Origin of the sequence: Bacillus sp. 3a, assembly GCF_017161885.1 — a bacterium.
GTDB lineage: Bacteria > Bacillota > Bacilli > Bacillales > Bacillaceae > Bacillus > Bacillus safensis.
In genome coordinates, this window is record NZ_CP067376.1 from 1,784,943 (window position 1) to 1,841,686 (window position 56,744).

Annotated in this window: 65 protein-coding genes and 2 pseudogenes (2 of these 67 cut by a window edge); 53 read left to right on the top strand and 14 right to left on the bottom strand. The window is 40.4% G+C overall.

Features of this window, described 5'->3' with window-relative positions; translation table 11 throughout:
* Positions 1-515: the 3' portion of a uridine kinase gene (gene udk, locus JJ692_RS08940; RefSeq protein ID WP_024423106.1), read on the top strand. The gene continues 118 nt to the left of window position 1, outside the view; 515 of the gene's 633 nt are visible here — the last part of the coding sequence; the start codon falls outside the window, past its left edge; its stop codon occupies positions 513-515.
* 63 nt (positions 516-578) lie between these two features.
* Here udk and JJ692_RS19130 read toward each other — a convergent pair whose 3' ends face one another.
* Positions 579-803, bottom strand: coding sequence for an Ig-like domain-containing protein (locus JJ692_RS19130; RefSeq protein WP_103131905.1), 225 nt, complete (start codon positions 801-803; stop codon positions 579-581).
* Positions 804-1,238: 435 nt separating this feature from the next.
* Between JJ692_RS19130 and greA the strand changes: the two genes are divergently transcribed.
* The 3 genes from greA to JJ692_RS08960 all read left to right on the top strand — a co-directional run bounded on the left by greA (position 1,239) and on the right by JJ692_RS08960 (position 4,238).
* Positions 1,239-1,712 carry a transcription elongation factor GreA gene (gene greA / locus JJ692_RS08950; protein ID WP_008358505.1) on the top strand — a complete coding sequence of 158 codons (474 nt, stop codon included), beginning with the start codon at positions 1,239-1,241 and terminating at the stop codon, positions 1,710-1,712.
* A gap of 50 nt (positions 1,713-1,762) precedes the next feature.
* On the top strand, positions 1,763-3,505 hold the full coding sequence (locus tag JJ692_RS08955) for a peptidoglycan D,D-transpeptidase FtsI family protein (protein ID WP_103131906.1): 1,743 nt from the start codon (positions 1,763-1,765) through the stop codon (positions 3,503-3,505).
* A gap of 67 nt (positions 3,506-3,572) precedes the next feature.
* Entirely contained in the window at positions 3,573-4,238 is a 666-nt protein-coding gene (locus tag JJ692_RS08960; protein WP_024423104.1) for a YrrS family protein, read from the top strand.
* 219 nt (positions 4,239-4,457) lie between these two features.
* On the opposite strand, the gene JJ692_RS08965 is transcribed toward JJ692_RS08960, so the two are convergent.
* A complete protein-coding gene (locus tag JJ692_RS08965; RefSeq protein WP_024423103.1) occupies positions 4,458-4,661 on the bottom strand; it encodes a YrzA family protein in 204 nt (67 codons plus the stop codon).
* Between the two features lie 187 nt (positions 4,662-4,848).
* Between JJ692_RS08965 and JJ692_RS08970 the strand changes: the two genes are divergently transcribed.
* The 7 genes from JJ692_RS08970 (at position 4,849) to JJ692_RS09000 (ending at position 9,528) form a co-directional block, all read left to right on the top strand.
* Positions 4,849-5,490, top strand: coding sequence for a class I SAM-dependent DNA methyltransferase (locus JJ692_RS08970; RefSeq protein ID WP_024423102.1), 642 nt, complete (start codon positions 4,849-4,851; stop codon positions 5,488-5,490).
* Between the two features lie 15 nt (positions 5,491-5,505).
* On the top strand, positions 5,506-6,201 hold the full coding sequence (gene mtnN, locus JJ692_RS08975; protein ID WP_024423101.1) for a 5'-methylthioadenosine/S-adenosylhomocysteine nucleosidase: 696 nt from the start codon (positions 5,506-5,508) through the stop codon (positions 6,199-6,201).
* A 46-nt stretch (positions 6,202-6,247) separates the two neighbouring features.
* Positions 6,248-7,171 carry a PLP-dependent cysteine synthase family protein gene (locus JJ692_RS08980; RefSeq protein WP_073206446.1) on the top strand — a complete coding sequence of 308 codons (924 nt, stop codon included), beginning with the start codon at positions 6,248-6,250 and terminating at the stop codon, positions 7,169-7,171.
* Position 7,172: 1 nt separating this feature from the next.
* Positions 7,173-8,321 carry a bifunctional cystathionine gamma-lyase/homocysteine desulfhydrase gene (locus tag JJ692_RS08985; protein ID WP_024423100.1) on the top strand — a complete coding sequence of 383 codons (1,149 nt, stop codon included), beginning with the start codon at positions 7,173-7,175 and terminating at the stop codon, positions 8,319-8,321.
* A 72-nt stretch (positions 8,322-8,393) separates the two neighbouring features.
* On the top strand, positions 8,394-8,624 hold the full coding sequence (locus JJ692_RS08990; protein WP_073206443.1) for a YrhC family protein: 231 nt from the start codon (positions 8,394-8,396) through the stop codon (positions 8,622-8,624).
* A gap of 448 nt (positions 8,625-9,072) precedes the next feature.
* Complete coding sequence (locus tag JJ692_RS08995) at positions 9,073-9,207, top strand: YrzI family small protein (RefSeq protein WP_065214597.1); 135 nt, start codon at positions 9,073-9,075, stop codon at positions 9,205-9,207.
* A gap of 159 nt (positions 9,208-9,366) precedes the next feature.
* Complete coding sequence (locus JJ692_RS09000; RefSeq protein WP_155267112.1) at positions 9,367-9,528, top strand: hypothetical protein; 162 nt, start codon at positions 9,367-9,369, stop codon at positions 9,526-9,528.
* A 43-nt stretch (positions 9,529-9,571) separates the two neighbouring features.
* Here JJ692_RS09000 and JJ692_RS19300 read toward each other — a convergent pair whose 3' ends face one another.
* Entirely contained in the window at positions 9,572-9,697 is a 126-nt protein-coding gene (locus JJ692_RS19300; RefSeq protein ID WP_008342643.1) for a YjcZ family sporulation protein, read from the bottom strand.
* 267 nt (positions 9,698-9,964) lie between these two features.
* On the opposite strand from JJ692_RS19300, the gene JJ692_RS09010 reads away from it, so the two are divergent.
* The 10 genes from JJ692_RS09010 (at position 9,965) to JJ692_RS09055 (ending at position 21,180) form a co-directional block, all read left to right on the top strand.
* The gene (locus JJ692_RS09010) at positions 9,965-10,567 is read left to right on the top strand and encodes a class I SAM-dependent methyltransferase (RefSeq protein ID WP_024423098.1); all 603 of its coding nucleotides are present in this window, start codon (positions 9,965-9,967) and stop codon (positions 10,565-10,567) included.
* 401 nt (positions 10,568-10,968) lie between these two features.
* Entirely contained in the window at positions 10,969-12,183 is a 1,215-nt protein-coding gene (gene fdhA / locus JJ692_RS09015; protein ID WP_024423097.1) for a formaldehyde dehydrogenase, glutathione-independent, read from the top strand.
* Between the two features lie 98 nt (positions 12,184-12,281).
* Positions 12,282-13,055 carry a class I SAM-dependent methyltransferase gene (locus tag JJ692_RS09020; RefSeq protein WP_073206441.1) on the top strand — a complete coding sequence of 258 codons (774 nt, stop codon included), beginning with the start codon at positions 12,282-12,284 and terminating at the stop codon, positions 13,053-13,055.
* A gap of 329 nt (positions 13,056-13,384) precedes the next feature.
* Positions 13,385-14,329 carry an ABC transporter ATP-binding protein gene (locus JJ692_RS09025; RefSeq protein WP_073206438.1) on the top strand — a complete coding sequence of 315 codons (945 nt, stop codon included), beginning with the start codon at positions 13,385-13,387 and terminating at the stop codon, positions 14,327-14,329.
* A 19-nt stretch (positions 14,330-14,348) separates the two neighbouring features.
* On the top strand, positions 14,349-15,515 hold the full coding sequence (locus JJ692_RS09030; protein WP_073206435.1) for an ABC transporter permease: 1,167 nt from the start codon (positions 14,349-14,351) through the stop codon (positions 15,513-15,515).
* Entirely contained in the window at positions 15,508-16,629 is a 1,122-nt protein-coding gene (locus JJ692_RS09035) for an ABC transporter permease (RefSeq protein ID WP_206534428.1), read from the top strand. Before JJ692_RS09030 ends, JJ692_RS09035 begins: the two co-directional genes overlap by 8 nt.
* A gap of 141 nt (positions 16,630-16,770) precedes the next feature.
* Positions 16,771-17,520: an SDR family oxidoreductase gene (locus tag JJ692_RS09040; RefSeq protein WP_206534429.1), complete on the top strand. Its 750-nt coding sequence runs from the start codon at positions 16,771-16,773 to the stop codon at positions 17,518-17,520.
* Positions 17,521-17,892: 372 nt separating this feature from the next.
* Positions 17,893-19,113: an MFS transporter gene (locus JJ692_RS09045; protein WP_206534430.1), complete on the top strand. Its 1,221-nt coding sequence runs from the start codon at positions 17,893-17,895 to the stop codon at positions 19,111-19,113.
* 70 nt (positions 19,114-19,183) lie between these two features.
* Positions 19,184-20,224, top strand: a complete 1,041-nt coding sequence (locus JJ692_RS09050) for a 2,3-butanediol dehydrogenase (RefSeq protein WP_025092841.1) — start codon at positions 19,184-19,186, stop codon at positions 20,222-20,224.
* A 125-nt stretch (positions 20,225-20,349) separates the two neighbouring features.
* The gene (locus JJ692_RS09055) at positions 20,350-21,180 is read left to right on the top strand and encodes a manganese catalase (RefSeq protein WP_122631829.1); all 831 of its coding nucleotides are present in this window, start codon (positions 20,350-20,352) and stop codon (positions 21,178-21,180) included.
* A 35-nt stretch (positions 21,181-21,215) separates the two neighbouring features.
* Here JJ692_RS09055 and JJ692_RS09060 read toward each other — a convergent pair whose 3' ends face one another.
* The 4 genes from JJ692_RS09060 to JJ692_RS09075 are packed head-to-tail and all read right to left on the bottom strand — an operon-like array spanning position 21,216 to position 24,258.
* Positions 21,216-21,929 carry an amino acid ABC transporter permease gene (locus JJ692_RS09060; RefSeq protein ID WP_122631830.1) on the bottom strand — a complete coding sequence of 238 codons (714 nt, stop codon included), beginning with the start codon at positions 21,927-21,929 and terminating at the stop codon, positions 21,216-21,218.
* A gap of 12 nt (positions 21,930-21,941) precedes the next feature.
* Positions 21,942-22,640: an amino acid ABC transporter permease gene (locus JJ692_RS09065; protein ID WP_122631831.1), complete on the bottom strand. Its 699-nt coding sequence runs from the start codon at positions 22,638-22,640 to the stop codon at positions 21,942-21,944.
* Entirely contained in the window at positions 22,637-23,497 is an 861-nt protein-coding gene (locus JJ692_RS09070) for an amino acid ABC transporter substrate-binding protein (RefSeq protein ID WP_206534431.1), read from the bottom strand. The genes JJ692_RS09065 and JJ692_RS09070 overlap by 4 nt, the downstream gene beginning before the upstream one ends.
* Entirely contained in the window at positions 23,494-24,258 is a 765-nt protein-coding gene (locus tag JJ692_RS09075) for an amino acid ABC transporter ATP-binding protein (protein ID WP_206534432.1), read from the bottom strand. Before JJ692_RS09075 ends, JJ692_RS09070 begins: the two co-directional genes overlap by 4 nt.
* 144 nt (positions 24,259-24,402) lie before the next feature.
* Between JJ692_RS09075 and JJ692_RS09080 the strand changes: the two genes are divergently transcribed.
* On the top strand, positions 24,403-25,566 hold the full coding sequence (locus JJ692_RS09080) for an acyl-CoA dehydrogenase family protein (RefSeq protein ID WP_206534433.1): 1,164 nt from the start codon (positions 24,403-24,405) through the stop codon (positions 25,564-25,566).
* 126 nt (positions 25,567-25,692) lie between these two features.
* Entirely contained in the window at positions 25,693-26,481 is a 789-nt protein-coding gene (blaBPU, locus tag JJ692_RS09085) for a BPU family class D beta-lactamase (protein ID WP_103132055.1), read from the top strand.
* 20 nt (positions 26,482-26,501) lie between these two features.
* Here the strand turns inward: blaBPU and cyoE are convergent, their stop codons facing one another.
* Positions 26,502-27,407, bottom strand: coding sequence for a heme o synthase (cyoE, locus tag JJ692_RS09090; protein ID WP_103131916.1), 906 nt, complete (start codon positions 27,405-27,407; stop codon positions 26,502-26,504).
* A 129-nt stretch (positions 27,408-27,536) separates the two neighbouring features.
* Here cyoE and JJ692_RS09095 point away from each other — a divergent pair, with 129 nt between their 5' ends.
* The 8 genes from JJ692_RS09095 to JJ692_RS09130 all read left to right on the top strand — a co-directional run bounded on the left by JJ692_RS09095 (position 27,537) and on the right by JJ692_RS09130 (position 33,547).
* The gene (locus JJ692_RS09095; RefSeq protein WP_073206415.1) at positions 27,537-28,139 is read left to right on the top strand and encodes a TetR/AcrR family transcriptional regulator; all 603 of its coding nucleotides are present in this window, start codon (positions 27,537-27,539) and stop codon (positions 28,137-28,139) included.
* Positions 28,140-28,203: 64 nt separating this feature from the next.
* Positions 28,204-28,548 carry a hypothetical protein gene (locus JJ692_RS18940; RefSeq protein ID WP_241258034.1) on the top strand — a complete coding sequence of 115 codons (345 nt, stop codon included), beginning with the start codon at positions 28,204-28,206 and terminating at the stop codon, positions 28,546-28,548.
* Between the two features lie 832 nt (positions 28,549-29,380).
* Positions 29,381-29,743, top strand: coding sequence for a YxiJ family protein (locus JJ692_RS09105; protein ID WP_185853706.1), 363 nt, complete (start codon positions 29,381-29,383; stop codon positions 29,741-29,743).
* 213 nt (positions 29,744-29,956) lie between these two features.
* Positions 29,957-30,826 (top strand): alpha/beta hydrolase, encoded by an 870-nt coding sequence (locus tag JJ692_RS09110; protein WP_073206409.1) that lies wholly within the window; start codon positions 29,957-29,959, stop codon positions 30,824-30,826.
* 72 nt (positions 30,827-30,898) lie between these two features.
* Positions 30,899-31,255 (top strand): transcriptional activator HxlR, encoded by a 357-nt coding sequence (hxlR, locus tag JJ692_RS09115; RefSeq protein WP_029708013.1) that lies wholly within the window; start codon positions 30,899-30,901, stop codon positions 31,253-31,255.
* 239 nt (positions 31,256-31,494) lie between these two features.
* Positions 31,495-32,127 (top strand): 3-hexulose-6-phosphate synthase, encoded by a 633-nt coding sequence (gene hxlA / locus JJ692_RS09120; RefSeq protein ID WP_024423080.1) that lies wholly within the window; start codon positions 31,495-31,497, stop codon positions 32,125-32,127.
* Entirely contained in the window at positions 32,124-32,681 is a 558-nt protein-coding gene (gene hxlB / locus JJ692_RS09125) for a 6-phospho-3-hexuloisomerase (RefSeq protein WP_024423079.1), read from the top strand. Before hxlA ends, hxlB begins: the two co-directional genes overlap by 4 nt.
* Before the next feature lie 140 nt (positions 32,682-32,821).
* On the top strand, positions 32,822-33,547 hold the full coding sequence (locus JJ692_RS09130; RefSeq protein ID WP_185853705.1) for a DsbA family oxidoreductase: 726 nt from the start codon (positions 32,822-32,824) through the stop codon (positions 33,545-33,547).
* A gap of 144 nt (positions 33,548-33,691) precedes the next feature.
* Here JJ692_RS09130 and JJ692_RS09135 read toward each other — a convergent pair whose 3' ends face one another.
* Entirely contained in the window at positions 33,692-34,780 is a 1,089-nt protein-coding gene (locus tag JJ692_RS09135) for a GntR family transcriptional regulator (RefSeq protein WP_034622791.1), read from the bottom strand.
* Between the two features lie 273 nt (positions 34,781-35,053).
* On the opposite strand from JJ692_RS09135, the gene JJ692_RS09140 reads away from it, so the two are divergent.
* The 4 genes from JJ692_RS09140 (at position 35,054) to JJ692_RS09155 (ending at position 40,238) form a co-directional block, all read left to right on the top strand.
* Positions 35,054-36,679, top strand: coding sequence for a xylulokinase (locus JJ692_RS09140; protein WP_206534434.1), 1,626 nt, complete (start codon positions 35,054-35,056; stop codon positions 36,677-36,679).
* Positions 36,673-37,377: an L-ribulose-5-phosphate 4-epimerase gene (locus JJ692_RS09145; protein ID WP_122631122.1), complete on the top strand. Its 705-nt coding sequence runs from the start codon at positions 36,673-36,675 to the stop codon at positions 37,375-37,377. The genes JJ692_RS09140 and JJ692_RS09145 overlap by 7 nt, the downstream gene beginning before the upstream one ends.
* Positions 37,378-37,394: 17 nt before the next feature.
* Positions 37,395-38,816, top strand: a complete 1,422-nt coding sequence (gene araA / locus JJ692_RS09150; protein ID WP_122631121.1) for an L-arabinose isomerase — start codon at positions 37,395-37,397, stop codon at positions 38,814-38,816.
* Positions 38,817-38,897: 81 nt separating this feature from the next.
* Positions 38,898-40,238 carry a sugar porter family MFS transporter gene (locus JJ692_RS09155; RefSeq protein WP_034280034.1) on the top strand — a complete coding sequence of 447 codons (1,341 nt, stop codon included), beginning with the start codon at positions 38,898-38,900 and terminating at the stop codon, positions 40,236-40,238.
* A gap of 39 nt (positions 40,239-40,277) precedes the next feature.
* Here the strand turns inward: JJ692_RS09155 and JJ692_RS09160 are convergent, their stop codons facing one another.
* Positions 40,278-40,490 carry a hypothetical protein gene (locus JJ692_RS09160; RefSeq protein WP_024427922.1) on the bottom strand — a complete coding sequence of 71 codons (213 nt, stop codon included), beginning with the start codon at positions 40,488-40,490 and terminating at the stop codon, positions 40,278-40,280.
* 250 nt (positions 40,491-40,740) lie between these two features.
* Between JJ692_RS09160 and JJ692_RS09165 the strand changes: the two genes are divergently transcribed.
* From JJ692_RS09165 to JJ692_RS18945, 10 genes and pseudogenes are all read left to right on the top strand, one after another.
* Positions 40,741-41,034 carry a spore coat protein gene (locus JJ692_RS09165; RefSeq protein WP_024423071.1) on the top strand — a complete coding sequence of 98 codons (294 nt, stop codon included), beginning with the start codon at positions 40,741-40,743 and terminating at the stop codon, positions 41,032-41,034.
* Between the two features lie 51 nt (positions 41,035-41,085).
* Positions 41,086-41,715 (top strand): N-acetyltransferase family protein, encoded by a 630-nt coding sequence (locus JJ692_RS09170; RefSeq protein ID WP_481747505.1) that lies wholly within the window; start codon positions 41,086-41,088, stop codon positions 41,713-41,715.
* Positions 41,669-42,223 carry a delta-aminolevulinic acid dehydratase gene (locus tag JJ692_RS09175; RefSeq protein ID WP_185853701.1) on the top strand — a complete coding sequence of 185 codons (555 nt, stop codon included), beginning with the start codon at positions 41,669-41,671 and terminating at the stop codon, positions 42,221-42,223. Before JJ692_RS09170 ends, JJ692_RS09175 begins: the two co-directional genes overlap by 47 nt.
* Positions 42,224-42,382: 159 nt before the next feature.
* On the top strand, positions 42,383-43,786 hold the full coding sequence (locus JJ692_RS09180) for a polysaccharide deacetylase family protein (RefSeq protein WP_206534436.1): 1,404 nt from the start codon (positions 42,383-42,385) through the stop codon (positions 43,784-43,786).
* A gap of 107 nt (positions 43,787-43,893) precedes the next feature.
* Positions 43,894-44,079 carry a hypothetical protein gene (locus JJ692_RS09185; protein ID WP_044332168.1) on the top strand — a complete coding sequence of 62 codons (186 nt, stop codon included), beginning with the start codon at positions 43,894-43,896 and terminating at the stop codon, positions 44,077-44,079.
* A 241-nt stretch (positions 44,080-44,320) separates the two neighbouring features.
* Positions 44,321-44,746, top strand: coding sequence for an NUDIX hydrolase (locus tag JJ692_RS09190; RefSeq protein WP_044332166.1), 426 nt, complete (start codon positions 44,321-44,323; stop codon positions 44,744-44,746).
* Positions 44,747-44,781: 35 nt separating this feature from the next.
* On the top strand, positions 44,782-45,198 hold the full coding sequence (locus JJ692_RS09195) for a hypothetical protein (protein ID WP_206534437.1): 417 nt from the start codon (positions 44,782-44,784) through the stop codon (positions 45,196-45,198).
* Between the two features lie 393 nt (positions 45,199-45,591).
* Positions 45,592-47,376, top strand: coding sequence for a T7SS effector LXG polymorphic toxin (locus JJ692_RS09200; protein WP_241258036.1), 1,785 nt, complete (start codon positions 45,592-45,594; stop codon positions 47,374-47,376).
* A gap of 1 nt (position 47,377) precedes the next feature.
* Positions 47,378-47,500: an Imm6 family immunity protein gene (locus tag JJ692_RS19305; RefSeq protein WP_277602657.1), complete on the top strand. Its 123-nt coding sequence runs from the start codon at positions 47,378-47,380 to the stop codon at positions 47,498-47,500.
* 44 nt (positions 47,501-47,544) lie between these two features.
* Positions 47,545-47,778 (top strand): annotated as a pseudogene (locus JJ692_RS18945) (Imm6 family immunity protein); the annotation flags it as partial.
* Positions 47,779-48,022: 244 nt separating this feature from the next.
* Here the strand turns inward: JJ692_RS18945 and JJ692_RS09210 are convergent.
* The 3 genes and pseudogenes from JJ692_RS09210 to sigK all read right to left on the bottom strand — a co-directional run.
* A pseudogene (locus JJ692_RS09210) lies at positions 48,023-48,405 on the bottom strand (sigma factor-like helix-turn-helix DNA-binding protein); the annotation flags it as partial.
* 21 nt (positions 48,406-48,426) lie between these two features.
* On the bottom strand, positions 48,427-48,876 hold the full coding sequence (locus JJ692_RS09215) for a hypothetical protein (protein WP_241258038.1): 450 nt from the start codon (positions 48,874-48,876) through the stop codon (positions 48,427-48,429).
* A gap of 698 nt (positions 48,877-49,574) precedes the next feature.
* Positions 49,575-50,303 (bottom strand): RNA polymerase sporulation sigma factor SigK, encoded by a 729-nt coding sequence (gene sigK / locus JJ692_RS09220; protein ID WP_034738387.1) that lies wholly within the window; start codon positions 50,301-50,303, stop codon positions 49,575-49,577.
* 218 nt (positions 50,304-50,521) lie between these two features.
* Between sigK and JJ692_RS09225 the strand changes: the two genes are divergently transcribed.
* The 4 genes from JJ692_RS09225 (at position 50,522) to JJ692_RS09240 (ending at position 53,595) form a co-directional block, all read left to right on the top strand.
* Positions 50,522-51,643, top strand: a complete 1,122-nt coding sequence (locus tag JJ692_RS09225) for a response regulator aspartate phosphatase (protein ID WP_024427938.1) — start codon at positions 50,522-50,524, stop codon at positions 51,641-51,643.
* A gap of 170 nt (positions 51,644-51,813) precedes the next feature.
* Entirely contained in the window at positions 51,814-52,554 is a 741-nt protein-coding gene (locus JJ692_RS09230) for a polysaccharide deacetylase family protein (RefSeq protein ID WP_206534438.1), read from the top strand.
* An 84-nt stretch (positions 52,555-52,638) separates the two neighbouring features.
* Positions 52,639-53,367, top strand: coding sequence for an SGNH/GDSL hydrolase family protein (locus tag JJ692_RS09235; RefSeq protein ID WP_024423053.1), 729 nt, complete (start codon positions 52,639-52,641; stop codon positions 53,365-53,367).
* 78 nt (positions 53,368-53,445) lie between these two features.
* A complete protein-coding gene (locus tag JJ692_RS09240) occupies positions 53,446-53,595 on the top strand; it encodes a hypothetical protein (RefSeq protein ID WP_162842499.1) in 150 nt (49 codons plus the stop codon).
* 135 nt (positions 53,596-53,730) lie between these two features.
* Here the strand turns inward: JJ692_RS09240 and JJ692_RS09245 are convergent, their stop codons facing one another.
* Positions 53,731-53,871 (bottom strand): sporulation histidine kinase inhibitor Sda, encoded by a 141-nt coding sequence (locus JJ692_RS09245; protein ID WP_003217327.1) that lies wholly within the window; start codon positions 53,869-53,871, stop codon positions 53,731-53,733.
* A gap of 361 nt (positions 53,872-54,232) precedes the next feature.
* On the opposite strand from JJ692_RS09245, the gene JJ692_RS09250 reads away from it, so the two are divergent.
* The 4 genes in view from JJ692_RS09250 to yhbY are tightly spaced (at most 21 nt apart) and all read left to right on the top strand, a layout consistent with a single transcriptional unit that may run on beyond the window.
* A complete protein-coding gene (locus tag JJ692_RS09250; RefSeq protein ID WP_008356191.1) occupies positions 54,233-54,754 on the top strand; it encodes a YqeG family HAD IIIA-type phosphatase in 522 nt (173 codons plus the stop codon).
* A gap of 2 nt (positions 54,755-54,756) precedes the next feature.
* Positions 54,757-55,857: a ribosome biogenesis GTPase YqeH gene (yqeH, locus tag JJ692_RS09255; RefSeq protein ID WP_034661381.1), complete on the top strand. Its 1,101-nt coding sequence runs from the start codon at positions 54,757-54,759 to the stop codon at positions 55,855-55,857.
* Positions 55,858-55,878: 21 nt separating this feature from the next.
* A complete protein-coding gene (gene aroE / locus JJ692_RS09260) occupies positions 55,879-56,721 on the top strand; it encodes a shikimate dehydrogenase (RefSeq protein ID WP_206534439.1) in 843 nt (280 codons plus the stop codon).
* A protein-coding gene (yhbY, locus tag JJ692_RS09265; RefSeq protein WP_008342507.1) for a ribosome assembly RNA-binding protein YhbY crosses the window boundary here: on the top strand, positions 56,715-56,744 show its 5' end (the start). Its footprint extends 261 nt past the window's final position; the window shows 30 of its 291 coding nt (coding positions 1-30); its start codon is at positions 56,715-56,717; its stop codon lies off the right edge, out of view. The genes aroE and yhbY overlap by 7 nt, the downstream gene beginning before the upstream one ends.

The window sequence follows — 56,744 nt, forward strand, 5'->3', positions numbered from 1 at the left end:
ACTTATATTACAAAAATCAAAGTCATATGCCATTTGAAGAGCGCCTGCTCACGAACTATGATCATCCGCTTGCATTCGACAATGACCTGATGTTTGAGCATTTGGAACAGCTCTTAAGGTACGAATCCATTGAAAAACCAATATATGATTTTAAACTAAACACACGTTCAGAAGAGACGGTTCATGTTGAGCCGAAGGATGTCATTATCGTTGAAGGTATCTTTGCGCTCGAAGATGAACGTTTGAGAGACTTAATGGATATTAAACTGTATGTCGATACAGATGCAGACCTTCGCATCATCCGCCGCATTTTACGCGATACGAAGGAAAGAGGCCGGTCGATCGATTCGGTGATTGAACAATATGTATCTGTTGTCAGACCGATGCATAATCAATTCATTGAACCGACAAAACGATACGCCGATATCATCATCCCAGAAGGCGGCCAAAACCATGTGGCGATCGACTTAATGGTCACAAAAATTCAAACCATTCTTCAAAACCGAGCAGAGTAAATGGTGGAGAAGAAAAAGACCTTTACATAGTAAAGGTCTTTTCAGCATCATCTTACCAAACTCTCACAAAAACTTGTCTTTATAAAGAGTGATAGTGGCATCGCCACGTGAATGAGCGGTCACTAGCCCACTAGAGCTAACAGAAGCAACACTCTGGTTATCTGTCCAATAACGTGTTGCTGCAGCATTATAGACTGTTATTAGAGCAGCATTCTCGGAAAAAATCTTAAGGGTTTGATATGATAAGAAAACAATGAAGAAAAGAAGAGATGGAGAAATCACTACCACATAGCGAAAGAATGAAGTTGAAAAAGTATATTAAAAAAACGACAAACAAATCATCACAAATTTTCAAACAATTCTTGATCAAAATGCAATTTTGTAATAATATAGCATAGACATATCGTACACTGACCATATTATGTATTGGAAGAGGGAGAATGGATAAGCTATTCTTCTACATATGATCGAAATGGCCGAACGAGGTACAGGAGCTTCCTGTGCCTTTCCACAGTTTGTGCGATTTTAGACCGCTGCGAGTGGTCCTGTCTAATAAAAGGCATAATAGTTGCATCTAAAAGGGACGCCATGTAAGATGGACTTTTACGAATATGGTACAGAAGGAATGAGGGCCTGAACATGTCCTCATTCTTGTATATTTCAGTCGTCACTCACGTGCAGAAAGTTTGTATGATGAGGATTAATAGAAGGAGTGAATGATTCATGGCACAAGAGAAAGTATTTCCAATGACAGAAGAAGGAAAACGTAAATTAGAAGAAGAGCTTGAATATTTGAAAACGGTTAAACGTAAAGAGGTTGTAGAGCGTATTAAAATCGCTAGAAGTTTTGGAGACCTTTCTGAAAACTCGGAGTATGATTCTGCTAAAGAAGAGCAGGCGTTTGTAGAAGGCCGTATTACAACGCTTGATAATATGATTCGTAATGCTAAAATTATCGAAGATGAAGGAAACTCAAATGTGGTTTCACTTGGTAAAACGGTGACATTCGTTGAATTACCAGACGGGGAAGAAGAGTCTTACACAATTGTTGGAAGTGCAGAAGCTGACCCGTTCGAAGGCAAGATTTCAAACGATTCACCTATTGCAAAAAGCCTTTTAGGTAAACAAGTAGACGACAAAGTAACCGTTCAAACACCTGGCGGAGAAATGTTCGTCCAAATTGTAAAAATTTCATAATCACGTTTATCAGGTAAACACCTCGTCCACAATAGGGACGAGGTGTTTTTATGCGCAAAAAAAGAAGAATTCAATGGACAGGTGCGATTATTTTTATACTAATGCTCGGTCTTCTGATGAGACTGGCAGAAATTCAGCTGTTTTTCACAGAATCGTTTTCAAAGCTTGATATCAATTTAATACAAGAAAGTGTCAAACAGCGAACAGAAGAAGTCGTTATTTCAGACGGGCGCGGTGAGTTTTTAGATCGAAACGGCCAAGCACTTCTTACAAAAGAACAGCCTGCGGTTATCTTATTTCCTTTCCTGCAATATGATCTTCCACGCTTACAGCAAACCGCCTCTATTCTTGAGATGGAAGAGGATGAACTCAAAAAACAGTTAACAGAAACGAAAAAACCTCTCATTTTAAAAGATGACATTACGAAAAAAAAACTGAAAGACATCAATGATATGAAATATTCAGGTGTGTACGGCGTATATATGAAAGAGAAGGACAAAAAAAGACTTGCCCTCCACACATTAGGTTTCACAAGCGAGAATCCAGAACTATTGAGAAAGCGTTATCCTGACAAAAAAGAGCTTTCTATTCGTACTGAAATCGGCACATTTGGGCTGGAAAGCACCTTTGACGAATTTCTATTACCCGAGCAAGACACAAAATTGTTATATCATGTGGACGGAAGGGGAAACCCTTTGTTCGGTATGGACGTCAAATATACAGCAGAAGCTCATTCCTTTTATCCACTTCAGGTACAGACAACAATAGATGAAGACATGCAGGCTGAAATGGAGAAGGTGCTCAAAGAACAAGGCGTTGAAAAAGGCGGTGCCGTTCTGCTCGACATTGAAAAAAGCAGTGTACTGGCGATGGCGAGTACCCCAAATGTCACAAGTAAAAACCGGCATGAGGCAAGAAATTACATGCTGACAGCCATTGCACCAGGCTCTGTCTTTAAAACGGCTGTACTTGCCGCAGCAATCGAAAAAAATCTTGACCAGCCACAAACCATGTATGACTGTCGAAAGAATTTATATGGAGAGCCAAAAGGAAAACAGGAAGTGCTGAATCTGACGGACAGTTTCTCAGAGAGCTGCAATTATACCTTTGCGACACTTGCTGAAAGGCTCATTCAAACAGATGATCAAATCATCGAAAAGACGGCTGCAAAGCTTGGACTCTTAGATCGAGCTGGCTGGGAAGGGGATGTCTATCATAAGCAGCACTTCAAACAGTTTGATCGTGAAGAAACAGGCAGTGTGTGGGGAGATAAAAGAGACAAGCATGTCAAAAAAGCCATTGCACAAACCGCAATAGGACAAAAAAATGTCAAAACGACGCCTCTGCAAATCGCGAATATGATGGCTACGATCGCAAGAGGAGGAGAACGAAAAGAAGTGAAAATCGCAGAAAAAGTGCTGTATCAAAACGGAACAACGATGCTGTCCTTTCAAAACAAACGGCCTGAAGGGGGCAGCATAGACCGCTATACAGCCCAAAAGCTGCAAAAATTCTTAAGACAGGTGGTGACCTCTGACAAGGGAACGGGAAGAAGGTTTCAAGATTTGCCATACGATGTAGCGGGAAAATCAGGTACTGCCCAAACCGGCAGTCAAGACAAAAAGGGGAATCCGCTTTATCATAAGTGGTTTGCTGGATACTTTCCGGTAGAAAAACCAAAATACGCCCTTGTCGTTGTTCACCTAGATGAGACAAGTGGCCGGGCTAAGACAAATGATGCGTTTTATGATATTGTAAAAAAGGTCAATGAAATTGAAAAGAAACAGACATAGAACATCCCTTCATGACATGTTAGAATAGTAACGACTTAGGGAACAGAGGCAAAGGAGTGCAGAGATTTTGAGTAGAAATTCTCGATTTGAACATCGTGATAAGCGCAGAAAGGCAAATATGGTGCTTAACATATTAATTGGTATCGTTGTGGTGCTTATTTTGGTTGTCGCATCGAGTTTGTTAATTTTTAATAAGCCGAAAGAAACAGATGTAGCAAAAGAGCCATCAAAAACGGCACCTGCAACGAGTGAAAATAAACAAAACTCACAAGAAGATGTGAAAGATCCAAAGAAAGACACATCCGATGATTCAGATGCAAAAAAAGATGATTCATCTGATCAAGACGACGAAACGAAGAAGACAGATGATGAAGAAAAACCTAATAAAGATGCGTTAAAAGACGCCAAAGAAACAGATGGCGGCAAAACGAGTGATGTAGACAAAACATACGAAAATGATGACTGGGAGCCTGTAGGAACAGAGCAATCCGGTTCACATACAGCAACCTATGATTCCAGCTCAAAAGACTGGAAAGAAATGATCAAAGCCATGTCCTATGCGACAGGAATTTCAGAAGATCAAATGACCGTTCTTTGGTTAGGAAATAACGGAGGTCCTCAAGATGCAAAAGGAACCATCCGTGATAAATCAACAGGTGAACGCTACCGCGTGGAAATTACGTGGGTAGATGAAAAAGGCTGGAAACCTGTGAAGGTTGAAAAATTAAGATAAACATGAAAAAAAGATAGCAGATTGTTGACAAAGGGCTAAAATGATGTTTATTTTAGCCCTTTGTCTTCTTTTCAGCGTGATAGAAAACCTTTGCAGTCTAGGAAGGACGAGTACCGGAGCGGAGCGAATTTGACATTCGTGAGCACCGGCACGCAGAACTGACAACGAATGCGAGGGTTTGTCTACACGCTGAGATAGCAGATATGCTATCTTTTTTGTTTAGACATTCGCTTTAAAATGAACAACTGCTGTATACAAAATCCGCTCATCGATCACAGTCGTTTGATGACTGACAGAATGAACGGTCAGCAGAATCGCCTGATTATGTTCAATTTGTTTTTGGATCTTTTGTTCAAGTTCTTTTAAAGATGTTGCTTCAAAAAATTCAATTTTATCCTTTAAAAAATCCAGCTGAAAATCCATTTGATTCACCTCTCTATACTCTTCATTCATCTTAATCTCTCTCCCTCAGAAGGGCAAATGTTTTTCTGCTCTCTCCCAGTATTTTTTAGTAGGAAAGAAACAGAAGTTGTGGTAGGATAGGAACTGTTCGACGGAATAAAACATACTATACGCATAGGAATAAATAGATAAAGTGGAGGGAAAGAAAATGGGACGTGAATTTCTTTCTTTATTTGATCATTGGGCTGACTCTTATGACGACACGGTAAGTGGTCATGACGAGCAGTATAAGGAAGTGTTTCGCCGGTATCCGGCTATTTTAAAAGAGATTGTCCGCCTTTCAGGCCAAAATGTTCTTGAGTTTGGAAGCGGTACGGGGAATCTAACAGCGCTGCTCCTTGCAGCTGATAAAAACGTGTTTGGTGTTGAACCATCAGATGCCATGAAGAAAGCGGCTCTTCAAAAAGGACTGCCAGATCTATTTCATGATGGGGATTTTTTATCATTTCCAGCGCCGCCTTTTGAGCCAGATACGATCGTCAGTTCATATGCATTCCACCATTTAACGGATGAAGAAAAAAAACAAGCCATTCACACCTATAGCAACATCCTTCACTCAGATGGTAAAATAGTTTTTGCTGATACAATGTTTCAAAATCAAGCAGCACATCAAGCTCAGATCGACAAAGCGAGAGCCGCAGGGTTCGATCAGCTTGCAGAGGATTTAGAAACGGAATATTATCCATCCATTGATGTGCTAAAGCAAATCTTTGAAGAAGAAGGTTTTAGCACGTCCTTTCATCAAATGAATGATTTTGTTTGGATCGTAGAAGCAAAGAAAAGGGAATGAAAGGATGTTTTTGATTTGAAAATCGCAGTTATAGGTGCAATGGAAGAAGAAGTGACGATTTTAAGAGATCAACTAAAAAATGCTACACAAGAAAACATCGCTGGGTGTGAATTTACAACAGGTGTTTATGAAGATAAAGAAGTGATTTTATTAAAATCAGGAATTGGAAAAGTAAATGCAGCGGTCAGCACAACATTACTGCTTGACCGCTTTCAGCCAGATTATGTGATCAATACAGGATCTGCTGGCGGTTTCCATCACTCATTAAATGTAGGTGATATTGTCATCTCTACTGATGTGAGACATCATGATGTAGATGTGACCATCTTTGATTACGAATATGGACAAGTGCCGGGACTTCCAGCTGCTTTCATTGCAGATGAAAAGCTTGTGAAGCTGGCAGAAGAATCTGCTTTAGAAATTGATCATATTCAAGTGGCAAAAGGAACGATTGCAACAGGAGATTCGTTTATGAATGATCCGGATCGTGTAGCGTTTGTGAGAGAGAAGTTTCCAGAGCTATATGCGGTGGAAATGGAAGCCGCAGCCGTTGCACAAGTCTGCCAGCTCTTTGGTACGCCATTTGTTGTCGTTCGAGCGCTATCCGATATTGCAGGGAAAGAATCCAATATCTCCTTTGATCAATTCCTTGAGCAAGCAGCGATTCACTCAACCGACCTTGTCTTGCGTATGATAAAGCAAACACAATAAAAGAAGGGGTTTCCCCCTTCTTTTCCATGCAAAGGAAGGGAATCATATGGCTGTCATAAAGGATATTACTGAATTAATTGGTCGCACACCGCTTTTAAAGCTGTCAGGGATTGGCGTCCCAGAAGGCGTTGAGGTGTATGCAAAGCTTGAGATGATGAATCCAGGTGGAAGTATTAAGGATCGTTTAGGTGACATGCTCATCAGAGAAGCATTAGCATCTGGCAAACTGCGTCCAGGCGGAACTATTATTGAAGCAACTGCTGGAAACACAGGAATTGGGCTTGCCCTAAGTGCAAGAAAGCATCAATTGCAGACCATTTTTTGTGTACCAGAACATTTTAGTCAAGAAAAACAACAACTGATGAAGGCGCTCGGTGCAGAGATTATTCATACGCCGAGAAAAGAAGGCATGAAGGGTGCGATTGATCGAGCCCTTGAATTAGAGGCAAGCCTTGACAATGCCTATTGTGTTTTACAATTTAAAAACCAAGTAAATCCATTGACTTACTACAGAACGCTCGGTCCCGAATTATGGTCCGACTTAAAAGGGAATATCGATGTATTCGTGGCGGGAGCAGGATCTGGCGGAACTTTTCAAGGTTGTGCCGCCTATTTAAAAGAGCAGAATCAGGCGTTAAAAACAGTGGTTGTGGAGCCTGAAGGATCAATTTTAAATGGAGGGGACCCGGGTCCGCATAGAACGGAAGGAATTGGCCTTGAATTTATCCCAGATTATATGGAGCAGGCTTTATTTGATGAGATTTACACTGTCAGTGATGATGATGCGTTTCAAATGGTGAAAGAAGCAGCTGAAAAAGAAGGTATTCTCATCGGCAGCTCTTCTGGTTCCGCTTTATATGCCGCTTTAGAGGAAGCAAAGAAAGCAGCACCTGGGACAGTCATTGTCACCATTTTTCCTGACAGCAGTGAGCGATATTTAAGTAAAGGAATTTATGAGGGAGGAAAATAGCATGAAACCAAAAACAATGATGATTCACAGCGGAACAACGGGTGATGAAAGAACAGGCGCCGTGTCTGTGCCGATTTACCAAGTGAGTACTTATAAGCAGCCGAAAGCAGGCGAACATACGGGGTATGAATACTCCAGAACAGCAAATCCAACAAGAACTGCACTGGAAACAGTCATTCGTGATCTTGAAGGAGGAGCAAGCGGCTACGCATTTGGTTCAGGGATGGCGGCCATTACGGCTGTGATGATGCTGTTTAACAGCGGAGATCATATTGTGCTGACAGATGACGTGTACGGCGGAACCTACCGCGTCATCACAAAGGTGCTAAACCGCATTGGCATTACTGCAACCTTTGTTGACACAAGTGATCCTGAAGCAGTGAAAAAAGCCATTTTACCTGAAACAAAAGCCGTTTACATTGAATCGCCAACCAATCCTTTACTCAAAATGACAGATCTAAAAGCCATCGGCGAATTGACAAAGGAAGCCAACATCTTGATGATTGTCGACAATACATTTTTCACACCGTATTTCCAAAAGCCGATTGAATATGGCGCAGACATTGTCTTGCACAGTGCGACTAAGTATTTAGGCGGCCATAGTGATGTTGTAGGCGGGCTTGTCGTCACAGCGACGAAAGAGCTTGGAGAAGAACTGCACTTTGTTCAAAACTCGACAGGCGGAATTCTTGGACCGCAGGATTCATGGCTTCTCATGAGAGGGATGAAAACGCTTGGACTACGAATGGAAGCACATCAACAAAATGCACAGAAAATCGCTGAGTTTTTAAAGCAGCATGCAGCCGTCACACGTGTTTATTATCCAGGTCTCGATACTCACCCTGGACATGAACTTGCGAAAACACAAGCATCCGGCTTCGGCGGCATGATCTCTTTTGATATTGGAAAAGAAGAACATGTCGATGTATTTTTAAGCCAGCTTAAGCTGTTTACAATCGCAGAAAGCCTTGGAGCGGTTGAAAGCTTAATTTCTGTCCCTGCCCGGATGACCCATGCGTCCATTCCAAAAGACCGCCGGGAGGAGCTTGGCATCACAGATGGTTTAATTCGTATTTCCGTCGGAATTGAAGATGTGGATGATTTACTACATGATATCAAGCAAGGACTAAGCGCACTGGCGAATGGATAGATTTACATGCTCCTCGCTTTCTCTCACTATGTTAAGCTATGAATAGACATTGATAACTGGAAGGTGAAACAAGTGAAGAAAAAGTGGAGTGATTTAGTGACAGATTACAAGCAGTACGCTTTTATTTTGCTTGCTGTCAGCACCTTTTTATATATTGGTACGATCTTACCGAACCAGCACATCGAAGCATCTCCAAAAATGCTGATGATCGGAATAGATTGTGTTTTCTTATTAGCAGCTTTTGTTTGTGTTAAACGAGCGATTTTCTTTCAAAAGAAACTGCAAGAATTAGATGAAGATTAATTCGAAAGCCTCCTCATTTGCCTGAGGAGGCTTTTTTTATTGTATTGGATAATCGGACAAGAATAACTGTAGAAATTTAGTCAAAAACACAAAATTCATCTATATTACTAAAAACAGGTTTACAAAATGGTGCTTGCTGGATATACTTACAAAGTAATTAAAAAATCGTAAAGGAGGCTGAAGAATATGTTATTCGTATCTACTTGTGATCAATTCAACCAACAATTTCATCATGTCATCAGCCTGTGGAAGAGTTCGTGTCCTTCCTTTGCCTTATACGGTGCACGCTTCAAAACTGTTTAAGTAAACGAGGATTTCACACGTATCATCCATTGCAGGTTGGAAGACACTGTCTTTTGATCTGCATTTTTGTGTGCCCGCAGGTCAACTGATAAAGAAGATCTGCGGGCTATTTCGCGTGCTGCGAACTGAAGGGAGGTGAGCGTATATGACAATCCATTTATTTTTTATTACTTTGACGATTAAGCGGAAATACAAGGACATTGAGACCGTTCTCTACGAACAAGAAGTCGAAACAATTTATGAAGAAATGAAACAGAAACAACTAAAGTATATGAACTAAAACAGGAAATGAAAAATGTGAAAAGGAGGAGATTGACATGTTTATGATGCTTGCCATGCTTGATTGTTATACGATGGAGAAGGACCAGGTTTAGACACGCTCCACATTGATCACCTGCACATATGATACCGTAAAAGGTGATTGTGAGGTGATCAATGAATGTCGATGTCACCATATATGAGATTTCCGTCTGTGGGGCACGGGTATGCATCTATTCCGCATTCCTTAAAGCACGGATACGGCAATCCATACCGCATGCAAAGAGAGCAAGAGGAAATGCTCAGACGTTATATGTATCAGTACCGGACTTATTGGTATTAAAGAAAAGGAGCAGGAAACCATGACGTTTCCTGCTCCTTTTACGTTAGCAAATCCAGCTTGCACCAATGATGATCAACAAAATGAACAGTACAACAAGCAATGCGAATCCGCCTGCAAAACCGCCACCGTAGCCACCGCAGTAGCCTCCAGAATAACCGCCAAAGCCCATAATCTAGCACCACCTTTATCTAATCAAGATACATTTATAAATTATGCAGCTCATGCAGAAAACGAAATCAATCTGAGCACAAATAATGAAAACGCCTATTCAGGTTAAAAAATTTTCACTTTCTGCGAAACATTTTCTGAAAAGGAGCGTCTTATAAGAGACAAATAAATTAGGACTAGGTCTTAATTTTTGTTAGGTGAGAGCCGATATGAAAAGTAAGAAAATTTGTAAATAGTTTTATTTACTGGTGAAAAGCAGGTGTTAACATTGATTCAAAGCTGGATTGGAAAACAGATGAGGGAACCAAAAGGCTTGTTCTCAAAATGGGTTGCCCGCTATATGGAAAAAAATCATCATAATATCAATGAATGGACGATTCAACTCTTAAATATACAAGAAAATGACCGAATTTTAGAAATTGGAACTGGAAGAGGCATCACCTTATCAAAGGTAGCTGAAAAACTTGACCGCGGAAAAGTATATGGAGTGGATGCCTCTCGCCATATGATTAAATATGCAAAAAGAAAACATAAGAAGCTTGCGGAACAGGACAAAGCCGTCATTACGCTTGGTAAGGCTGAGCAATTACCTTTTGAAGACAGATCATTCAATAAATTATTTACGGTGCAGACAATCTATTACTTGAAGGATATTCAGCAAGTCATGAAGGAAGTGTACCGCGTCCTTCAAGTGGATGGAGAAGTATTTTTATCTTTCCAAAAGCAGGAGCTGATCAACGAACAAAAACGGTCAACATCTTTTTCATCGTACAGTGAAGAAGAGATCAGCCGTCTGTTTTCAGCATATCACTTTAGAGAAGTATCGGTTTATCACTATGATACATACATCTGTATCAAAGCCTTAAAATGATGAAAATATTTCCCAGGTAATGAACAAGCACTCAAAAAAGAGGCTCTTCGTCAGAGGAGCCTCTTTGCCTGCAATAAAAAATAGCTCTTCATCAGAAGAGCCTTTTGTATGTGATATAGGCGCCAGCCAGGTGTGTAAGGAATGATAGTATATATAAGGAATTTGTTTGTCGATTAAGGATACCTGTCTGGCTTATTTCTTATATCGACACCGTTCTGCAAAAGTTTAGCTTTTTTTTCAATATTTTCTTTTTTATTTCGCTGAAAGACACATTTTTCTTTCTCACATAGACATGTGCCTCCCTCTTTTTCACATAATGTGCTGTTTGAAGAAGGAAATTGCTTAAGAAATAGAGAAAATTGTAGAGACTTCATTTTTAAACAAAAGGGAGGAATGAAATCATGTCGGGAAACAAAGGTGTCGTTTATAAAGGAGCAGGAAAAGTAGCAGTTGAGGATATTGGATACCCTGATTTGGTCTTAAAAGACGGCCCGGGTGTACCTAAAGCCAATGTGGGGCGCAAATGTGAGCATGGCGTCATTTTAAAAGTAGTGACGACGAATATTTGCGGAAGTGATCAGCACATGGTGAGAGGGCGTACGACTGCACCTGAAGGACTTGTCCTTGGTCATGAAATTACAGGTGAAGTCGTGGAAGTTGGGCGAGATGTAGAGTTTATTCAAAAAGGAGATCTCGTGTCCGTTCCGTTTAATATTGCATGCGGACGCTGCGTCATGTGTAAGGAACAAAAAACCCATGTGTGCTTAAATGTAAACCCGGACCGCCCAGGCTCTGCCTATGGATATGTAGATATGGGCGGATGGGTTGGCGGCCAATCCGAGTATGTCATGGTTCCATATGCAGATTTTCAACTGCTCAAATTTCCAGACAAAGATCAAGCGATGGAAAAAATACTTGATCTCACGATGCTTTCCGATATTTTCCCGACAGGTTTTCATGGTGCTTATACGGCTGGAGTAAAGCCTGGTTCGACCGTATATATTGCAGGTGCTGGGCCAGTAGGTCTTGCAGCAGCACATTCGGCTCAACTTCTTGGCGCATCTGCTGTGATTGTTGGAGATCTGAATGAGCAAAGACTGGAACAGGCAAGAAGCTTCGGCTGTGAGACGATCAATCTACGAAAACATGATCGAATCGGCGAACAAATTACGAATATTTTAGGGGAGCCAGAAGTTGATTGTGCCGTCGATTGTGTCGGCTTTGAAGCTTCGGGTCATGGAGACCAGGGAGAAGCACCAGCAACTGTTTTAAATACGATTATGGATATTACCAAAGTTGGCGGCAAGCTTGGAATTCCAGGGCTTTATGTCACAGAAGATCCAGGAGCAGTGGATGCCGATGCAAAAGTCGGTTCTCTGAAAGTGCGAATTGGACTTGGCTGGGCGAAAGCTCATACCTTTGTGACAGGTCAAACCCCTGTTATGCAATATCATCGCAGTCTAATGAAATCCATTTTAAGCGGTAGAGCACAGATCGCTAAAGCCGTCAATGCGACCGTCATTGACCTTGATCAAGCCCCTAAAGGATATAGTGACTTTGATTCGGGTGTGGCGAAGAAATTTGTCATTGACCCGCACGGGATGCTTTCTCGATAATTTTTAACATGAAAGGAGCCGCTCAATAAAATGGGACGGCTCTTTATTGTGGAAAATCACATAGAATATACAAATCCATTTCAAGGGGGAGGAATTAGATGAATTCAGATCAAGCCAAAAGAAGGGTTGTAGAACAATTTGGGAGAAATGCAGAAAAGTATGTGACGAGTCAAACTCATGCAAAGGGAGCAGACCTGGATCTAATTGTTGAATGGACAGCTCCAGAAGAAAGCTGGATCGTCCTCGATATAGCAACTGGTGGCGGGCATACCGCAAAAGCATTGGCTCCATATGTGAATCAAGTATTTGCGACGGATTTAACAAAAGAGATGCTTTCGCATACATCACTTCATTTAAAAGCGTATCCACAAATTTTTTATGTAGTAGCGGATGCAGAAAGCCTTCCTTTTTTAGATGGCACATTTGATATGGTCACATGCCGAATTGCAGCACACCATTTCCCGCACCCTGAACAGTTTGCCAAAGAGGCATCTCGCGTATTAAAGTCAAATGGTCTGTTTTTCTTTATTGATAATGTTTCGCCAAATGATGAAGAGCTTGCACTATTTATCAATGAGCTGGAAAGATTGAGAGACCCAAGTCATGTGTCCTGTCTATCTAAAGAACAATGGCGGGAATTGTTTTATAAAGAGGGAATAAAAGAAGTAAGATCAATGGAACGAAAAAAACGTTACCCTTTTCAAGAATGGGTCAAGCGAACAACAAAAACTTTAAAGGAAGAAGAGATCGTTACAAAATACATGTTAGATGCTAACGAGAAAATAAAGCAATATTATAGATTGAACATGACAGAGGATCAAATAGAATCAATAGAGGTGGATGACTGGATTGCTCTTTTCAGGAAAGAATAAAAATGTCGATTAAACTTGCTGGAAAAAGCAGGATCAAACATTTGTGAGTGGTGACCCCCCTCCTGTGCTGTAATATGACTGAAATTAGTATTTGATCCGCATATATTGATTAAAAAACTTACAAGAACCCCTTGTAAGTTTTTTGTGTTTTCAACATTTATAAAAGCCTGTACTATTCTCCTGCATTCCGTAACATGTTAAAATGAACAGATTGGAAATATTAATATTTAGTAGAATTTTATACCATATATTATAATTTGATTGGATGGTAAATATTTTTAGGTTTTTTATGTGAGAAAACGATATGCCGAATAGAGGAGAGAGATAGGTTGCTAAAAGTACATGACATTAAGAAAAATTATGAGAATCAGCAGGTATTAAAAGGGGTAACCTTTCACTTAAAAAAAGGAGAATCATTTGGTCTATTGGGACCGAATGGTGCTGGGAAATCCACATTAATTGGCATCTTGACAGGGCTTATCCGAGCAACTAGCGGCTCTGTAACGATTGAAGGTTTAGATTTAAACAAAGAAACAAATAGAGCACAGCAAATGATTGGTATTGTCCCGCAAGAGATCGCGTTATATTTACATTTGACAGCAAAAGAAAATTTAATATTTTGGGGGAGAATGTACGGACTCAAAGGAAAGGAGTTAAAAAGCAGAGTACAAGAAACACTTCAGTTAATTGGTCTTGAAGATAGAGCAAATGACAAAGTGAAAGTATTCTCTGGAGGAATGAAAAGAAGAGTGAATATCGGATGCTCGATTTTGCATCAACCGAAACTATTAATCATGGATGAACCGACTGTAGGTATAGATCCACAATCAAGAAATCACATACTAGAAACAGTAAAAATGTTAAATAATGAAGGGATGACAATTATATATACTAGTCATTACATGGAAGAAGTCGAATATTTATGTGAAAGAATGGCTATTTTGGACCACGGATCGATCATTGCAATGGGGGATCAACATGAATTAAGTGAGCTTGTCGGCAATCAAAGGGAAATTATTTTTACTATTAAACGTGAACATGGACAGAGCGAAATAGATCGTGTGTGCCAATACATACATGATGAAGATCCGTTAAAGGAAATCGTGATTCATGGAAATCAAATTAAAATATTTGATCAACATCCTCAGCAGCTATTAAGTCGTCTCATTCAAGGTGTGACTGCATTAAATGTTCAAATTATTTCAGCAGAAATCGTAGAACCAAACTTAGAAAATGTTTTTTTATATTTAACTAGTAAAAAATTGAGGGATTAGGCTGTTTGGAGGTGAGCATATGAGCACTTGGGTTGTACTGAAAGATCTATTATTGTTTTTTAGGGATAAGAAAAGCTTTTTTACACTTTTTTTTATGCCTATCATATTAATTGCTATTTTAGGTGCAGCATTTGGAGATAACATGCAGAAAGATAGTGAAATCAGGATCAATTCATTTCGAGTAGGAATAACAGATCAAGATAAGTCAGCTACAAGTAAAATGTTTCTTTCAACAGTGTCTAAGAGTGAACTAAGTGACATATTTGATGTGAAGGTCACCTCGAAAAATCAGCTAGAGAAAGATTTAAATAGTAGAGACATTACAATGGGGATAATCATCAAGCCGAATTTTGAAAAAAGCCTATTGAATCATGATCATGTGCAATTGAATATTTTGAAAGGGCCTAATTCAAACTTACAGGAAATGGTTCTGGAAAATGTGGTTTTGCAATTCTTTCAAAATTATCATATGAATCGTATTCTGGTGCCGTTGAATCAAGGTAAAGAAGTGGAGATCGTGTCTGATCAACTGAAAAAAGACCTGGTGAACGAGAGAAATATTCATATTAACAGCCAGCCGATTACATCCTTCCAATACTACGCAGGCGGGATGGGTGTGCTTTTTTTATTAATGACTGTTGTTTTTCTAGTTGGAAGTATGATAGAGGAAAAAGAGGAAGATGTTTATAAAAGGCTGATTGTATCAAAATTAAGCAATACTAGTTACATCGTTGGGAAGTTATTAGGTATTGTTTTGATGAGTATGATTCAACTTGCGGTCATTATTTTATTTACTAGTTTTGTCTTTAAGGTGAACTGGGGAGAGCCTTTTACTGTTGTGATGATCGGATGTAGTTTTATATTAAATGCTGCGGGTTTCGGGGTGCTGATTGGTTCTTTTATCAATAGAGAAAAAACGTTTAACAGTGTAGGGATTTTAGGAACTCAAGTGTTAGCTGCTTTAGGTGGGAGTATGGTGCCCTTATACTTATTCCCGCAATGGGTGATTGATATCAGCTATTTTTTACCTAATTCTCTTGCACTTCAAATGTTTTTGAAAAGTATGGCAGGTGCTGATTTTAGTGAAATTCAAAGCGGATTATTACTTAGCTGTGGGATGGGACTAGCTTTCTTCATCATTGCTTTATTAAGAATGTCTTTTGAAAGGAAGCATCGTTATGCATAAAATATTAGCCATTATAACGTTAAAGTTAAAAGAAACATTAAAGTCCCCATTGACCCTCATTTTTTTATTTGTTATGCCAATCGTATTTAGTTTTATCTTTGGAAGTACCGCATCTGATTCAAAGAAACCTACAGTTGCTTTTATTCTAGAGCCTAGTCAAGGGAAACTGGATCAAGAAATTTTCCAAATTCTTGAAAAAAACACCAAATTTCTCTGGGTAAAGTCGACTGAAAGGGACGCAAAAGATTTAGTATCTGAAGAAAAGGTAGTGGCGTCTGTGAAAGTCGCAAACCAATTAAAGTCCCATCTAAAAGAAAATAAAGAAATTTTTGATGTGACAGTTTATAAGAAAACTGAAGAATATGCAGTCTTATCTCCTTATTTAAAAGAGACAGCTACCATCATTTATCAAATCAATCAGGGTGTGAAAGAGCAGAAAAGTGTTTCTCTCACTAATGCATTGAACAAGTTAAATGAATCTGGCACCATTTCATTGATTGAAAAAAATCAAGATGATCAAGCAAGCCAGCAGCCAAATTTAATACCGCTTGGCTTTACCATTATGTTTATGATGTTTGCGATTTCAAGCTCTGTGTCATCTATTCATTTGGAATATAAAGATTATACATGGCAAAGATTGCTTTCGAGTCCAATTCATAAAATATATGTGCTTCTGGGCTATTTAGTGGCTTATTTCCTCCTTGGATGGATACAACTGGGTGTTCTTTTGACTGTCTTATCTGTGTTCTTTCATGTGTACTTAGGCAACGTAATTCTTATTCTAGTGTTTGGATCATTTGTTATAGGGCTAGTCGTGAGTTTAGGTTTTATGATTGCCACCTTATCTCATACAAAAAAGCAAGCTGAAGTATTTAGTGCAATTGTTATTGTAGGATCGTGTATGCTGGGTGGTATTTATTGGCCTTTAGATATCGTTCCAGACATTATGAAGAAGATCTCTTTGGCTATACCGCAAACGTGGATGATGTCTGGTTTTGGTGAGATCATGAGTGGTACGGTCAACCAATCAATCTTATTATTAGACATAACAGTTTTAGCAGCTTTTACGATTGTTTTTATGGTGATTGGTTTGAAAAATATTAGATCCTATTAATCATTTTTCTTCATTCCATTTGAGTTTTAAAAAAATCCCTCTATTGCTCTCAATTGCGATAAAGGGGTTTTTTATTCATGCGTACTCCTCAAAATGATATGATAGACGACAACATCTCATGGAGAAAGGATTGGATGAATGATGAATTTTCAACATAAAACCGTCATCATCACAGGTGCAGCCAATGGTATTGGTGAAGCGGTCGCCTGCGGTTATGCAAAAGAAGGGGCGCGTGTGGTGCTTGCGGATATAGATGAAGAGAAGGGGAAGCGTTTGGATGAGCAGCTGAGAAAAGAGTCCTTTGAAGTTTATTTCATTAAAACAGATGTGAAACAGGAGAAGGATATTCAGCGCTTAATGTCGTTTGCGGTGGAGCACTGCAAAACAATTGATATTCTCATTAATAATGCCGGCGTCATGTGCACTGCATCGCCTTATGAGTTAACGGTCGATGAGTGGGATCATGTGCTGCATACAAATGTAAGAGGGACTTTTTTATGCGCTAGAGAAGCAGCACGTTATATCAAAGAGAATCCAAACGGCGGTTCCATTGTGAATATTTCATCTACCCGTGCGGCCATGTCAGAGCCCTATACAGAAGCATATGCTGCATCAAAAGGCGGCATTTCCGCGCTTACTCATGCCTTGGCAGTTTCTTTTAGTCAGGATCACATTACGGTAAATAGCATTTCCCCTGGATGGATTGAAACGAAAGATGGGAAAAGTCTTCGAGAAATTGACCATCAGCAGCATCTTTCCAATCGAGTCGGCACGCCAAAGGATATTGTGAAAGCCTGTTTTTATTTAACAGATGAAGACAATCAATTTGTGACCGGCACAGATTTGGTTGTTGATGGGGGCATGACTAGGAAAATGATTTATGCGGATTAACATGAAAAAAACATTGACGCTTTGATCGAGGCGCAGTACAATATGTAACAATTCAGCTGAAGATCGTGATGAAAAAAAGACACAGCGCAAATAGAGAAGAGTACATCATAGCTGCCCCACACAGAGAACTCCGTGAAGCTGAGAAGGAGCTGGGAAGCATGATGGAACCAAGCCTCTTAGCTCTGCACCGGATTCCCTCGGATGGTGGTGCAGCGAACTTCTCCCGTTACAGAGAAGGGTGAATGATCACCCGCTAAGGTTCATCTGGCAACAGATGAATGAACTGAGGTGGCAACGCGGAGTAAATCCCGTCCTCAAGACAGATATGTCTTGGGGGCGGGATTTTTTTTATGACAAATAGGGGGGACAATGATGAAAAAACATTGGCGGGATATGAGTATTTTACTTGGAGCCATCGGGATTGCGAACATAGGAGAATGGATTTATATGATTGCCCTCCATCTGCTTATTTTTCAAGAAACGAGCTCTGTACTTGCTGTAACAGCAGTTTATTTGCTAAGACCGGCTGCTGCTCTTTTGACCAATAGCTGGTCCGGCAGTTTGATTGACAGGCTGAATCAGCGGAAAGTGATGATCAGTTTAGATATTACCCGTGCTCTGCTCATTGCATGCATCCCTTTTGCCTTATTTTCAGGACATCTGCTCATTCTGTATGTCATGGTGTTTTTCATACAGATGGCACAAGCGATGTTTCATCCAGCGTCGATGGTGTATATGACAGGACTCATCCCGGCGGATAACCGAAAACGGTTTAATGCCATTCGCTCTTTATTACAATCCGGTGGATTTTTACTTGGGCCCGCAGCAGCAGGTCTGCTCTTTCTCATCGGGACGCCTGTTCTTTCAATTTATGTAAATGCCATCTGCCTGTTGATATCTGCACTGTTAACGATGTGTTTACCGAATTTGCTCAAAACAGATGCTGCCCAAAAGCGGTTTTCCCTTTCAATGTTAAAAGAGGATGCAAAGCTTGTTCTGCGATTTAGTCTGACGTCACGCCAGATCATGACGGTATATTTATTATTTAGTGCGGCGATAACGGTCCTTCCTACGGCCATAGACTCACTTGAAACAGCCTTTGCAAAAGAAGTATTGATGCTGACTGATACACAATATGGCCTTCTTGTCAGTATAGCTGGAGCGGGTATCATTGCAGGGGCAAGTCTTAATTCGGTCATTGTTGAAAGGCTGTCAGTTTCGCTGATGCTTGGAATCGGCAGTTTGTTTGTGGCGTTTGGCTATCTTATTTATGCATTTTCCAGCAGCCTAGTTGCAGCTGCCGGTGGATTTTTTATATTAGCCTTCTTTTTAGCATTTGCGAACACAGGATTTATGACGTACTATCAAACGAATATTCCTGTGGAGGTGATGGGGAGGGTAGCCAGTTTTTATGCTTTGGTTGAAGCTATTCTAACGATGACCATGACAGGAATATTTGGCGGACTCGCTCATATTTTATCGATCAGAATCTCCGTCATCATTGGGTGTATATGTATGCTTCTTATCTGTCTATTGTTATGTTTTGTCATCTTTCGTCCATTGACTGTCAAAAAAATAGTGCATCCTACTTAGAAAATTAAAAAAATTATGTTATCATTATTTAAGTAAGTTAATTAAATTGATGAGAAAAGGAGTCTTACAAATGAAAGCACTACGCTGGCACGATCAAAAGGACATTCGACTAGAGGAAATTGATGAACCAACAGTTGCTCCAGGAAAAGTGAAACTGAAAGTAAAATGGTGTGGCATTTGCGGTAGTGATTTACATGAATATTTAGGCGGACCGATCTTCATTCCTGTGAATGAACCTCATCCACTTACAAAAGAAAAAGCACCAATTACACTGGGACACGAGTTCTCTGGTGAAGTTGTTGAAGTAGGAGAAGGCGTGAGCAATTATAAAGTAGGCGATCGAGTGGTTGTTGAACCTATTTTTGCAACTCACGGCCATCAAGGTGCTTATAACTTAGATGAAAACATGGGCTTTTTAGGGCTTGCCGGAGGCGGCGGTGGATTCTCTGAATATGTATCAGTCGATGAAGAATTACTTCATTTATTACCAGACGAAATCTCATATGAGCAAGGCGCGCTTGTCGAGCCTTCTGCGGTTGCTTTATATGCGGTTCGTTCTAGTAAAGTACAAGCTGGGGATACAGCGGCTGTGTTTGGCTGCGGACCAATTGGTTTACTTGTCATTGAAGCATTAAAAGCAGCTGGTGCTACTGATATTTATGCAGTTGAATTATCAAAAGAACGTCAAGAGAAAGCAAAAGAGCTTGGAGCGATCATTGTAGATCCTTCTCAGTATGAAGATGTTGTTCAAGAAATTGCTAGCCGCACAAACGGTGGCGTCGATGTTTCTTTTGAAGTGACAGGTGTACCTGTTGTATTGAAGCAAGCAATCCAATCAACTAGAATTTCAGGCGAAACAGTCATTGTAAGCATTTGGGAAAAAGGCGCTGAAATTATGCCGAATGACATTGTCATTAAAGAACGTACAGTAAAAGGAATTATCGGCTACAGAGACGTATTCCCATCTGTATTAAACTTAATGAGAAAAGGCTATTTCTCTGCAGACACACTCGTCACGAAAAAAATCAAGCTGGACGATGTGATTGAGGATGGCTTCCATGCATTAATCAATGAAAAAGATCAAGTGAAAATTTTAGTCAGTGCTGAATAAGTAAGATAACAAAGAGGATGGCATAAGCCATTCTCTTTTTTTATGTGATCAGGTCATTTTCATAATGAGAGCTGCGGTTGAATAGTGATAAGTGAAAAGATGTTTTTGATAAGGGAGATGACATCATGTTTTATCACATCAAAGAATTGCAATATGAAGCAAAGCCCTCAAAACCTGATCCGCTTTACGCGAAAAAGCTGCAAGAAGTATTAGGCGGTCAATATGGTGAAATCAGTGTGATGATGCAATATTTATTTCAAGGGTTTAATTGCCGGGCAGACCAAAAATATAGGGATTTATTATTTGATGTTGGGACAGAGGAAATTGGTCATGTCGAAATGCTGGCGACAATGATCGCACGTCTACTTGATAAAGCACCGGTAAAAGAACAGGAACAGGCGTATCAAAGTGATCCAGCACTTGCAGCTGTTATGGGCGGAATGAATCCGCAGCATGCAATTGTTGCCGGTTTAGGGGCGATGGCAGCGGATAGTCAAGGGTATCCTTGGAATGCCAAGTATATCATTGCAAGCGGAAATTTAATGGCTGATTTCAGGGCCAATTTAAATGCAGAATCACAGGGCCGTCTTCAGGTGACAAGACTTTACGAAATGACAGATGACCGCGGCGTCAAAGATATGCTCTCCTTCCTCATTGCTCGTGATACATATCATCAAAATATGTGGCTTGCGGCAATTAAAGAATTAGAAGAGCGAGAAGGGGATGTCGTCGTACCAACCACCTTCCCTCGTTCATTAGAAAAACAGCAAGTATCCTATGACTTGTTTAACTTCTCAAGAGGGGAAGAAAGTAAGCAAGGCAGATGGGCACATGGTCGCAGTATGGATGGAAAAGGAGAGTTCAGATATATTTCTGCACCTGTCGTTTTCGGCTCTGCACCAAAGCTCAAACCCGCACCAAAAGAACTGTTTAACACACCAAAAAAGGGTGAATAAAAAAGTCGATCAGGTTTTTGTGCCTGATCGACTTTTTAACGTCCGAGAGTTCTTCCGTATACGCTGACACGTTTCTCTAATAATGCAAAGGCTAATTCAAAGACAATGCTCAGCATCCAATAGATCAAAGCAGAGACGAGATAAGTTTCTAAAAACTGATAGCCGTCATTTGCAATGATCCGGGAAATACCCATGATTTCGAGCACCCCAATTGTAAACGCAAGAGATGTCGCTTTTAATAGCTGAACGAGCTGATTGCCTAGGTTTGGTAAGGCCACAACAAATGCCTGCGGTAAAATAATGCGTATCATCGCCTGACGTGTGGTCATGCCTACAATTTTTGCCGCTTCAAGCTGCCCTTTGTCTACTGCCAGAAGTGCACTTCGGACCACCTCTGTTAAATGAGCGGCTGAATGCAGGCTGAAGGTAATAAGAGCAACGGCTAATGGGGAGACCATATCCGGGTGAAAGGTCAGCCCAAATGTGCCGCTCATGTTACTTAGAACAAAAGGAAGCCCATAAAAGAAAGCGAACAGTTGAACAATAAGCGGCGTACCTCTAAAAAAGGAGACGTAGAGCGTAACGAGCTGTCTGAGTACAGGGATGCGAAAGAGACGAATGAAAGCAAAAACAGATCCGATCACAAGACTCACAGCCATGGAAACTAGTGCAATTAATAAGGTGAAAGGAACACCTTTTAGAATATGTGGTACTTGGTCAATCGCAAATGGAATATCAATGGTTTGCATCAAATCGCCTCCTTAACGTGACAGGCTGGTGCGGCCTTTTACAAATTTCTTTTCAAGCAGCATGGTGACTAGTTCAATGCTCATACAAATGAGCCAGTACACAATCGCGATGATCACATACACTTCAAACATGCCGATTCCATAGTTATTTCCTAAGATGATCTTCACCTGTCCCATCATATCGATGAGTCCGATCGTAAAGGCAATCGCCGTGTCTTTCACAAGATCAATGGTGTAATTTCCGAGGTTTGGCAGGGCAATGAGAAAGGCCTGCGGGATAATGATCCTGATCAAGGCCTGTGTATCTGTCATCCCAACAATGTAGGCGGCTTCCAGCTGATCCTTCCCAACAGACGAATACGCACTGCGAAAAACTTCAGATAAATAAGCCCCCGTATGTAAAGAGAACGTCATCATCACAAATAACACACGATCCCAATGATTGATTTGAATCCCTGCCACAAGTAAAAGCTGGGGCAGGCCAAAATAAATCAAGAACAACTGAACAATTAATGGCGTACTTCGTGTAAAAGATAAATAAATAATAGCCAATTGCTTCAGCACTGGGATTTGTTTAATACGAATGCATGCAAATAAGAGCCCTATTATGATGGCGAAAAACAAAGACACTGCAATAATGAGAAAAGTGAGTGGCAGGCGTTCAAGCACCTGTAAAAAGATTCGCAGCCAATCTCCAGCTGTAAACGTCATGATGCTTCCTTCCTTTCTTCATATTGATAGCCTTGCTCTGAGATGTAGTCAATATCTTGAAAGAAATCAACCCCAAACCACTTTTTGGCAAGCTTAGGCAATGTTCCATCATCAATCATCTCTTTTGTAACCCGGTCCAAATCTGCTGCAAGCTGTTTTTGACTTGGCTGTAAGACAAGATAGATCGGCTCCTTTGACACAATCCCGCCCACTTTGACCTTCAGGTTCAGATGCTTTTGAATGGTATCAAAGGTCGAAATATTCATAAAGGCCGCATCGGAACGTCCGCTTTCAACGCGCTTTAAGTTGAGTTCATTTGAAGGGCTTTCAATGGTTGTCAGCGGAATATCTGGATCATGTTCTTCATTATATTGATTTAAAATGGAACGTAATCCACCGCTAGGACTGACAGGAGCCAGCTTTTTAGATGTCATATCGTCAAGCGATTGAATATCCCGGTTTGATTCATTCACAATTAATCCTGTCATCGAATAGCCATACGGAACTTTAGGGTAAAGAAACCGTTTTTCACGTTCAGGGTTACTGAAAAACCAATTAGCTGCCATTTCAAATTTCCCAGCGCCAACACCAATAAGGTTGGATTCTTCTTCGCCAAAGATGTAATCAAAATGTATGTGCGGAAGTCTTTTTTCCACTTCATTTAAATAATCAATGTTATAGCCAATCGGTTCGTTTCGGTCATTTGTGGCTAAAAAGGGTGGATTGACCTCTGCACTCAGTGCGACTTTTACAATTTGTTTTCCATCATCTGTTGTGGTTTTCACACTGCTGCAGCCAATCAGAGAGAGGAGAATCAGAAGGACACCAGCTGTCATGAATGCTGTCTTTTGCTTCATATGTCTTCCTCCGATCTTTGCCACATTCCGCGATGAATCCTGGATAAAAATTGTTTTGTTCGTTCATGCTGAGGCTTCAAGAGGACGTCTTCTGGTGAGCCTTTTTCAACGATTTCCCCATCTGCCATAAAGATCACCGTATCCGCTACGTCTTTTGCAAACGAAATTTCATGCGTCACAATGACCATCGTCATCCCTTGGCTCGCAATATCTTTGATCATTTCAAGGATTTCTCCGACCATCTCTGGGTCCAGTGCGGACGTTGGTTCATCAAACAAAAGCACCGCAGGATTCATCGCAAGAGCGCGGGCAATTCCAATCCGCTGCTGCTGACCGCCAGATAATTCACTCGGAAATGCATCCTTTTTATGTAGCAGTCCAATCCGCGATAAAAATTGCTCTCCAACCTTTTCTGCTTCTTTCTTAGACATGTTTTGGGACACAATCAATCCCTCTGTAATATTTTCAAGTGCTCGTTTATTTTGAAACAAGTGATAATGCTGAAATACCATGGAAGATTGCTGCCTTAGTTTTAAAAGATCTTTTTTATGATATCGTTCAAATTGAATCGTGGCTTCTCCAACAGTCAGCTCTCCTTTGTCTGGAATATCGAGGCTGTTTAAACTGCGGAGAAGTGTTGTTTTTCCTGATCCGCTCGGTCCAATAATTGCGACCACTTCACCTTCTTGTACGGTGATATCAATGCCTTTTAACACATGGGTCTGCCCATAAGATTTATGTAGATTAGTAGCTGAGATCATAAAAGCATCACGTTCCTTTGACAGATGTACTTAATATTGATAAAATTTAACACATTAAATCCTATAAGTAAAGTGTGTTTTATTTATTCCGATTGGAAAAATGAGATATCATAGATTGTGAGAAACAGAGGAGTTGGATACGTTTTGTCTAAAGCATTATTTGTCGATACCGATTTTCAAAAAACATGGCTCAATCAGCTGGAATCTCTTCGTGAAACGATCGAACAAAACGCAAAAAAACATGATGAAGGCGCTTATTTTCCTAAACAGAATATCGAATCATTAGTAAACATGGGATATACAGCCCTGTCTCTTCCCGCTGAATATGGAGGCGGGGGTCAATCTGTAACGGATATGGTTCTATTTCAAGAAACGCTTGGCAGCATGGACGGAGCGACTGCCTTATCAATTGGCTGGCACCAAGGAGTTGTTGGTGAAATTTATGAAAAGAAACTATGGAATGAGAAGCAGCTGCAATTCTTTGCGGAAGAAGTGAAGAAGGGTGCCCTTGTCAACCGCGCTGTAAGTGAGGCGCAGACAGGCAGTCCAACAAGAGGCGGCAAGCCTGGGACAACAGCGATGAAATCAGGTGATCGCTGGGTGATCAACGGACGTAAAATTTTCACTACGATGTCACCAGCTCTCACATACTTTTTAGTCGGCGTATGGATTGAAGAAAAAGAGGCGATGGGATTTTTCTTAATTCACCGTGATACAGAAGGTGTTTCTATAGAAGAAACATGGGATGTTGTTGGCATGAGAGGAACAGAAAGCCATGATTTAATCTTAGATCAGGTTTTGGTTTCAGAGGATATGCTTGTTGAAGTGCAAAAAGGACCTCGGGGCGGTACGTTAAACCCTTGGATCGCACATATTCCTTCCTGTTATTTGGGGATTGCGCAAGCGGCAAGAGACTATGCTGTTCAGTATGCCATCACCCATTCACCAAACAGTATCAGCGGAACGATTAGTGACCTGCCGAATGTCCAAACATTGATTGGCGAAATTGATTTACTATTAAAGCAAGCACGCCACGTCATGTATTCAACGACAACATTGTATGAAAAGCCTGAGAAAAGAGAGCTGTTAATCAATGAATTCGGTGCTGTGAAGCATACAGTCGTAAATCATAGTCTGCAAGTGGTTGATAAAGCCATGCGTTTAGTCGGTGCAAAAAGCTTGAGCCTAGACTGTCCGCTGCAGCGTTACTATCGAGATATTCGTGCTGGGCTCCATAACCCGCCAATGGATGATATGACGATTTCAAAAATCGCGAGGCAGGCCATAGAAGAGAAAAAAGAAAGCTAATCTGATCAGAAAGCCGGATGAAACCGGCTTTTTTTTATTTGACAGAAAAGAGGACAAGCGTACCTTATGCCTCATCACTCAGGCATGCTACAATCGATACAAATCATAGGAAAAGGAGCGGTTTTTTTGAAGAAAAAGCATATGAAATGGCTGTTTTCAGGCTTCATGTTGATGGCACTTTGTATCGGCCAGCCTTCATCAAGTGAGGGAACATCACCAGCGTGGTCAGTAGATGAATTCATGAAAGACCGGGAAGGCACATTTGTGATACAAGAAGTAAAAGAAAAATCGCCATGGGTGTATAACAAAAAAAGAGCGAACAAACGCTTTGCCCCACAATCAACATTCAAAGTGGCAAATGCCCTCATCGGACTCCAAACAGGCGCAGTGAGAGATGAATATGACATCAAATATTGGGACGGAGTAAATAGAGAAATTGATAACTGGAATAAGGATCATACACTGGGCTCTGGCATGAGAGATTCAGTCGTCTGGTACTATCAAGCCATGGCGCGTGACATCGGAGAAGAACGCATGAGCTATTGGGTGAAAGCCATTCATTATGGGAACGAAGACATATCAGGCGGAATCGATCAATTTTGGTTAAGCAGTTCGCTGCGCATTTCTCCAGTAGAACAAGTCCATTTCCTCAAACAGCTATATGAAGAAAGTCTTCCATTTGACCTGTCTGTCATGAGAAAGGTCAAACGAATGATGATACAAGAAGAAGAGAAACATACCACCCTATACGGAAAAACAGGCTCCGGCTCAGGCATCGGCTGGTACGCAGGCTTCATCAAACATGAAAACAAAACCTATATCTTCGCCACAAATATCGAAGGCACCGGGCTAGAAGCAAAAGAAATCACCTATCGTATTTTGAAAAAATATCATTTGATTGAAGCATCCGTTTAGGATGTTTTTGTTTTCATAAATCAAAAAATTTGACGAGTAAGAGTATAGATAATGATAGTTGAATAAAGAGTTGTCATATAAATTAGTGAATAGACAAACATAAATGATGCCCACTTCTCGGAATTCATTCGCTTGTAACCAATAATACTTAAACAAATCCATATAAGGCCTAAGAAAAAAGACAAAATCACAAGCCCTATGCTTAAAGAACGGAAAAGAAAACTGCTTAAGGTAATTGCTAAGATATAAAGATTCGTTTGCAAGTATGTTCTTTTCATTCCTTTTACAACAGGTAACATGGGAATGTTTGCTGCCTTGTATTCATTTTGCTTTCTAATAGCTATTGAGTAAAAATGCGGCATCTGCCAAATAATTGTAATGAAAAATAACCCCAGAATAGCTGGGTGTGAGATGTCTGGTGAAATAGCCGTCCAACCAATGAGAGGCGGCATTGCCCCAGAAATGCTACCAATTTCTGTGTTGTAAACGGTTTTTCTTTTACTCCACATTGTATAAGGGAAAATATAAAAAAGTAAACCAATCAATCCTATAATAGCTGCTACATAGGTTGTAAATGCTAAAAAAACCAATCCTAAAATAGACATTAAGATACTAAGCCATAGAACTTTTTTAAGATTGACTTCTTCTGTTACAGTAGGTCTGTTTTTTGTTCTATTCATCACGGAATCTATGTCCCTATCATACAAATTGTTTAAAGCTCCAGCAGCACCAATTAATAAAATTGAACCTGCAAATGCAAATAGTATCTCAATAGATTTATGAAGGATGTCAATTTGATAAGTGTATAATGCCAAGGTTAAGCCAGCACACATTGGGATTAAATTTGATTTAATGATTCCTGATTTAACTGTTTGAGCTATTATGTCCATTTTGGTTTTGTGAATTTTTTTCCCCATCTTTCGCATTGTTTTGCTCCTTTTTAATAGCGATTAATTATTTATGCTGTACAGCAAGATATATACCTTGTTGAACTTATATACTAATTGGTATATTAATTCTATATGGCGTGATTGTCAATATAAGGAGGTTAAGGAATGATTAGACAAAGAAAAACGCAAAGTGAAAGGAAAGATGAAACACGAAAATTACTCATAAATTCAGCAGTTGAGAATTTCGCCAAGTATGGTTTTCATGGGGTCTCCATTGATAAATTGGCAGAATGTGCGGGATTTAGCAAAGGGGCCTTTTATGCGCATTTTCATTCAAAGGAAGAGATCTTTTTGGCTCTATTGGAACAACAAATGCAATTACATGTAGAAAAAATCAATGCTTTATTAGCAGAACAGCCTTCTCTTTTGCACTTTCCTGAAAAAATGAATCAACAGTCTATTCAAAGACGTGAAGAAAATCGGACGTGGAGCCTGCTAAATATGGAATTTCTTTTGTATTCAATGAGAAATGAGGAAGCAAGGCGTCAGTGGTCAAATATGATCTTACAATCGGTAAAACAAATCTCTCAATCCATTGAGAATTTAATAAATAAAGAGAACCTTACATCTACTCTTTCATCTGAGGAAATGGCATGGACAATTCTTTCATTGGAAAATGGAATAGCAATATTTCACTTTATTAGTCAAGACCATATACCACATGATTTATTAGAAAAATCTTTAAAAAGAATAATTTCCTCTAAATAGAAATTAAATTTCCTTAGTTTGAATGTGGTGGAGATAGTGATTCTAGAAAGGGGGATTTTAAGAAGTGTATTTGGAAAATTTACAATTAATGTCAGATGACGATCGTGGAATTTTAGCTAGCCAATCCCTTTGTATTACTGAAATGTTTTTATACGAATTAGAAAAGAAATTTCAAAAGAAAGATTGTGAGGCTATTGTTTTGATTTGTGGATCTTTTAAAGACTACAAATTAATTAGTACTTCAAAAGATGAACCTGACATCTTATTTTTAAAAAATACGTACGAGCTGGAAGTACCCTTTAGTTATAGTGAATTTGAAAATGCAACCAATAAGAAAAAAATCTTAGCTGATACTTTGGAAAAATCGTTGCTATATCTGTGTGAATTAAAAAATGGGATAGTCAGCTAGTCAAAGCTACATTTAAGAAAATGAAAGAGAAGGAATATAAATCGGAAATTAAAGGCAAAACAAAACTGAGTACCGATAAAAAAGAAAGCTTACCCACTTATTGAATTAGATTTAAAGCAGTTTACTCTTTATCTTGTAGTTGAAGACAATAAAAGAAATATCTTAGATAAAAAAATTAATTGCTGAAACCGATACCTACTTAGAAGAAATTTCGTATCATATGCGAGAGTTTAAGTGGCTAACGGATAATGAAGTGGCACTTTTCAAACGTGCACATAAAACAGTTTATACAAGTATACGATTATAGGAAAGACCGTGTAGAAGTCGAGGGGAAAATTCAGGGTGTAATTGTGAAAAATACAAATAAGTATTATTGGAAATGTGCCTTATATTATGATATTCAATATAAGGCATATTTTTAGTTAATCAATTAAAGAAATAAATGATAACCAATGATGAATGTAATTCTAGGAGGTTACTGAGCATGTCTCTTTATGGTCTTAGAGGTTACTGATCCAAAAATGACTAAATTTTTTAACCTGATGGTAGATGTAGCAAATACACTATTGAAAGCATTTTTTCTTTATATTTTAAAGGTATGTTAATGGAGGAAATTATCAAATATAAATTCTATAGTTCGCTCAAATATTGGAGAAAATATAAGAAAAAGTTGATTTTCGTCATTCTGTTTTAGAGAGAAGGTAATTAATGTAAATTAAAAAAGAACTGGAATCAACAATACATTTGAATGTAAACTAACGATATTCATACTTTATAAAAAAATTGAAAGACTGATTATCTTAAAAGCATTGAGAGAAAGGTGTAAAGATCCATGAACATCAGCCAAGATAAAACAGCATTAATCAATGATTTGAAGCAGCGCTATCAATATTGTTTTCATTCAGATTACCCTGAAGAGATCCTATCTTTTGAGGAGGAAACTGGTCTGTGGTCCGATGATTTTTATGAATTTTTCACTCTTGTGACAGGCAGCTTAAGTTATGTGATCGATCATAAACGCATACCAAAAAAACAGTTAAACGTGCTGCGTCAGTCATTTGAAGAGCAATACCCTCAAATCAAATCATTTCAACACATCCTTGAATCGTATCCTTTATTACATTCCTATATTCAGTACCATGAAGAAACAAGAAAACGAATCATTGCATTTATAAGCTATGACATTGATTTTTAGATGGAAAAATCCAGAATCTAATTCCCGATTTCGATGTCAACCCTTTAGAGCAAATCAATGAATTTCACCACTTTAAGGAGTATAATAAATATTACGACTTGACCAATTGTTTTGCACGTGCACATCCCATATGAATTTAGTATTGATTGAATCGTGCTAGTTTCTCTACATATCTGCTACTCATGCTCCCCCATCCCAACACAGAAAGGTGCAATGACATTGAATCGAATCATGAAATGGCTCTTATTTGTGGCGGTCATCGCTGGTTTATTGGTATGCGCATTCTTTGTGTTCCGTTTCAACCAGCCTAAGCCGACAACCAATATCCATTATGCAGACACACAAAATAAACAGCAAACACTCGATATGTACATGCCAAAGGGCAAAGATGAAGACAAAAAGAAGAAGCATCCTGTGATGATCTATCTCCATGGCGGAGGCTGGACAGGCGGCGATAAGAATAGAGTCGCTTCAAAGGCTGATTATTTTACAGGTCAAGGGTATGTGTTTGTTTCGATGAATTACAGGCTTCACCCTGATGCTAATTACGAGCAGATGGCAGATGATACAGCAAACGCCATTAAATGGGTGAAGGATCATGCGGATGAATATCAAATTGATTCATCAAAAATCAATGTCATGGGTCACTCAGCGGGCGGTCATTTGACGGCGCTGGTTGCCACAGATTCGACCTACTTAAAACGTGTGGGGCTGTCGCCAAAAGCGATCAATTCCATCGTGATTTTAGATGGGCCGTTAAACCTCAATCAATTTATACAAGCCATCCCATCGTACAAAAAAGTCTTTGGCAAACAAGAGAAGAACTGGACAAAGGCATCACCTGTCACTTATATGAATCAAGCGAATGTACCGCCTGTCTATTTGGTGACGGGCTGGGAAAATCCTGAGGTGTACCGATTTGCAGAAAAACTAAATCATGATAAAGGCTCTCGGTTTGTTTTTCGGGTTCATACGCTAAGCCATAGTGACCTGAACAAATGGTTTGGATCAGACAGAGCGCCAAAAGAAGCACAAAAAATGACAGAGGCTGTGATGGCTTTTGTCAAAAAACAAAATCAATAACGAAGACCGTATGCTCGGGCAATTCTTTTTGCCGCAGTATAATGATAAAGTGGTTTGAAATTAAAGGAGTGTATGTTGTTGTCATCACGAATGGAAAATAAAGTGTTCAACTGCGAAAAAGAGCTGACGCTGAATATTATCGGCGGTAAGTGGAAAATGCTGATTTTATGGCATCTAGGCAGAGAAGGGACAAAACGTTTTGGTGAGTTAAAGTCGTTAATGCCTGGGATTACGCAAAGAATGCTTGTCAATCAGCTAAGAGAATTAGAGGAAGATCACATTGTGCACCGGGAGGTTTATCCTGTCGTCCCGCCAAAGGTTGAGTATTCTCTCACAGAACTAGGAGAAAGCTTAATGCCGATTTTAGAGGCGATGTATGATTGGGGAAAACAATATCTCGACAGCAATTTCTTAAAAGATGATAAATAGAAAGATGACCGATTGTAGGCAAAGGGCTAAAATAACTTTATTTTAGCCCTTTGCCTTTACCCTGAGATACTGGCCAAAAGACAGTATCTTTTTTGTAACCATATGCGGAAAAGTATAGTATGTAAAAAAAAAGTGCGTACTTGGATTGCGTTATTCCTGTTGTTATACTCATTTCATCGTTCAAGATGCATCATCCGCGGAGCTCTTGAAGATGAGATGATAAACGGGAGTGAAAGTTGATGAAATTACAATTAGCATTAGATTTAGTGAATATACCAGAAGCGATTGAGCTGATCAAAGAAGTAGAAGCATCCATTGATGTGGTCGAAATTGGGACACCTGTTGTGATTAACGAAGGGCTTCGTGCTGTAAAAGAAGTCAAGCAGGCTTTTCCGAATTTACGTGTACTCGCTGATCTGAAAATTATGGATGCTGCCGGTTATGAAGTGCAGCAGGCCTCCGAAGCAGGAGCAGATATCGTCACCATTCTTGCAGCGGCAGAAGATATGTCCATTCAAGGAGCGGTGAAAGAAGCGAAAGCAAGAGGAAAACAAATTCTAGTTGATATGATTGGTATCAAAGATATCGCAGGCCGTGCAAAAGAGCTGGATGCGCTTGGAGTCGATTACATTTGTGTGCATACAGGCTATGATCTGCAAGCGGTTGGTCAAAACTCATTTGCCGATCTTATGACGATTAAACAAGTTGTCAAGCAGGCAAAAACAGCGATTGCAGGTGGAATTAAGCTTGATACGTTACCTGAAGTCGTGAAATTAAACCCTGATTTAATCATTGTAGGCGGCGGTATCGCAAGCCAGGACAATAAAGCAGAAGTGGCTGCACAAATGAAGCAGCTGATCGCACAATCATGAAAACCAGCGACTATGTGAAAGCCATTTTAAATGAGCTTTCTGATCATTCGTCTGCCATTCAAGACGAACAAGCAGAGCGCCTGGTCACAAGTATTTTATCTGCACAAAAAGTCTTTGTGACAGGTGCAGGCAGATCTGGCTTGATGGGAAAATCGTTTGCGATGAGACTTACGCATATTGGCGTCAAGGCATATGTAATTGGAGAAACGAATACGCCTTCCTTTACAGAAGAGGATCTTTTGATTGTGGGGAGCGGCTCTGGCCGTACAGAGTCTTTACTGGTCCTTGCAAAAAAGGCAAAAGCAATTGGCGGAAAAGTGGCAGCGTTCACGCTTTCTGCTGAGTCACCTTTAGCTGATCTATCGGATGAAGTCATCTTATTGTCGGGTGCACCGAAGGATCAACAGGATGGAAACCATCATACCATTCAGCCAATGGGTTCACTATTTGAGCAGTCGCTTCTTCTGACATACGATGCGGTCATTTTAAGGTTAATGGAAATAAAAGAGCTCGACACACATACAATGTACGGTCACCATGCAAATTTAGAATAGTCATTTTCAAAGCCTTTCCTTTCTTAGAAGGAGAGGCTTTTTCATTTCAACCAAGATCAGAATCTTGACATCTTCTATTTGGTGTAACTATAATTGTTACATCGTTGAAGAAAAAGCGTAAACACGGAAGGAAGATGAACATGAAAGTACAAATTTGGTCAGATATCGCCTGTCCTTTTTGTTATATAGGAAAAAAACAGCTGGAAACAGCGCTAGAACAATTCCCAGAGAAGGATCAGGTAGAGATAGAGTTTAAAAGCTTTGAGCTTGATCCCCACGCACCTGTTGATGTCGATCATGACGTTCATGATATGCTCGTCAAAAAATATGGCATGAGCCGCAGCCAGGCCATGGCGATGAATGAGCAGGTGAAGCAGGCCGGCAAAGAGAAAGGAATCGATTTTCAATTTGATCCGCTCGTGTTGACAAACACCTTTGATGCTCATCGATTGGCACAATATGCTGGTCAAATGGGGAAAGGCGATTTCGTTATGGGAGAGCTGTTTCAAGCGTATTTTACAGATGGAAAGCATGTTGGGGACCGTCAAACCCTTTTAGAGATTGCAGAAAAAGCAGGTCTTGATGTGAAGGAAGTACAGCAAGTTTTGGGCAGCGAAGCATTTGGCGATCATGTCCGAAAAGATGAACAAGAAGCGAGACAGCTTGGGATCAATGCTGTTCCGTTTTTCTTGATCAATGACAAGTATTCAGTTGCAGGTGCGCAGCCAGCCGATACGTTCCTGGGTGCACTTGAAACAGCTTGGAAAGAGGAAGCAGCTCAAGCAGAGAAAGCTCCTGACAATGCGTTTGAAGCGGCATGTGCAGATGACGTATGTGCGGTGCCTTCCCCTAAAGAAGAGGCGTAATAGATATGTTCCCTATCTTTTTATAAGATGGGGATTTTTATTGTTTAAGGATGAGGGGAAACCCATGTCTTTCATTTCAGCGATCCGACCCATTCACGCCTTATGCTGGAATCTAAAATAAAATGAGCCACTTGGAGTAGGGGCTCATTTTATTCGTTTGATCGTTTCACCTGGAACCAATTCAGGCTCGTAAAACGTTTGATCAGGGAGATTCTTTTTTCCTTGTACTTTTTTAATCATCCAGTCTGCTGCATCACGGCCCATTTGCTCCTGTGGATGGGTCAGTGTTGTCAGCTTCACATGGGCATTTTTCTGGGCGATATACGAATTATCCTGTCCAATAATCGAGAGATCATCTGGAATGGACAGCCCGATTTCGCTGCATACATTGGCGACTTCTAATCCCACCTCATCGTTATAGCAAACAAGGGCAGTCAGCTCATGCTGGTGCGCCATTAGAAATGTGTTAATTTGCTCCCCCAAATGCTGCTTTGATTCTGTATCGAAAAAGAGCACATGCTCAGGCAGGAAATTAAGCTTAGCTTCACCTAGCGCTTGAATATAGCCCTTCATCCGATATTTTCCCTGTAAATCATCTGTTTTTGAAATAAGCCCAATTTGTTGATGGCCCGAGGTGATCAGCTCTTTTGTGGCTAAATAGCTGGATTTTACATCATCCAAACAGAGAAAAGGAACCTCTAACTGCTCATAATAGGCATTGATCATAATGAGCGGTACATCCTGTTCTTTAAAGGATAAGTAGTACGAAATGTTTGGGTTATATAAATTGCTTTTCGTCGGCTCGACAATAAGTCCGTCCACACCAAACGACAGCATCATTTCCAGCGCTTTTTTCTCCTGTTCAACATCGTTATTTGTGCTTGCCAGCAATAAAGAATAGTTCTCTTCGTTTAATCGGCTTTCAATGCCTCGAATGATAGAAGGGAAAATGTAATCGGATATGTATGTTGTAATGACCCCAATCGTTTTCATATGTGCATGTCCCGCAGGTTTTGTTTGATATTGATTGGTTACAAATGTGCCTGAACCTTTTTCGCTGCGCAAAAATCCTTCGCTGGACAATTCCAAGATGGCTTTTCGAACTGTATGTCTGCTTACTTGATACATGTCTTGCAGGCTTGATTCGGTTGGAATACGCTCCCCGATCCGATAATCCCCTGTGAGTATTTTGCTTTTTATATCATCAATAATGATCTGGTACTTCTTTTTCATCGTTTCACTTCTTTCTCAGTTGATCATCTACTCGGATTGAGAAGAAATTGTATGGACATATTTTAACATGGTTGTCGGATCAAAAACAGGCGCTTCCCTTTTCTGTTATGACCCCTTCAGAAAAAATGAAAGTTTTTGTCGCATTATGTATGTACAACTATATTTATTATTGACATATGTACGTACAAATATTATATTGTGATTGTACCAGAGAATCAATGAATCTCGAAAAAGAAAATTGAAACCGCTATCGAAAATGGGGGTGAACGTAGAGTGGATCACAAAGAGACGGCCAAAGCCTTGAAAGAAGGACGGACATCTTTAGGCATTGAATTTGGTTCAACACGAATTAAAGCAATTTTAATAGATGAGGAATTTCAGCCAATTGCACAAGGTGCATATGAATGGGAAAGTTTTCTCCAGGATGGAATATGGACGTATAACTTAATTGATATCATTACAGGTCTGCAAGTGGCGTATCGAGAGATGAAAGAACAGGCCGAGCAAAAGTATGGTGTGACCATTCAAACCATTGGCTCAATCGGGGTATCAGCGATGATGCATGGCTATGTGGCATGTGATCATACAGGAGAGGTTCTCGTTCCGTTCCGAACATGGCGGAATGCAACGACCATCGAGGCGAGTCAAAAGCTGACAGACGTATTTCAATTTCATATTCCAGAAAGATGGAGCATTGCCCATTTGTATCAAGCGGTATTAGAAGATGAAAAACATCTATCCCGATTAGAATATATGACCACTTTGTCAGGATATATTCACTGGCTGTTAACCGGAAAGCAGGCCATTGGTATTGGCGATGCGTCAGGGATGTTTCCGATTGATGAACAAACGAAGGACTACAATGAAGAAATGCTCCAGCAATTTGAAGCATTGATTGCAGAAAAAGGCTATCCGTGGAAGCTTCGCCACATTCTGCCGCGTGTCTATTTAGCAGGTGAAGAAGCTGGCGTGTTAACGGCAGCAGGGGCAGCCATTTTGGATCAAGGAAAACATTTGCAGCCAGGCATTCCATTTTGCCCGCCGGAAGGTGACGCTGGAACGGGCATGGTGGCGACAAACAGTGTAGAAAGACGGACAGGGAATATTTCTGTTGGGACGTCGGTTTTTGCCATGCTTGTGCTGGAGCAGGATCTAAAAGGTGTTTATCCAGAAGTGGATATGGTTACGACGCCGGATGGACTGCCAGTTGCGATGGTTCATGCGAATAACTGTACAAGTGACCTAAACGCTTGGATGAATATATTCAAAGAGGCATTTGAAGCACTTGGCCTGCAAGTGGAGTCAGAAAGGTTATACGAATCCTTATTGCAGCAAGCTTTAGAAGCAGATCGAGATGGCGGCGGACTCTTAAGCTATGGCTATTACTCTGGTGAAAATATTACGAGACTGCCAGAAGGAAGACCTCTTTTTGTCAGGTCTCCTGAAAGCCGCTTTAACCTTGCTAATTTCATGCGTACCCATTTGTTCTCTGCTTTTGGTGCTATGAAAATAGGCATGGACCGATTAAAGGAACAGGAACATGTAGTGATTGACCGCTTACTAGGGCATGGGGGATTATTTAAAACACCGCTCGTTGGACAAAAAATGGTTGCCGCAGCGCTGAATACACCTGTATCAGTTGTTTCAACAGCTGGAGAAGGCGGTGCGTTTGGGATGGCTGTCCTTGCTTCATATATGGTCCATCATCAGCAGCAAACATTGGCTGAATTTCTCACCCATTGCGTATTTGCCCATACATCAGAAGAGCTCATGGAGCCCGATCCACTCGATGTCAAAGGCTTTGACGAATTTTTAAAGCGCTATCAAAATGGGCTTGCGATTGAAGAAGCGGCGGTAGCACATCTGATGCCAACGAAAGGAGTGACGACGGTATGCTAGATCGCTTAAAAGAAGAAGTGTATCAAGCAAATTTAGATTTGCCAAAATACGGACTTGTGAAATTTACATGGGGTAATGTCAGTGCATGTGATCGTGACAGTGGTTTGTTTGTAATTAAGCCGAGCGGCATAGCGTATGACCAACTATCAGCAAAAGATATGGTCGTGGTGAACTTTGATGGTGAAGTGGTGGAAGGAGAATTGAGCCCTTCGTCAGATACGGCTACACATGCAGTTCTTTACAAATACTTTGAGGAAATTGGCGGCATTTCACATAGCCATTCCATGTGGGCAACCGTTTGGGCGCAGGCAGGACTTGATTTACCAGCAATGGGCACAACACATGCCGATACATTTTACGGCGCCGTTCCGTGCGCTCGTTTTCTAACAGAAGAAGAAGTCAATCGGGGTTATGAGGTAGAAACGGGCAAGCTGATCATCGAAACGTTTGAGAAAAGAAACCTAGATGTGATGGCGGTGCCGGGTGTTTTGCTTCAAGGGCATGGTCCATTTACATGGGGGAAGGATGCAAAAAGTGCGGTCACAAACAGTGTGATTTTAGATGAAGTCGCCAAGATGAATCTTTTTGCTAAGCAATTGAACGAATTTGCTGAGCCATTGCCGCAGCGAATTTTAGATAAACATTACTTAAGAAAACATGGAAAGCATGCGTACTATGGACAAAAACCTTCAACATAAAGAAACGAGGGATATCTATGTTAACAAGCCTGAAAAAAGAGTTTTGGTTTATCGTTGGGTCACAACATTTATATGGTGATGAAGCACTGAAAAAAGTAAAAGCAGATGCACAAAAGATGACGGATGCTTTAAATGAGAGCGGTTTACTTCCTTATCCAGTGATCTTGCAGGAACTGGCTGTCAGTGCCGATCAAATCACAAAGCTTATGAAAGAGGTTAATTATCGCGATGAAGTTGTCGGTGTGATGACGTGGATGCATACATTTTCTCCAGCAAAAATGTGGATACGCGGCACCAGTCTTTTGCAAAAGCCTCTTTTGCATCTTGTTACACAATATTATGAAAAGATTCCGTGGGACACGATCGACATGGACTATATGAATCTCCATCAATCCGCACATGGAGACAGAGAATATGGCTATATCAATGCACGTTTAAATAAACAAAACCAAATTGTGACCGGTCATTGGTCTAAGCCGGAAGTGCAGCAGCAAATTGCTGATTGGATGGACGTTGCGGCTGCCTATCATGAGAGCTTTCACATCAAAGTAGCCCGGTTTGGTGACAACATGCGGCATGTGGCTGTGACAGAAGGCGATAAAATCGAAGCGCAGATTCAATTAGGATGGACCGTTGACTACTTTGGAATAGGCGATCTCGTCGAATATGTAAATGCAGTAGAAGACGAAGAGGTAGATGCATTATTTGCTGAGTATTTAACGCAATATGATGTGAATTATGGAACGTATTCAGTTGAAGAGTGGGAAAAAAGTGTCAAGGTGCAGGCGCGATATGAGATCGCCATCAAACGTTTCTTAGATGAAGGCGGCTATCATGCCTTTACAACAAACTTTGAAGACTTACATGGGATGAAGCAGCTGCCTGGACTTGCGGTACAGCGGCTGATGGCAAAGGGATACGGCTTTGCGGGGGAAGGTGATTGGAAAACGGCCGCACTGGACCGCTTATTAAAGGTGATGAGTCATCATCAATCCACTGGATTTATGGAGGACTACACGTATGAAATGACGTCTGGACAGGAAGCGGTGCTGCAATCTCATATGCTGGAAGTAGATCCAGCGCTCGCTCATACAAAACCTGTCATTGTCGTGTCTCCACTTGGGATCGGAAACCGGGAAGATCCAGCACGTCTTGTGTTTGATGGAAAAGCAGGCGAGGGTGTCGTTGTCTCTATAGCGGATTTTGGAACACATTTCAAATGGCTCATACAAGAAGTCGAAGCCTTTGAGCCAGAGGAAGCAGCACCTCATTTACCAGTTGCGCGTGTATTGTGGAAAATCAAACCGAATTTTCAGGATGGCGTCAAAGCATGGATTAAAGAAGGTGGAGGCCACCATACAGTCGTGTCTCTCAATTTAACGGTTGATCAAATTGTTCATTTTGCAAAGCTAGTCGATGCAGAATATGTGGTTTTATAGAAGGGGGAAAGGTCTTCTACTGGTTACAGTAGAAGCACTGGGTGAAATGAAAGCGGTTAATTAAGTGAGGGGGTCATCCACTTGGAGAAAAAAGTGTCAAGCAAATTTATCTTCTTTTTCGGGTCCTTTGCAGGCATCTTATTTGGATATGATATTGGTATTATTGCAGGGGCGGAAGGACATATTCAGGAAGAATTTCAGCTCAGCCCATTATGGCTTGGAATCGTTGTCTCTTCATTAATGGGCGGCGCCATCATTGGCTCCATCTTAAGCGGTCTCTTAGGGGATAAATTTGGCCGCAGAAAACTCATTTTGGTCTCATCCGTGATCTTTTTTGTCGGGGCGATCGGATCAGCTGTCGCACCAGAAGAGATTTCACTCACCATCGCTCGAATCTTTTTAGGGACAGCAGTAGGAACAGCCTCATCATTGGTTCCGGCTTACATGTCTGAAATCGCTCCTGCTAAAATCCGCGGGAAATTATCTGGACTCAATCAGCTCATGATTGTAACTGGACTCTTGCTCAGCTATATTGTTGCGTTTGTGTTTGAGCCCATCCCGGACAGCTGGCGCTGGATGCTGGGAAGTGCCGCTTTATTTGCGATCGTGCTTTATATTGGCATGCTGAAGCTTCCTGAATCTCCGAGATATTTGATTAAACACGGCATGGCTCATAAAGCACGGGAAGTATTAGGATCATTGCGTTCTTCCCGTGAAGAAATCGAATCAGAAATGCAGGAAATTTTAGAAGTCGCCAAAGAAGAACGCTCGGGGATTCGTGAATTGTTTCAAAAGAAATTCAGAATGGCTCTTTTCATTGGGGTTGGAATGGCAACCCTTCAGCAAATTCAAGGCGCGAACTCCATTGTCTATTATGCAACGAGTATCGCTCGGAATGTAGGCCTTGCGCCGCAGGTTGCCGCAGGTTTTACAGTCATTGTCGGTGTCATTTTTGTCGTCACGACCGTGATCTTTTTACAATTTGTTGACCGCTTCGACCGCCGAACGATTCTCACCGTAGGAGGATCGGGCATGGCTCTTTCTTTCTTTGCTCCCGCCGCATTAGGGGCACTTGGCGTTAGTGAAGGAATTTTAAACTGGGTGACATTGATTTCACTTTGCTGCTTTATTTTGTGCTATGCCTTCTCGTGGGCACCGATCACCTGGATCATCATCGGCGAAATCTTCCCGCTTTCTGTCAGAGGTATTGGAGCAGGTATCTCTTCTGCCTTTAACTGGACCGGATCGTTAGCAGTTGGACTCGTTTTCCCTATTCTGGCTGATCAATTCAGCTTTGGGGTCATTTTCTCCTCATTCGGAGTCATCTGCTTAATCGGGCTGTTATTTACCCGTTTTGTGCTAGTCGAGACAAAGGGAAGAAGCTTAGAGCAAATCGAAACCGATATGGCAGCACGTGTATAAATAAAGAAAACCATCTATCCCATGTGGGTAGATGGTTTTTTACTCAAGCGTCTGTTTGAGCTCATTTGGCAGTAAATCAATCAATTGATCATAGGAAGACAAATCCAGCACTTCAAGCAGCGCGTAATATTTCGCATAGATTTCACTCAGCTGATCAGGATGGTTTGTTTGATATTGATTCAGATGTAATTGAGTTAGTTCAAGTGCAATGTCTAGCTTGTTTCGTTCGAATGGCTGTGTCGTGTTGATCATATCGTTCACCTCTTATTTGATAATGAGTGGAAAATATGCAGTGAATAAAAAGAGCTGATGTTTTGTTTTCATGAATGTTCTTTCTTCTTAATGTACCATTTGTATAATATGTTAAAATTGCCCTTTTGTAAAGAAAGACAAAACTAGATAGAGAGTGGATTTTTTAAAAAATAGACATGCATCTAATCACGAAAGGTGCCTCTGACATACGATAGAGTGTAAGTGAAAGACAACTTGAAGGGGTGTTAAGATGAGCCGAAATCGATTAGATGATTTCTTCTTTGGACCTCGCAGAGGAAACCAAGGAGGAGACGAAACGGTTGTTTTCCCCACACGTCAAATTGTCAACACAAGAACGAATGAACAAACGATCAGAAAAATTCACCCAACGCATATCACAAACGTCAATAAAAACATCAAAAGAATCGAAAACTACTATCCGGTCACTGAATCGACTCACAACGAGTATATTGTAGAAGAATACGATTGCGGCAGTGATATCAAAAACCCTTGCTGCCGTCCGGTGAAGCGCTGTAAGTGGTAATGAAGGGGGCATCCTTTTATGGGATGCCTTTTTATATTTAGGAATAAAATTTTGATCCAAAGTTCTTTTCAAGATAAAATTAGAAGTATCCATCATTCTTTTGGAGGCGATTTTCTGAATATTCGATTGTTAACACCAGATGATGCTGAAGAATATGCAGCACTCAGACTAGAAGCACTGCAATTAAATCCAGAGGGTTTTGCGATGAGCTATGAGGAAGAGCGAATCAATATAGAGGATAAATATAAAGTGCGTTTTGCTTCGGCGAAATCTATGTGGACTTTTGGTGCTTTTCATCAAGGGCAGCTTGTGGGGGCAGTCACGCTCCTCCAAGAAACCTTGCAGAAGTTAAAGCACCGAGCGAATCTGACAGCGATGTATGTAACACCTAGTGCACGCGGAAAAGGAACAGGCCAGTCCTTGATGACAAAAGCTCTTTCCTTCGCGCGAGAACGGCAGGATATCGAGCAAATGTATTTATCGGTGGTGACAACTAATCACTCAGCTAAACGCCTCTATCGCTCTGTTGGATTTGAGTCGTACGCTGTCGAAGAAAAAGCGCTAAAATGGACTGATACATATGTAGATGAGGAAAAAATGGTTTTATTTTTATCAAAATCTGGAGGAGATAGAAGTGGATCAACAAGCCATGCGCATCACATTAGCAGCAGGACCCAATAGTGAGCTGGAATCTTTTGCACTGCGTGCAGCACTTGAAAACTTCGGCGCGAAAGTCGATATGCATTGGATTGGAAGACCGAATGACCTGATTCATGTGTTATCTGGTAGAAATAGAAGAGAAATAGATTACCTTCTTTTATCGTTTCACGGTGAAGAAGGAGCATTTATCATGCCTGAATTAGGGGAAGATGTTTACGAAGATGAGGAGCCTAGAGATACTGCCTTTGGAGCGGAAGAAATCAAGCGGTATGCCTCATTAGAAGGAGTTCATGTCATCTCTACAGGCTGCACACTAGGAGAGAAAAATCTAGCAGATGCTTTCTTAGAGGCAGGGGCTGCATCTTATTCAGCACCGGACGATTACATCGATGGGAATGCAGCATTTATCTTTGTGCTGACCATGCTGTACGAGCTCATGAACAATACAAAGACAGTCAGAGCGGCATTTGATCGAGCGCGTTCCATTGATGAAGAAACGAAATTATTTCAATTATATATGCAAAAGTAATCAAAGGACTGAGAAATCAAGTCCTTTTTTTATTCCTCTCCAAAAATGTGTCGGAAATGTGACAAATGTGTGATTTGCAAACTAAAATGGGGGCATGCAAAGTCTATCCTACAAACACACGTCATTCAGGCATGGCGGCATCACGAGAGGAGAATCATTGTGTCAATTAAATGGAAAGTCAGTCTCGTCCTATGCGGACTTGCGATGATCATCGGAATCGCTGCGTTTTATCATAATCAGCAGGCAAGCGGGACAGAGAAGAAGAAGGTAGAACCAGATGCGAGCTATAAAGAAGTTGAAATTGTGACCCTCGTGAATGACGGGAGATACTTGAGATATGCTGTGAACTATCCTGTGTTTCATCAAAAAAAGCTAGATCAAGAGATGAAAAGATTTGCAGAAACAGCGCTGGACAAATTCAAAACATCGTTTAGTGAAGCAAGTGATGTCGATGAAGATCATCGATACGAATTAAACATAGATTATGAGATTACTCATTATGCCAAACAAACTGCTGCGATCAAATTCAATACATATGAATGGAAAGGCGGAGTAAAAGGCGCACATGAAACGAAGATATTCAATTTTGATTTCAAGAAACAGCAGTTTTTATCAATAGATGATCTATTTTTATCAAAGAAAAAAAGTCTGCAAAAACTGTCTCAAATGACATTTGAGGAGTTAAAAAAAGATCGCTCTCTTGCGGAAAACGAGCATTTGCTTAAACAAGGAACATCTCCTGAGGCAGAGCATTATCAGTATTTTGCCATCAAAGATCGTTTTATTGAATTCTACTTCCCAGCAGGGCAAATTGCACCAGACAAAAAAGGTCCTCAAGTGCTGGCGATTAAGAAAACACTGCTTAAAGGAATGTTAAAGCCAGAATACATTAATAAAGAAAAGAACAAAAACGAGAAAAAAGAACCAATCGCAAAAAGAAAGATCGTAAAACTGCCAAAACAGGGAGTATTCAACCCAAATCAAAAAGCCATTGCCCTTACATTTGATGATGGACCAAATCCATCAACAACCTCAAAAATCTTAACAGCTTTAAAAGAAAACAAAGGACACGCGACATTTTTTGTACTAGGAAGCAGGGTTCAATATTATCCCGATATGCTAGGTGAAATCAGAAAAGGTGGAAATGAAATCGGAAATCATTCCTATAACCACCCTTTACTCACAAGACTGCCATTAAAACAAGCCATCAAACAAGTAGAAGATACGCAGCAAATCATTGAAAAAGCAGGCGGGTTCACACCGACTCACTTTAGACCGCCATATGGTGGAACAAACGGACAGATCAACTCGGCTGTCAACATGAAAGTTACGCTTTGGGATGTAGATCCCGAAGATTGGAAATATCGCAACAGCCAATACGTTGCCAACTACATTCTTACACATGCGTCTAGCGGAGAAACCGTCTTAATGCACGACATCTATGACACCTCTGCCAACGCGGCTGTCACGATCATCAAGGAATTGACCAAACAAGGATATCAATTACTAACAGTCTCGGAGCTTGAGCAGTGGAAGGAAGCACGGGCGAAAAAGGTGAATTGAATACGTAAAAAAGATGCGAGTCTTAATGGATTCGCATCTTTTTTAAAGCCAATTATGAGAATGAAGGGAAAATATGTTAAAGTGATTGTAGAAAGGGAGGGCTTCGAATGGTATTGATGAGGTTGATTAGCATATATATGCTGACAGCGTTTAGTTTGGGATTTGTCGTAAACTATGTACCTGGTTTGATGCTGCCCATCTATATTCTTGCGATGATTGGGCTCATTTTATGTCTCGCTCATATTGCGCTTCATTATATTCGGCGAATCAGAAATATGTTATTTGATGAGTAAGGGGAAGATTTCTCCTATGGCAAAAACCTCCTGCTAGATGCGTGAGGTTTTATTTTTTCGGTTTTTGCTGTTCTAACAGTTGGATGATTTTCTCGTTGGACGCTTTGATTTGTCTCAAAAGAGAAACGATATTTCCTGTAAATCCCACGAGCACAACCAGTATAATAAGAATGATAAAATGAACAGTTCGTGTCATATATCGGGCAATTGATGTGAATGGAGAATGTTGAGGGGGATTTATTTGAAACGAGTAGACGTAGTTTCAGCTATTATTTATGACGAGGAAGAAAATCTTTTAACGGTCAAGAATGTAAAGGGATATTGGGAACTTCCAGGCGGTGCTGTGGAAAAAGCTGAACACCTGCAGCAGGCTGTCATCCGCGAAGTGAAAGAAGAGACAGGGTATGTTGTCAAAGTAAATGAACTTCATTCGGTTCGAGAAGCGTTCTTTCAAGATAAAAAACATCATGCGCTTATCATTACGTTCTTTGCGGAAATGATCGGGGGAGAGATGAACATTCTAGATCCGGATCAGGATATTGAAGAAGTAAAATGGGTCAGCACTCAAACCTTTCAAAAGCTAAACCCAAAGCTATATCACATGCTAAAATTAAACCAACAAACACAAGCCTTTTATGATTTTGAGGGGAATAGAACAATTGGTTAAATCCAAATTGATATAGGCATGAAGGAGCGATATTGATGTTTTTATACTACGGGCCTACAGGAGCTCCGATAGAAAAACCTGGAGAAGAATTCATGAAAAGAATCTTCTTTCAGGAGGGTGAAGAGTATTGGAAACAAGGTAACGGGGAATCTTCCATTGAGATAGAGGAAGATGGGGAAAGTGAAAGTCTAGTTTTCTTTTATACTGAACCGTATGGATTCTTTATCATCAGATATCCAGATTTTTTAGTCCCTTTTCAAAAGGTAGAAAAGATCGAAACGATCGAGCATTTGATCGCTGGATCACCATTGTATGTGCCATCATGCAGCTATGTTGATCGTAATCAGGCGTATGAAATCGTTCAACATTTTGTGACGACAAAAAAGGTACCGGACTCTGTTGAATGGGTCGAGTTGAGGAATATTCATTTTCAGCATGATGTGAAAAGGTAGGGGAGTAAGGTGAAAGTGTGTACAGAAGAAAGGATACATAGTTTAGATGAGAGAGTATGCATTTACATGTAGGATATGATGAGCAAGGTTTTGATTATGAAGGTGTGTTAAGAGTTTAAAACAGAGAGATGGCTATTGTTTTTTGATCAGAAAAGTTACGGGTTAACGTTTTCAACGGAATATGAGAAGAGGGACGAAGTAGGCTAATATTGAGGAGTACCCTTTACTACAGGTTTAAAGTTTCGAGAACTCTAAATCATTTGAGTGCTGTTTTTGTATCTTTATTCCTATTTAATGACAAACTTTGTGTTGGTAAAATTGACCTTGTCAATGAATAGGAAGGAGTGAATTCTTCTGGGGAAGATACTTGATGCAAAAGCACTAACAAGTGCAATGGACACAAGGGCAAAACACTATCAGGAACTCCGCGAACAAATGGTAGATTTAAAAAAGGCATTACAAGGTGTGGCCAACCTCGGTGACGACTTCACTGGGAAAGGTGCCGATAACATTAAAAGCTTTTATAAAGAGCTCGCCGGAAATGTAGACATGTTTATCAGCTTCATTGATAAGCAAAAAGCCTTTCATGAAGGTGTTTCTGGGACACTGGATGATACGAGCTTTGGCGGCGATACCTTTATAGAGGAACACTTTTTAGACAACGCAGTACATATGGGCATCAAGAATGCCAAAAGCATTGTGAAAGATCAAAAAAAGGCACTCAAAACGATTTTTCAAGACATTGATGACCTCATTTCCCTAGAGGTATTTGATAGCCAAACCTTTGATGAAAAAATAGAAGATGCGGAAGATGAACGAAAAAAGACGGTTAAAGAACTAAGAGAGCTTGATCAAAATTTAAAAGATGAATATGCTTTGTCAGAGACGGAACAGCAAGCTACAATGGCATTGTACGCTGAAATGATGAATGCGACAAATGACGGAAAAGCGATTTCGCCTATGAATTTTGACAAGAAAGCGTATCAAAATAGCGAAATCTACAAGGTAAAAAGCGATATTGAAAAGCAAACTTCTGAATATCTGAAAATCAAAAAAGAACAAGAAGAAGCCCGAAAGATTGCGAAGGAACAAGAAGCGCTCGCCAACCGCCCTTGGTATGAAAAAGCCCTAGATTATGGCGGAACCATCGTGAATGAACTGACCGGCGTGAACGATGCAAAACGTGCCGCAACAGGCGTTGATCCAATCACAGGGGAGGAACTCACCGCAGGACAGCGAGTCGCGGCAGGAGGCATGGCAGCAGCCGGCTACATCCCAATCGTCGGCTGGGCAGGCCGCATTTTCAAAGGCGGAAAAGCTGTCTATAAAACGACCCAAGCCACATCGGCCGCAGTCAGGGCGGTCGATATCTACAAGACATCGCAAAAATCTTTTGACGCCCTGAAAACATCTCAAAAAGGCTTGTATGGACTCACCGCCACCAACGGCTTCAGCGAAGCAATTACAGGCCGAGACATGTTTGGAAACAAGATTTCAAAAGAACAGCAGGAAGCGAGTATGAATGCGGCGCTTGGAATGCTTTTGCCGTTTGGAGCGAAAGGGTTTAATGGCAGAATGGGAATTAATCAGAAAAGCAACCACCTTAATCAAGCAAGCGTAGGAAAGACTGACTTAGATCGTTTACGGAAGAAGTGGAATGTTCCAGAAACTCAAACTGTTGCTGTAGGAAAAACAGATGTCAAAGGTTTGGAACGTAGCGTGTTCGAAGGTGGGTCGCCAAAAGTTAGGAAAGAAGGAGGTCTGCCTTCATTAGATGAAGTTTATCCTGATCGGAAAATTAAGGCACCATATAAAAGATCAATTAGAGGGCACGCTCAATTTATGGATCATGCAGAAGAAGGCGTAATCGCAGAATTTGAGGACGCGGTTAAAAAGGCAGGACTTAAACCAGAAGAGATAAAAGGTATACTAAATATCCATCAATCTAATCCAAATGGAGTTTGTAATAAATGTACAAAAGGTCTGTTTGATCGAGTTCCAAGTGAGGAAAGAGGAATATTCAAGCAACTGACAGATCAATATCCTGAATTGAAAATAAAAGTAACAACAGAACGAGATCCAAGTGTCCCACATCCAAGAGATACTTTATCTTTTGATGTTAAAAATGGTGTTACAGAAAATGTAGTTAAAATGAAAAAAATAGGAAAGAGGCTATAGAATGGATTTTATAAATGACCTTAGTGAAGAGGCTAAAGTTGCTCTAGGATTAGCAATAGCTGAAAAAATGTATACATTCATAGATAAAGAAGATGATGGTTACCACATAGGAGAAAAGCTTTAGATGATTGTTGGAAATGGCTTTCTGGCAAAGAGTTAAGTGCAGAAGATTTATGTAATTATATAGATAGTGAAGATTATATGGATGTAGCTGAGTTCGCTACTAAAGAAAAAGATGAACAAAAACAATATGGCTGGTATTCAGTATTAGATGCAGTTTCTTACACAGCGTATCAAGCGTATAAACGAGAAAATAAAAAATTTGTTCCTCAAGTGCTAGAGGTAGTAGACGATGAAACATTAATTGTAATGTGGGAAAATGCAATTGAATCAAAAGATTGATAGGGATGAATTAAATACCTTGAGAAAATATTTAATTGATCATTATCCTAGCAAAGATCACGATCATAAAAAAATATATTTAATTAAAAAAGAGGACATCGCAGTCATTTAAATTAGATTAATTGTGCGCTATGAATAAAGGGCAGCTATTATCAATAGAAATGCAGAGAGACAGTAGCTTATTGTCGAATTTAAAAACAGACCTCATGAGGTCTGTTTTTGTTAGAAGTTAGGAAGTTTATTTTCATTTCCCCTTCTTCCGTTTCTTCTTTTCCGCCCGGTAAAACTCATGAAACATCTTCATCAGCGCGCTTCTGACACATAGCTCCGCGATATCCCGAGCTCCTTGGCTATTTTCCTCTGCGTTTTTTCTTTCTTTAAATCAAGGCCGAACCGGCCGACGATCACTTCTTTTTCTCGGCCGTCGAGAATGTCAATATACTCCTTTACTTTTTCAAGCTCCATGTTGAGCTGAATGGTATCGATCACATCTTCATTTTCGGATTTTAAGACATCGATTAATGAGATTTCGTTGCCTTCTTTATCCTGACCAATGGGGTCATGCAAGGAGACGTCTTTTTTCGTTTTTTTGAGCGCGCGTAAGTGCATGAGAATTTCATTATTAATGTCAAGAGGGGGGTGCAGAATTTAAAAATCGAATTTAACTTTTGCCCCATCATGCAATAATTCAGGTTCGTCATTTAGATATACATTACTTAAGTGAAGTGTGATTGAACTCAAATCCGAAACATCATCTACCAGTAAAGGAACTACAACCATACCTTCATTTTCGACTTTACCATAAAAAGAACCAACACCTTTATCCGTATACAAATTAGCCGTATTGACTTGGATTTGTTTTTTTGTATTAGTGGTAATAACATCAACACCAGAAAACAAAACATCTTTATCGGAAGTGTTTTCAGTCGTATAAGTAATTTGTATTCTATGATATTTATCTTTTTCATATTGATTATCAGAAAGAAGCTCTTTATCGTCTTCACCTAAATTACTGTATTCAAAAACTTTAACATCTTGTATTTTCATCTTAATAGGACTTAAATCTATTTCTTTTTGTTTGTTGTTTATCTTTTTCAAAGTCAGTGTTGAACCATTTTTATCTTTCTTCCACTCCCCGATCTTTGATAAACGTCCTGACGTTGGTTTATTCTCTTTTTGTGCTGATTCTTTTGAAGCCTCTTTGCTCGTTTCTTCTTTTTTTTGCCGGCTCAGTTGAGCTGTTAGTGTTACCGCAAGCAGTTAGAACTGCCATAAAGCATAAGAATAAAATTAGTTTAGCTTTTTCATAGTCTGCACCCTTCTATATACACATTTTAGTAATACAGGAAACATTATAATATAGAAAATATTAAAATGGTGATTTTCGACAAAATTAGACAAAATAATTCATGACTTATAGCATGGGTTTAAAGTCACAAAACGTTCGGTGGTGAATTCGTATGTAACATTAAAAAGTGCTGATATTTCATTTGTGAAATTATTATAAGTCTGAATAGCTATTATTTTTCTAAACATAAAAGTTGAAATACAAAACTTATATGCAAACCGTTTGTCCTGCATTTTCCACAATTCTCTAAACAGTGGGGCATAATCAGTTGATTTCCTTCATGTCTAAGTGCATGACCCAAAGTTCATCACCAAAATCTTGCCATTGTTCTTGAGGGCTAAGACGGTAGCTATTATCAAAAGAAATGAAGCGAGACAGTAGCTTATTGCCGAAATAAAAAACAGACCTAGTGAGGTCTGTTTTTGTAAGAAGTTAGGAAGTTCATTTTTCATTTCCCCTTCTCCCGCTTCCGTTTCTCCTTCTCCGCCCGGTAAAACTCATGAAACATCTTCATCAGCGCGCGCTTTTCAATACGTGACACATAGCTCCGTGATATCCCAAGCTCTTTGGCTATTTCCCGCTGCGTTTTTTCTTTCTTTAAATCAAGTCCGAACCTGCCGACGATCACTTCTTTTTCTCGGCCGTCGAGAATGTCGATATACTCTTTTACTTTTTCAAGCTCCATGTTGAGTTGAATGGTATCAATTACATCTTCATTTTCGGATTTTAAGACATCAATTAATGAAATTTCGTTGCCTTCTTTATCTTGACCGATGGGGTCATGCAAGGAGACGTCTTTTTTCGTTTTTTTGAGCGCGCGTAAGTGCATGAGAATTTCATTTTCAATACAACGCGCCGCATATGTTGCCAGCTTTGTTCCTTTTCCAGAGGAATAGCTTTCGATGGCTTTAATGAGTCCGATCGTCCCGATGGAGATGAGGTCTTCAGCGTCTTCCCCGGTATTTTCAAATTTCTTTACAATATGGGCGACGAGCCGAAGGTTATGTTCAATCAGCATGTTTCTTGCGTGTTCATCGCCCTGTGCCATGAGGGCTAAGTATTTTTTTTCATCATCTCCCGAAAGGGGCTGTGGAAAGGCATTGTTTTTGACATAGGACACTAAAAACACCAATTCTTTGACCATCAATCCCATCGCTGTAAATACTCCTGCCACGATTTTCACCTCCACCTTGTTTAGGCCGCTGCCTATATCCTCAAATGTATGTAAAGGAAGGATTGTCTGTGTCTGTACGATGAAAAAATCATCTTTTTCAAAAAAATCGTGCTTCAGTTCGTCTCTTTTTTATGTTTGCGGTTTCTTTGCGGTGCTTGGCGGTCAAGAAGCGTGCTAAAATATGTAATATTAGACCGAAAAGGAAGGGGTAATTTCGGAACATGGGGAAGGTTCTATCTTCACATGTAGGTATGAAAATTAATGAATGGTATCGAATGATACGGCAGTTCAGTGTTCCAGATGCGGAAATCTTGAAAGCGGAAGTTGAAGCGGAAATTGAACAGATGGAAGAGGACCAGCATTTACTGATTTATTATCAGCTCATGTGTTTTCGGCACCAAATCATGCTTGACTATATACACCCTTCAAAATATCAACCTTTCTCAGTATCTAATCTAGTCGATAAAATCGAAAACTCCAATCATGAGTTATCTGATATGCTGCATTATTACCATGCATTTTTTCGTGGCATGCATGAATTTAGTCAAAAAGAATATTTAGAAGCCGTCAAATATTATCGAGTCGCAGAAAAGCAGCTGTCCATGGTATTTGATGATATTGAGCAGGCAGAGTTTCATTTTAAAGTGGCAGAAGCCTACTATATAATGAAACAAACACATGTCTCCATGCACCATATTTTAAAGGCGCTGGAAATATACGATCAGCATGATGCGTATACGATTCGCATCATTCAATGTCTCTTTGTCATCTCAGGAAATTATCAAGATTTAAAACGAAAAGACCGGGCACTGCCTCATTTAAAAAAGGCAAAACAGCTCGCATCTCAAATTGATCACCCGCGCATTTACAGTTCAGCGCTCTATAATTTAGGAAAATGTTATGGCGAGCTTGGCTATAGAGAGGAAGCGGAACGATATTTAACGGAATCCGCTGATCTTGCCCGCAAAGAGCTGCTCCCAACGCTTCCGCATACGCTTTATACGCTGGCGAAGCTGCTTTTTAGACAGAATGAACAGGCGGATGCCCTGCGCATATTAGAAGATGGGAAATTGGCTGCAAAGAAGCATGAAGACCAGCTGTTCTGTCATATGTTTGAGTATCTGGATGCTTTATATGTTCAGGAAATCAATGAAGACCAACTGCAAAAAACCATTGATTATTTGGAAAAACTTAGCCTATACTCTTATATAGAGGATATCTCACTAGAAATTGCGACAGCCTTAGAAGCCTCTCAACAATACAAAAAGTCCAACCAGTATTATCAGAAATTATTATGGGCTCAAAATCAAATCCAAGAAGGAGAGTGTCTGTATGAATTCTAAGCAACGTTCGACAGTTGAAGAGAGAAACCAAACGTGAAACACAAAGAGCGGGCCAATATGGCCGGCTTTTTTTATTTGAAAAAGAAGCAGATATCACCATGAAGCTTGCATGAATTGATGCGAAAGCGGGCAATTTATCGGTAATGATGTTCGGTGGAGGAGGCGGTCGAATGAGAGGGCTGCATATCTTGATGTGTATATGGCTGCTATGTGCTTTTGTTCCTAATGAAGTAGAGGCACGTACATTAAAACGAGTCGATCTTGAAAAAACGGGACGTGCCTTTTGGGACATGAGAGCGGAACGGAAAAAGATTGCGATCACCTTTGATGATGGACCTCATCCAGTGTATACAAATCAAATATTAGATGTGCTGAAGGAGCATCAAGTGAATGCAAGCTTTTTTGTGATAGGGAGCAGAATCCATGCTTATCCAATGATCGCAGAACGGATTGTGGACGAAGGGAATGAACTCGGCAATCATACGATGAATCATACGTATTTTGACCTTTTGTCGTCAAAGGAGATCAAGCGGGAATTAAAAGAATCAGCGGCTCATATCGCTTCACTCCAGCCTGGCGGTCCCTTATTATTTCGCCCTCCTGGTGGACGCTTAACAATGAAATCATTCCGCATTCTGTCAAAGCAAGGGTACGATGTGGTCATGTGGTCCTTTACGCAAGATCCGAAGGACTGGTCAAGACCAGGCGCACGTAAAATTGCAAGCCGAATTATTGATCATATTCAAGGCGGCGATATTATCCTTTTACATGATGGCGGGGGAAATCGCAAGCAAACGGTAGAAGCATTGAAACAAGTGATTCCTGAGTTGAAGAAGAGGGGCTATGAATTTGTAAAAGTAAGTGAACTGCTGCATCATGACAAAGCATATATGCCTGTTCAGATGCAATAGGCAGCATTCGTCAAAAACATTCATTCATTGAAACCAAAAGTCTTGTCGTTTACTATATGAAGAGGGCTTTTGGAGGTGAATGTTGTGAAGAAATATGTTTTCCTTTTCATCCTATTATGTGTTGCTGCTGGGTGCTCTAAGCCAGTACAAGAAAGCGTTATTGCATTTGGTGACAGCAATACAAGAGGATCAAACTGGGACTTTCGAGATTATCCAACATCTGAAAAATGGGTGAATCTCATGAAAAACGTCGAGCGCGGCCAAATTCAAGTGAAGAATGCAGGCATTGGCGGGCAGACGACTGAAGACGCGAAACTGCGCTTTGAGCAGGATATTTTAAAACAGAAACCAACTTACGTCCTCATCATGTTCGGTACGAATGATGCGGCGATTTTAGACGGGAAACATCCCCGAGTGACGAAAAAACGGTTTAAAGAAAATTTAACCTACTTCATTTCTGAAAGTAGAAAAGAAGGCATTACCCCGATTCTCATGACCTGTGTGCCTGTTGTAGAAGGCGGGAAAAAGGGCTTGTATTATTACTCCAGATATAAGTCATCTTATTTTGCCGGGAGAGGCGGGGCAAGAGCTTGGCAAAACTCTTATAATGACATCACAAGAGAAGTAGCGAAGGATGAGCAGGTACCGCTTGTCGACAACTGGAAAGCTTTCATCCGAGAAGCTGGAGAAGATAGTGATCATGCCCTGATTCAGTCAGGTTTGATCGACCCTTCTGGCAATCATATGACACCAAAAGGGGCGAGAATTATTTATAACGAAATCAAAGAGCGTGATGTCATCAAACATTTTTAAATGATGGCTATCTGCCTAAACAAGACCATTCATCCAGCATAGTCTAACAGTATATCTTCCTAGAAGGAGGTAACTGATATGTGGGGATGTCCTTATCCTTACCCTGCGTGTTCGCCTTATCCAGCACAAGGAGCAGGAATCGGTTACGCTTTTCTTGTTGTGTTCCTTGTGGTCATTTTAGTCGTAGGCGGAGGGTTATGGTTTTGGAATGAACAGCCTTGCAATTAAGACACCTCTTCTTTCATCAGAAGGGGTGTTTTTTACGGAAAATAGTAGTAAGCCTATAGCGCAAGTGATATAATATCAGTCACCTGAGTTTAAAAAAGGAGAGTGCTCGGGAGGCATGGTTCCTGTGATATGGAATTAAGAGGAAACAGAGAGCATATGCCCGAGCGAACGTCTTTTCATTTCTGTCTCAATTAATTCAATGAAGTCGCGATTTAAGTTCATTTCATTTGCTTTATAATACGATTCTATAAGTAAATCATCTGACAGCTTTTTCATACTAGAAACCCATATGATGGGAAAAACACCTCCCCTGAAAAAGTTGGCATAAAATTTGAGGAAAAGACATATCATCATAGGTTGATCGACTGTCTTTGAAGTACCTTTAATCTACCATGAATGGGAAACAAGAACAATCGTTCTGTTATCCACATGGTTAAGTGGATAACTTGTGGGTAGAGTGTTTATAATTGAATGAAAGCATGATGAAATATAGGTGGATAATGTGTGTAAAATTATCCACACCTGTTGAAGGTCCTCATCATATGTCGAAAACTTTTTCATTGTATTCGATAGACAGACAAATTGTGATTTGATTCGACACAATCGCTGAAAACCAATGGAAGAAAGGGTGCAAATTGTGCTAAAGAAGTATTTCTTACCGGATGAATTTGTGAAAAGTATTTTCCACATTTCACCGCAAAAATTAAAAGAACGAAATGTAAAAGGAATTATTACCGATCTAGATAACACACTAGTAGAATGGGACCGTCCAAGTGCGACACCGCGCTTAATTGAATGGTTTCAAGAAATGAAAGATCACGGGATACAAGTGACGATTGTATCAAACAATAATGAAAAAAGGGTCAAGCTTTTTTCTGAACCGGTTCATATCCCGTTTATTTATAAAGCGCGAAAGCCTATGGGAAGAGCCTTTAATAAGGCAGTCGCTGATATGCAGTTGAAAAAAGAAGATGTGGTTGTCATTGGGGATCAGCTCATGACAGATGTTCTTGGCGGGAATCGTCATGGCTTCCATACGATTTTGGTCGTTCCTGTTGCTGCCTCGGACGGATTTTTCACAAAGTTTAACAGGCAGATTGAACGCAGAATTTTAGGAGCCTTAAAGCGTAAGGGCCACATTCAGTGGGAGGAAGAGTAATAATGGAAAAGGTTGTTTGTATTGGCTGCGGTGTAGCCATTCAGACGGAAGATAAAGATCAATTAGGATATGCGCCGGCAGCATCTCTATTGAAAGAAGATGTGATCTGTCAGCGCTGTTTTAGGTTAAAGAACTACAATGAGATTCAAGATGTTTCTTTAACAGAAGACGACTTTTTAAATATATTGCACAGCATTGGAGAGACAGATTCTCTCATTGTGAAGGTCGTTGATATTTTTGACTTTAACGGAAGCTGGATCAACGGGCTGAGCCGTATCGTCGGCGGTAATCCGATTTTACTTGTCGGCAACAAAGTGGATATTTTACCGAAATCCGTGAAAAAAGATCGTCTAATTCATTGGATGAAACGGGAAGCAAAGGAAAACGGATTAAACCCTATCGATGTTTTCTTGATCAGTGCAAGCAGAGGCCAGGGTGTGCCTGAGGTGATGGAAGCGATCGATCATTACCGCGAGGGAAGAAATGTCTATGTCGTCGGCTGTACGAATGTTGGAAAATCAACATTTATCAATCGAATCATCAAAGAAGTATCTGGCGAAGAGAACGTCATTACTACATCCCAATATCCAGGTACTACACTTGATGCGATTGAAATCCCGCTTGATGACGGGTCCGCTTTATTCGATACGCCGGGCATCATCAACCGCCATCAAATGGCGCACTATGTCAGCAAAAATGACCTGAAGATTTTAACGCCGAAAAAAGAATTGAAACCGAGAACGTTCCAATTAAATGAAGCACAAACGCTTTATTTTGGCGGACTGGCTCGATTTGATTATGTAAAAGGCGGCAGAACATCATTTGTCTGCTATATGCCAAATGAGCTGAACATTCACCGGACAAAGCTCGAGAACGCAGATGATTTATATGAAAAACATGCAGGGGAACTGCTGTCACCGCCATCAAAAGAGGGAATGGAAGATTTCCCGCCGCTCGTTCCGCATACCTTTACCATTGATCAGCCAAAAATGGACATCGTCTTTTCAGGTTTAGGCTGGGTTACTGCAAATGATGCGGGCAAGCAAATCAAAGTTTATGCGCCAAAAGGCGTTCATGTGTTTATGAGACGTTCGTTAATTTAAATGTTCAAAGGGGGAGAGACCTTGAAACCTTTATACGGAGTAATCGGTAACCCTGTTGGCCACTCAATGTCTCCGGATATTCATAATGCAGCACTAAAGGACGCTGGAATTGATGGACATTATCATGGCTTTCAAGTAGAAAATGATGACCTGAAAGATGCGATTAGCGGCATGAAGGCGTTAGGAATAAGCGGCATAAACGTCACTGTTCCTCACAAGGTAGAAATCATGAAGTACCTTGACAAAATTGATGTGACAGCTGAACGGCTCGGTGCCGTCAATACGGTGCGGCGCGAAGGGGATCAGCTCGTTGGGTACAATACAGATGGAGAAGGTTTTCTTCATTCATTGCTTGAAGCCTTGGATCAGCCGTTATCAGAGCTGTCATTTCTCTTGATTGGTGCTGGCGGAGCGGCAAGAGCGATTTATACGACAATTGCTCAGTATGCACCGAAGAGCTTTGATATTACGAACCGCACCATTGAAAAAGCTGAAGCTTTAATTGAAAGTGCAGAGGGAAAAATCACATCTCAAGCAATCACATTAAATGCAGCAGAAGAGCGGCTTGGGGAATATGATGTCATCATCCATACGACCTCGATCGGCATGTATCCGAATGTTGAAGAAACCCCGATTTCTTTAGTGAACGCAAAAAAAACAGCGGTCGTTTGTGATATTGTGTATAATCCAATAGAAACAAAACTGCTTAGGGAAGCAGCAGGTTTAGGCTTGAAAACAGTGGATGGGGTTGGCATGTTTGTCGGACAAGCAGTAAGAGCCTTTGAACTGTGGACAGGCATTACACCTGACGCCGGAAAAATGAAGTCAATTGTCATAGAGAAATTAGGAGGAACACCATGTTAAAAGGTAAGCAAAAACGTTTTTTA

Coding starts and splice junctions, on each gene's coding strand:
- JJ692_RS09000 (WP_155267112.1), top strand. CDS start 9,367: ATGTCGATGTCACCATATATGAGATTTCCGTCTGTGGGGCACGGGTAT.
- JJ692_RS09070 (WP_206534431.1), bottom strand. CDS start 23,497: ATGAAGCAAAAGACAGCATTCATGACAGCTGGTGTCCTTCTGATTCTC.
- JJ692_RS09020 (WP_073206441.1), top strand. CDS start 12,282: ATGAATTCAGATCAAGCCAAAAGAAGGGTTGTAGAACAATTTGGGAGA.
- JJ692_RS09050 (WP_025092841.1), top strand. CDS start 19,184: ATGAAAGCACTACGCTGGCACGATCAAAAGGACATTCGACTAGAGGAA.
- JJ692_RS09185 (WP_044332168.1), top strand. CDS start 43,894: ATGGTATTGATGAGGTTGATTAGCATATATATGCTGACAGCGTTTAGT.
- JJ692_RS09040 (WP_206534429.1), top strand. CDS start 16,771: ATGAATTTTCAACATAAAACCGTCATCATCACAGGTGCAGCCAATGGT.
- JJ692_RS09160 (WP_024427922.1), bottom strand. CDS start 40,490: ATGATCAACACGACACAGCCATTCGAACGAAACAAGCTAGACATTGCA.
- JJ692_RS19300 (WP_008342643.1), bottom strand. CDS start 9,697: ATGGGCTTTGGCGGTTATTCTGGAGGCTACTGCGGTGGCTACGGTGGC.
- JJ692_RS08995 (WP_065214597.1), top strand. CDS start 9,073: ATGACAATCCATTTATTTTTTATTACTTTGACGATTAAGCGGAAATAC.
- hxlB (WP_024423079.1), top strand. CDS start 32,124: ATGAAAACCAGCGACTATGTGAAAGCCATTTTAAATGAGCTTTCTGAT.
- JJ692_RS09130 (WP_185853705.1), top strand. CDS start 32,822: ATGAAAGTACAAATTTGGTCAGATATCGCCTGTCCTTTTTGTTATATA.
- JJ692_RS08985 (WP_024423100.1), top strand. CDS start 7,173: ATGAAACCAAAAACAATGATGATTCACAGCGGAACAACGGGTGATGAA.
- araA (WP_122631121.1), top strand. CDS start 37,395: ATGTTAACAAGCCTGAAAAAAGAGTTTTGGTTTATCGTTGGGTCACAA.
- JJ692_RS09245 (WP_003217327.1), bottom strand. CDS start 53,871: ATGAAAAAGCTGTCAGATGATTTACTTATAGAATCGTATTATAAAGCA.
- JJ692_RS08970 (WP_024423102.1), top strand. CDS start 4,849: ATGGGACGTGAATTTCTTTCTTTATTTGATCATTGGGCTGACTCTTAT.
- JJ692_RS09145 (WP_122631122.1), top strand. CDS start 36,673: ATGCTAGATCGCTTAAAAGAAGAAGTGTATCAAGCAAATTTAGATTTG.
- JJ692_RS09200 (WP_241258036.1), top strand. CDS start 45,592: ATGGACACAAGGGCAAAACACTATCAGGAACTCCGCGAACAAATGGTA.
- greA (WP_008358505.1), top strand. CDS start 1,239: ATGGCACAAGAGAAAGTATTTCCAATGACAGAAGAAGGAAAACGTAAA.
- JJ692_RS09135 (WP_034622791.1), bottom strand. CDS start 34,780: ATGAAAAAGAAGTACCAGATCATTATTGATGATATAAAAAGCAAAATA.
- JJ692_RS09095 (WP_073206415.1), top strand. CDS start 27,537: ATGATTAGACAAAGAAAAACGCAAAGTGAAAGGAAAGATGAAACACGA.
- JJ692_RS08955 (WP_103131906.1), top strand. CDS start 1,763: ATGCGCAAAAAAAGAAGAATTCAATGGACAGGTGCGATTATTTTTATA.
- JJ692_RS19305 (WP_277602657.1), top strand. CDS start 47,378: ATGGATTTTATAAATGACCTTAGTGAAGAGGCTAAAGTTGCTCTAGGA.
- JJ692_RS09060 (WP_122631830.1), bottom strand. CDS start 21,929: ATGCAAACCATTGATATTCCATTTGCGATTGACCAAGTACCACATATT.
- JJ692_RS09030 (WP_073206435.1), top strand. CDS start 14,349: ATGAGCACTTGGGTTGTACTGAAAGATCTATTATTGTTTTTTAGGGAT.
- yqeH (WP_034661381.1), top strand. CDS start 54,757: ATGGAAAAGGTTGTTTGTATTGGCTGCGGTGTAGCCATTCAGACGGAA.
- JJ692_RS09195 (WP_206534437.1), top strand. CDS start 44,782: ATGTTTTTATACTACGGGCCTACAGGAGCTCCGATAGAAAAACCTGGA.
- JJ692_RS08980 (WP_073206446.1), top strand. CDS start 6,248: ATGGCTGTCATAAAGGATATTACTGAATTAATTGGTCGCACACCGCTT.
- JJ692_RS09075 (WP_206534432.1), bottom strand. CDS start 24,258: ATGATCTCAGCTACTAATCTACATAAATCTTATGGGCAGACCCATGTG.
- JJ692_RS09045 (WP_206534430.1), top strand. CDS start 17,893: ATGAAAAAACATTGGCGGGATATGAGTATTTTACTTGGAGCCATCGGG.
- JJ692_RS09035 (WP_206534428.1), top strand. CDS start 15,508: ATGCATAAAATATTAGCCATTATAACGTTAAAGTTAAAAGAAACATTA.
- JJ692_RS09065 (WP_122631831.1), bottom strand. CDS start 22,640: ATGACGTTTACAGCTGGAGATTGGCTGCGAATCTTTTTACAGGTGCTT.
- cyoE (WP_103131916.1), bottom strand. CDS start 27,407: ATGCGAAAGATGGGGAAAAAAATTCACAAAACCAAAATGGACATAATA.
- JJ692_RS09110 (WP_073206409.1), top strand. CDS start 29,957: ATGACATTGAATCGAATCATGAAATGGCTCTTATTTGTGGCGGTCATC.
- hxlA (WP_024423080.1), top strand. CDS start 31,495: ATGAAATTACAATTAGCATTAGATTTAGTGAATATACCAGAAGCGATT.
- JJ692_RS09055 (WP_122631829.1), top strand. CDS start 20,350: ATGTTTTATCACATCAAAGAATTGCAATATGAAGCAAAGCCCTCAAAA.
- fdhA (WP_024423097.1), top strand. CDS start 10,969: ATGTCGGGAAACAAAGGTGTCGTTTATAAAGGAGCAGGAAAAGTAGCA.
- JJ692_RS09225 (WP_024427938.1), top strand. CDS start 50,522: ATGGGGAAGGTTCTATCTTCACATGTAGGTATGAAAATTAATGAATGG.
- JJ692_RS09165 (WP_024423071.1), top strand. CDS start 40,741: ATGAGCCGAAATCGATTAGATGATTTCTTCTTTGGACCTCGCAGAGGA.
- hxlR (WP_029708013.1), top strand. CDS start 30,899: ATGTTGTTGTCATCACGAATGGAAAATAAAGTGTTCAACTGCGAAAAA.
- JJ692_RS09105 (WP_185853706.1), top strand. CDS start 29,381: ATGAACATCAGCCAAGATAAAACAGCATTAATCAATGATTTGAAGCAG.
- JJ692_RS09230 (WP_206534438.1), top strand. CDS start 51,814: ATGAGAGGGCTGCATATCTTGATGTGTATATGGCTGCTATGTGCTTTT.
- JJ692_RS08965 (WP_024423103.1), bottom strand. CDS start 4,661: ATGGATTTTCAGCTGGATTTTTTAAAGGATAAAATTGAATTTTTTGAA.
- JJ692_RS09240 (WP_162842499.1), top strand. CDS start 53,446: ATGTGGGGATGTCCTTATCCTTACCCTGCGTGTTCGCCTTATCCAGCA.